The sequence below is a fragment of the Stenotrophomonas sp. 93052_Sma genome, from assembly GCF_056481145.1.
Genome location: NZ_CM151134.1, coordinates 2,571,740 through 2,627,749, shown reverse-complemented (window position 1 = coordinate 2,627,749; position 56,010 = coordinate 2,571,740). Strand labels below are relative to the sequence as shown.

Annotated in this window: 52 protein-coding genes and 3 pseudogenes (2 of these 55 only partly in view); 20 read left to right on the top strand and 35 right to left on the bottom strand. The window is 66.0% G+C overall.

The features are described 5' to 3' along the window. A protein-coding gene (locus ACZK2V_RS12300) for a TcfC E-set like domain-containing protein (protein WP_486322398.1) crosses the window boundary here: on the top strand, positions 1-1,176 show its final stretch. Its footprint begins 2,562 nt before the window's first position; the window shows 1,176 of its 3,738 coding nt (coding positions 2,563-3,738); its start codon lies off the left edge, out of view; the stop codon is at positions 1,174-1,176. 94 nt (positions 1,177-1,270) lie between these two features. On the opposite strand, the pseudogene pip reads toward ACZK2V_RS12300, so the two are convergent. Further along, positions 1,271-2,216, bottom strand: a pseudogene (pip, locus tag ACZK2V_RS12295) (prolyl aminopeptidase). 112 nt (positions 2,217-2,328) lie between these two features. On the opposite strand from pip, the gene ACZK2V_RS12290 reads away from it, so the two are divergent. Both ACZK2V_RS12290 and ACZK2V_RS12285 read left to right on the top strand, forming a co-directional pair. Then, entirely contained in the window at positions 2,329-2,994 is a 666-nt protein-coding gene (locus ACZK2V_RS12290) for a TraX family protein (RefSeq protein ID WP_329810015.1), read from the top strand. Positions 2,995-3,457: 463 nt separating this feature from the next. After that, positions 3,458-3,814: a hypothetical protein gene (locus tag ACZK2V_RS12285; RefSeq protein WP_065723382.1), complete on the top strand. Its 357-nt coding sequence runs from the start codon at positions 3,458-3,460 to the stop codon at positions 3,812-3,814. A 226-nt stretch (positions 3,815-4,040) separates the two neighbouring features. Here ACZK2V_RS12285 and ACZK2V_RS12280 read toward each other — a convergent pair whose 3' ends face one another. Beyond that, on the bottom strand, positions 4,041-6,287 hold the full coding sequence (locus tag ACZK2V_RS12280) for a TonB-dependent receptor (RefSeq protein WP_486322397.1): 2,247 nt from the start codon (positions 6,285-6,287) through the stop codon (positions 4,041-4,043). A 239-nt stretch (positions 6,288-6,526) separates the two neighbouring features. Between ACZK2V_RS12280 and ACZK2V_RS12275 the strand changes: the two genes are divergently transcribed. Next, positions 6,527-7,111 carry a TetR/AcrR family transcriptional regulator gene (locus tag ACZK2V_RS12275; protein WP_486322396.1) on the top strand — a complete coding sequence of 195 codons (585 nt, stop codon included), beginning with the start codon at positions 6,527-6,529 and terminating at the stop codon, positions 7,109-7,111. A 53-nt stretch (positions 7,112-7,164) separates the two neighbouring features. Next, positions 7,165-8,277 carry a DNA glycosylase AlkZ-like family protein gene (locus tag ACZK2V_RS12270; protein ID WP_486322395.1) on the top strand — a complete coding sequence of 371 codons (1,113 nt, stop codon included), beginning with the start codon at positions 7,165-7,167 and terminating at the stop codon, positions 8,275-8,277. Between the two features lie 171 nt (positions 8,278-8,448). On the opposite strand, the gene ACZK2V_RS12265 is transcribed toward ACZK2V_RS12270, so the two are convergent. The 5 genes from ACZK2V_RS12265 to ACZK2V_RS12245 form a co-directional block, all read right to left on the bottom strand. Beyond that, positions 8,449-8,727 carry a DUF3325 domain-containing protein gene (locus tag ACZK2V_RS12265; RefSeq protein ID WP_121503367.1) on the bottom strand — a complete coding sequence of 93 codons (279 nt, stop codon included), beginning with the start codon at positions 8,725-8,727 and terminating at the stop codon, positions 8,449-8,451. Next, on the bottom strand, positions 8,724-10,334 hold the full coding sequence (locus ACZK2V_RS12260; RefSeq protein WP_486322394.1) for a PepSY-associated TM helix domain-containing protein: 1,611 nt from the start codon (positions 10,332-10,334) through the stop codon (positions 8,724-8,726). Before ACZK2V_RS12260 ends, ACZK2V_RS12265 begins: the two co-directional genes overlap by 4 nt. After that, positions 10,331-10,630, bottom strand: a complete 300-nt coding sequence (locus tag ACZK2V_RS12255; RefSeq protein ID WP_279912127.1) for a DUF3649 domain-containing protein — start codon at positions 10,628-10,630, stop codon at positions 10,331-10,333. The genes ACZK2V_RS12260 and ACZK2V_RS12255 overlap by 4 nt, the downstream gene beginning before the upstream one ends. A 51-nt stretch (positions 10,631-10,681) precedes the next feature. Next, positions 10,682-12,859, bottom strand: coding sequence for a TonB-dependent receptor (locus tag ACZK2V_RS12250; RefSeq protein WP_486322393.1), 2,178 nt, complete (start codon positions 12,857-12,859; stop codon positions 10,682-10,684). A gap of 195 nt (positions 12,860-13,054) precedes the next feature. Beyond that, positions 13,055-13,891 (bottom strand): siderophore-interacting protein, encoded by an 837-nt coding sequence (locus ACZK2V_RS12245; protein ID WP_486322392.1) that lies wholly within the window; start codon positions 13,889-13,891, stop codon positions 13,055-13,057. Between the two features lie 170 nt (positions 13,892-14,061). On the opposite strand from ACZK2V_RS12245, the gene ACZK2V_RS12240 reads away from it, so the two are divergent. Beyond that, positions 14,062-14,670: a TetR/AcrR family transcriptional regulator gene (locus ACZK2V_RS12240; protein ID WP_478057434.1), complete on the top strand. Its 609-nt coding sequence runs from the start codon at positions 14,062-14,064 to the stop codon at positions 14,668-14,670. Positions 14,671-14,729: 59 nt separating this feature from the next. On the opposite strand, the gene ACZK2V_RS12235 is transcribed toward ACZK2V_RS12240, so the two are convergent. The 4 genes from ACZK2V_RS12235 to ACZK2V_RS12220 form a co-directional block, all read right to left on the bottom strand. Next, on the bottom strand, positions 14,730-15,656 hold the full coding sequence (locus tag ACZK2V_RS12235; protein WP_049422203.1) for an ABC transporter six-transmembrane domain-containing protein: 927 nt from the start codon (positions 15,654-15,656) through the stop codon (positions 14,730-14,732). Between the two features lie 188 nt (positions 15,657-15,844). Next, positions 15,845-16,921, bottom strand: a complete 1,077-nt coding sequence (locus ACZK2V_RS12230) for an ATP-binding protein (RefSeq protein ID WP_121503630.1) — start codon at positions 16,919-16,921, stop codon at positions 15,845-15,847. 3 nt (positions 16,922-16,924) lie between these two features. After that, positions 16,925-17,641: a response regulator gene (locus ACZK2V_RS12225; protein ID WP_486322391.1), complete on the bottom strand. Its 717-nt coding sequence runs from the start codon at positions 17,639-17,641 to the stop codon at positions 16,925-16,927. A gap of 53 nt (positions 17,642-17,694) precedes the next feature. Beyond that, a complete protein-coding gene (locus ACZK2V_RS12220) occupies positions 17,695-18,261 on the bottom strand; it encodes a hypothetical protein (protein WP_486322390.1) in 567 nt (188 codons plus the stop codon). Between the two features lie 236 nt (positions 18,262-18,497). Between ACZK2V_RS12220 and ACZK2V_RS12215 the strand changes: the two genes are divergently transcribed. Then, on the top strand, positions 18,498-19,679 hold the full coding sequence (locus tag ACZK2V_RS12215; protein WP_486322389.1) for an efflux RND transporter periplasmic adaptor subunit: 1,182 nt from the start codon (positions 18,498-18,500) through the stop codon (positions 19,677-19,679). Between the two features lie 2 nt (positions 19,680-19,681). Beyond that, on the top strand, positions 19,682-21,625 hold the full coding sequence (locus ACZK2V_RS12210; RefSeq protein ID WP_486322388.1) for a MacB family efflux pump subunit: 1,944 nt from the start codon (positions 19,682-19,684) through the stop codon (positions 21,623-21,625). Between the two features lie 77 nt (positions 21,626-21,702). On the opposite strand, the gene ACZK2V_RS12205 is transcribed toward ACZK2V_RS12210, so the two are convergent. The 4 genes from ACZK2V_RS12205 to ACZK2V_RS12190 form a co-directional block, all read right to left on the bottom strand. Then, entirely contained in the window at positions 21,703-23,412 is a 1,710-nt protein-coding gene (locus tag ACZK2V_RS12205) for a sensor domain-containing diguanylate cyclase (RefSeq protein WP_486322387.1), read from the bottom strand. 120 nt (positions 23,413-23,532) lie between these two features. After that, positions 23,533-23,727: a hypothetical protein gene (locus tag ACZK2V_RS12200; RefSeq protein ID WP_005413550.1), complete on the bottom strand. Its 195-nt coding sequence runs from the start codon at positions 23,725-23,727 to the stop codon at positions 23,533-23,535. Then, positions 23,727-24,362, bottom strand: a complete 636-nt coding sequence (locus ACZK2V_RS12195) for a DNA-3-methyladenine glycosylase (RefSeq protein ID WP_049422207.1) — start codon at positions 24,360-24,362, stop codon at positions 23,727-23,729. Before ACZK2V_RS12195 ends, ACZK2V_RS12200 begins: the two co-directional genes overlap by 1 nt. Positions 24,363-24,434: 72 nt before the next feature. After that, entirely contained in the window at positions 24,435-25,394 is a 960-nt protein-coding gene (locus ACZK2V_RS12190; protein ID WP_049422208.1) for a cation diffusion facilitator family transporter, read from the bottom strand. 226 nt (positions 25,395-25,620) lie between these two features. Between ACZK2V_RS12190 and ACZK2V_RS12185 the strand changes: the two genes are divergently transcribed. Beyond that, on the top strand, positions 25,621-25,875 hold the full coding sequence (locus tag ACZK2V_RS12185; protein ID WP_032127210.1) for a hypothetical protein: 255 nt from the start codon (positions 25,621-25,623) through the stop codon (positions 25,873-25,875). 47 nt (positions 25,876-25,922) lie between these two features. On the opposite strand, the gene ACZK2V_RS12180 is transcribed toward ACZK2V_RS12185, so the two are convergent. Further along, positions 25,923-26,567 (bottom strand): TetR/AcrR family transcriptional regulator, encoded by a 645-nt coding sequence (locus ACZK2V_RS12180; protein ID WP_049422209.1) that lies wholly within the window; start codon positions 26,565-26,567, stop codon positions 25,923-25,925. A 123-nt stretch (positions 26,568-26,690) separates the two neighbouring features. Between ACZK2V_RS12180 and ACZK2V_RS12175 the strand changes: the two genes are divergently transcribed. Genes ACZK2V_RS12175 through ACZK2V_RS12165 form a run of 3 tightly spaced genes read left to right on the top strand, consistent with a single transcriptional unit; the run spans position 26,691 to position 29,891 of the window. After that, positions 26,691-28,877, top strand: a complete 2,187-nt coding sequence (locus tag ACZK2V_RS12175; RefSeq protein ID WP_486322386.1) for a TonB-dependent receptor — start codon at positions 26,691-26,693, stop codon at positions 28,875-28,877. Then, the gene (locus tag ACZK2V_RS12170; RefSeq protein WP_486322385.1) at positions 28,840-28,977 is read left to right on the top strand and encodes a hypothetical protein; all 138 of its coding nucleotides are present in this window, start codon (positions 28,840-28,842) and stop codon (positions 28,975-28,977) included. Before ACZK2V_RS12175 ends, ACZK2V_RS12170 begins: the two co-directional genes overlap by 38 nt. Before the next feature lie 17 nt (positions 28,978-28,994). After that, on the top strand, positions 28,995-29,891 hold the full coding sequence (locus ACZK2V_RS12165; RefSeq protein ID WP_486322384.1) for a tyrosine-protein phosphatase: 897 nt from the start codon (positions 28,995-28,997) through the stop codon (positions 29,889-29,891). 160 nt (positions 29,892-30,051) lie between these two features. Here the strand turns inward: ACZK2V_RS12165 and ACZK2V_RS12160 are convergent, their stop codons facing one another. The 4 genes from ACZK2V_RS12160 to ACZK2V_RS12145 all read right to left on the bottom strand — a co-directional run bounded on the left by ACZK2V_RS12160 (position 30,052) and on the right by ACZK2V_RS12145 (position 34,650). Continuing rightward, positions 30,052-31,608, bottom strand: a complete 1,557-nt coding sequence (locus tag ACZK2V_RS12160) for a tyrosinase family protein (RefSeq protein WP_486322383.1) — start codon at positions 31,606-31,608, stop codon at positions 30,052-30,054. Between the two features lie 275 nt (positions 31,609-31,883). Further along, entirely contained in the window at positions 31,884-32,141 is a 258-nt protein-coding gene (locus tag ACZK2V_RS12155) for a hypothetical protein (RefSeq protein WP_071228322.1), read from the bottom strand. After that, on the bottom strand, positions 32,138-33,490 hold the full coding sequence (locus tag ACZK2V_RS12150; RefSeq protein ID WP_201116157.1) for a TFIIB-type zinc ribbon-containing protein: 1,353 nt from the start codon (positions 33,488-33,490) through the stop codon (positions 32,138-32,140). The genes ACZK2V_RS12155 and ACZK2V_RS12150 overlap by 4 nt, the downstream gene beginning before the upstream one ends. Positions 33,491-33,510: 20 nt before the next feature. Further along, entirely contained in the window at positions 33,511-34,650 is a 1,140-nt protein-coding gene (locus tag ACZK2V_RS12145) for an SPFH domain-containing protein (protein ID WP_197577931.1), read from the bottom strand. Positions 34,651-34,869: 219 nt separating this feature from the next. Between ACZK2V_RS12145 and ACZK2V_RS12140 the strand changes: the two genes are divergently transcribed. Further along, positions 34,870-36,240 (top strand): ComEC/Rec2 family competence protein, encoded by a 1,371-nt coding sequence (locus ACZK2V_RS12140; protein WP_154352639.1) that lies wholly within the window; start codon positions 34,870-34,872, stop codon positions 36,238-36,240. Between the two features lie 12 nt (positions 36,241-36,252). Here ACZK2V_RS12140 and ACZK2V_RS12135 read toward each other — a convergent pair whose 3' ends face one another. From ACZK2V_RS12135 to ACZK2V_RS12110, 6 genes and pseudogenes are all read right to left on the bottom strand, one after another. Next, complete coding sequence (locus ACZK2V_RS12135) at positions 36,253-37,545, bottom strand: transporter (RefSeq protein ID WP_201116154.1); 1,293 nt, start codon at positions 37,543-37,545, stop codon at positions 36,253-36,255. 46 nt (positions 37,546-37,591) lie between these two features. Next, the gene (locus ACZK2V_RS12130) at positions 37,592-38,341 is read right to left on the bottom strand and encodes a hypothetical protein (protein ID WP_049422217.1); all 750 of its coding nucleotides are present in this window, start codon (positions 38,339-38,341) and stop codon (positions 37,592-37,594) included. A 13-nt stretch (positions 38,342-38,354) separates the two neighbouring features. Beyond that, positions 38,355-39,057 (bottom strand): annotated as a pseudogene (locus tag ACZK2V_RS12125) (C39 family peptidase). 99 nt (positions 39,058-39,156) lie between these two features. Beyond that, entirely contained in the window at positions 39,157-40,473 is a 1,317-nt protein-coding gene (locus ACZK2V_RS12120; RefSeq protein WP_486322382.1) for an adhesin, read from the bottom strand. Between the two features lie 43 nt (positions 40,474-40,516). Continuing rightward, on the bottom strand, positions 40,517-41,134 hold the full coding sequence (locus ACZK2V_RS12115; RefSeq protein WP_486322381.1) for a hypothetical protein: 618 nt from the start codon (positions 41,132-41,134) through the stop codon (positions 40,517-40,519). Continuing rightward, complete coding sequence (locus ACZK2V_RS12110; RefSeq protein ID WP_486322380.1) at positions 41,131-41,661, bottom strand: hypothetical protein; 531 nt, start codon at positions 41,659-41,661, stop codon at positions 41,131-41,133. The genes ACZK2V_RS12115 and ACZK2V_RS12110 overlap by 4 nt, the downstream gene beginning before the upstream one ends. A 396-nt stretch (positions 41,662-42,057) precedes the next feature. Here ACZK2V_RS12110 and ACZK2V_RS12105 point away from each other — a divergent pair, with 396 nt between their 5' ends. Beyond that, positions 42,058-43,413 carry a sigma-54 interaction domain-containing protein gene (locus ACZK2V_RS12105; protein ID WP_486322379.1) on the top strand — a complete coding sequence of 452 codons (1,356 nt, stop codon included), beginning with the start codon at positions 42,058-42,060 and terminating at the stop codon, positions 43,411-43,413. Here the strand turns inward: ACZK2V_RS12105 and ACZK2V_RS12100 are convergent, their stop codons facing one another. The 5 genes and pseudogenes from ACZK2V_RS12100 to ACZK2V_RS12080 form a co-directional block, all read right to left on the bottom strand. Next, positions 43,414-43,722, bottom strand: coding sequence for a DUF6958 family protein (locus ACZK2V_RS12100; RefSeq protein WP_486322378.1), 309 nt, complete (start codon positions 43,720-43,722; stop codon positions 43,414-43,416). Continuing rightward, complete coding sequence (locus ACZK2V_RS12095) at positions 43,715-44,137, bottom strand: GFA family protein (protein WP_336683589.1); 423 nt, start codon at positions 44,135-44,137, stop codon at positions 43,715-43,717. Before ACZK2V_RS12095 ends, ACZK2V_RS12100 begins: the two co-directional genes overlap by 8 nt. Before the next feature lie 12 nt (positions 44,138-44,149). Then, positions 44,150-44,251 (bottom strand): annotated as a pseudogene (locus ACZK2V_RS12090) (GFA family protein); the annotation flags it as partial. Positions 44,252-44,319: 68 nt separating this feature from the next. Next, positions 44,320-45,201, bottom strand: coding sequence for a TolB family protein (locus ACZK2V_RS12085; RefSeq protein ID WP_486322377.1), 882 nt, complete (start codon positions 45,199-45,201; stop codon positions 44,320-44,322). Then, a complete protein-coding gene (locus ACZK2V_RS12080) occupies positions 45,198-46,238 on the bottom strand; it encodes a hypothetical protein (protein ID WP_486322376.1) in 1,041 nt (346 codons plus the stop codon). The genes ACZK2V_RS12085 and ACZK2V_RS12080 overlap by 4 nt, the downstream gene beginning before the upstream one ends. Before the next feature lie 91 nt (positions 46,239-46,329). On the opposite strand from ACZK2V_RS12080, the gene ACZK2V_RS12075 reads away from it, so the two are divergent. The 4 genes from ACZK2V_RS12075 to ACZK2V_RS12060 are packed head-to-tail and all read left to right on the top strand — an operon-like array spanning position 46,330 to position 48,377. Beyond that, the gene (locus ACZK2V_RS12075; RefSeq protein ID WP_049422227.1) at positions 46,330-47,256 is read left to right on the top strand and encodes a LysR substrate-binding domain-containing protein; all 927 of its coding nucleotides are present in this window, start codon (positions 46,330-46,332) and stop codon (positions 47,254-47,256) included. Beyond that, positions 47,253-47,714, top strand: a complete 462-nt coding sequence (locus ACZK2V_RS12070) for a helix-turn-helix domain-containing protein (RefSeq protein ID WP_049422228.1) — start codon at positions 47,253-47,255, stop codon at positions 47,712-47,714. The genes ACZK2V_RS12075 and ACZK2V_RS12070 overlap by 4 nt, the downstream gene beginning before the upstream one ends. Before the next feature lie 10 nt (positions 47,715-47,724). Continuing rightward, positions 47,725-48,150 (top strand): VOC family protein, encoded by a 426-nt coding sequence (locus ACZK2V_RS12065; RefSeq protein WP_049422229.1) that lies wholly within the window; start codon positions 47,725-47,727, stop codon positions 48,148-48,150. Next, positions 48,147-48,377 carry a hypothetical protein gene (locus tag ACZK2V_RS12060; RefSeq protein ID WP_049422230.1) on the top strand — a complete coding sequence of 77 codons (231 nt, stop codon included), beginning with the start codon at positions 48,147-48,149 and terminating at the stop codon, positions 48,375-48,377. Before ACZK2V_RS12065 ends, ACZK2V_RS12060 begins: the two co-directional genes overlap by 4 nt. A gap of 6 nt (positions 48,378-48,383) precedes the next feature. Here ACZK2V_RS12060 and ACZK2V_RS12055 read toward each other — a convergent pair whose 3' ends face one another. Then, on the bottom strand, positions 48,384-49,079 hold the full coding sequence (locus ACZK2V_RS12055; RefSeq protein ID WP_049422231.1) for an HAD family hydrolase: 696 nt from the start codon (positions 49,077-49,079) through the stop codon (positions 48,384-48,386). Between the two features lie 104 nt (positions 49,080-49,183). After that, a complete protein-coding gene (locus tag ACZK2V_RS12050) occupies positions 49,184-49,924 on the bottom strand; it encodes a DNA/RNA non-specific endonuclease (RefSeq protein ID WP_486322375.1) in 741 nt (246 codons plus the stop codon). Between the two features lie 800 nt (positions 49,925-50,724). Between ACZK2V_RS12050 and ACZK2V_RS12045 the strand changes: the two genes are divergently transcribed. Continuing rightward, the gene (locus tag ACZK2V_RS12045; protein WP_486322374.1) at positions 50,725-52,302 is read left to right on the top strand and encodes a S15 peptidase family protein; all 1,578 of its coding nucleotides are present in this window, start codon (positions 50,725-50,727) and stop codon (positions 52,300-52,302) included. An 87-nt stretch (positions 52,303-52,389) separates the two neighbouring features. After that, positions 52,390-53,841: a S41 family peptidase gene (locus ACZK2V_RS12040; protein WP_329810040.1), complete on the top strand. Its 1,452-nt coding sequence runs from the start codon at positions 52,390-52,392 to the stop codon at positions 53,839-53,841. Positions 53,842-53,991: 150 nt separating this feature from the next. On the opposite strand, the gene ACZK2V_RS12035 is transcribed toward ACZK2V_RS12040, so the two are convergent. Together ACZK2V_RS12035 and ACZK2V_RS12030 are read right to left on the bottom strand one after the other, a co-directional pair. Then, positions 53,992-55,011 (bottom strand): sugar kinase, encoded by a 1,020-nt coding sequence (locus ACZK2V_RS12035; protein ID WP_049422236.1) that lies wholly within the window; start codon positions 55,009-55,011, stop codon positions 53,992-53,994. 10 nt (positions 55,012-55,021) lie between these two features. Then, a protein-coding gene (locus ACZK2V_RS12030) for a GDSL-type esterase/lipase family protein (protein ID WP_049422237.1) crosses the window boundary here: on the bottom strand, positions 55,022-56,010 show its 3' portion. It continues 199 nt past the right edge of the window; the window shows 989 of its 1,188 coding nt (coding positions 200-1,188); its start codon lies off the right edge, out of view — the gene reads right to left on this strand; the stop codon is at positions 55,022-55,024.

Sequence of the window (56,010 nt, the reverse complement as noted above, 5' to 3'; positions counted from 1 at the left end):
CCGTGTGGTCTGCTTGTGCGGGCGAGTGGGCTCCTGGTCGTGCTGATGGCCTCGGCGGGAGCCGCCGAGTTACAGATCAGGGCAGAGTTTCGTCCAAGCGCCTTGGACCCTTCGCACAATCGGTTCGTTAACACTACGCCCCAGTCTGGCTACTGCGCACAGCATTCGAGCTACTGCAGAGTTGGCGACTTCACGATCGACACCGGGATGAACGTGAGCCAGCGGCGCCTGTTTGGCGGTGGCGAGGATCCGCGCGAAAAATGGTACCTGTCAGTTGACGGAAACTGGCGTGATGTAGTCGTGCACAACGCGAACAACCACGAGCTGAGGGCCCGGCTACGTCTGTTCCTGATCGGCATGCAATGGGGCTTGCCATCTGATGGCACCGCGCCCGGTGCATACGGAGCAGCCACTGGCGGCTGCCGTGGCCGACTGGGTGTTGGTGGTGGTTCATGGTATCGGTATGCGTGGGGTATTCCGGAAGGCAATCCTGTCTGTGTGAGGAGCCCAAGGGCAACCACCGATCGAGTTGCGAACTATCTGAACTTCTCGATTGGCTATCACCTTGAAGCGCCCAACCCGCTTCAGGCCCAGGACGGTCAGTACACCGGAAGCGTGACTTACACGGTTGGCAATGGGCAGCAGATCGATCTTGGTCAGGGTGACTACTCGGATTCAGAGCTGACACTGAAGCTGCAGCTGAACGTATCCCACGATTTCCAAGTCCGATTCTCTAGCGAATCCCCCAGCGTGAAACTGGCGCCAGATGGAGGTTGGGAAAAATGGATGGACCAAGGCCTTCCACCGGCACGCCTGCGTCAGGAACTGACGTTCCGCCTTACCACGTCAAGGAACCTGAGCTTGAAGCTACGCTGCGAGCATGAGACCGACGATCGTTGCGGAATCCGCAATCTGCGCGACGACATGGTGGTGCCGGTGGATGTGGACGTGACCATTCCCGGCATGAGCAATGTGGGTGACGGGCGTCCGGCACAGGACACGCCGTTGCTGCCGGATGATGGACGAGCGCCACGCTTCACGCCTGATGGCTACTTGATAGAGCGGCGTTCTACGCTGCGCTTCACCGCCGGTCGTGATGCGGTGATGGAGATGCTGAAGTCACCTGGTTCGCACTGGGCAGGCAACATGACCGTGGTGTTTGATGCCAATCCGTGACGAGGGGGCAGCTGGCATGGGTAGAGTCGACTGTCAGTCGACTCTGCCTGCAATCGCAGGGATGCCGGCCAGCGGCCGGCACTACCTCGTGCTTTCAGAAGTGGTCGGCAAACGCATCCGTCGCGCGCACCAGTGCATCCACCGTCGCCGGTTCATTCGCGCTGTGGCCGGAGGTCACCATCTCCAGCCTGGCTTCCGGCCAGGCCTTGGCCAGGTCCCACGCGCTGCGCGGCGGGCAGATGATGTCGTAGCGGCCCTGCACGATCACGCCGGGCAGGTGGCGGATGCGATCGATGTCGCGCAGCAGCTGGTCCGGTTCCAGGAAGATGCCGTTACGGAAGTAGTGCGCTTCAATGCGGGCCTTGGCCAACGTGTCCAGCGGATCATCGGTGGACACCGCATCCACGTCATGCTGCAGGGTGGCGGCGTTGTCCTCCCAGCCCAGCCAGGCCTGCGCGGCGGCGATGCGGGTGGCCTCATCGGCGCTGTCCAGGCGCGTCCAGTAGGCCGCAATCATGTCGCTGCGCTCCTGCTCCGGGATGTAAGCCTCATAGCGGTCCCAGCGCTCCGGGAAGATCCAGCGCGCCACCGCTGGTTTCCGCGAACCAGCGGTTCTCCATCTCGCGGCCGAGGAACACGCCGCGCACGATCAGGCCGGTGGCGCGCTCGGGATGCGCCTGCGCATAGGCCAGCGACAGCGTCGAACCCCACGACCCGCCGTAGACCAGCCAGCGCTCGATGCCCAGGTGCTCGCGCACCTTCTCGATGTCGGCCACCAGATCCTGCGTGGTGTTGTCGCGCAGCTCGCCTAACGGCGTGGAGCGGCCGCTGCCCCGCTGGTCGATCAAGACGATGCGGTAGCGCGCCGGGTCGAAAAAGCGCCGATGGGTCGGCGAGATGCCGGCGCCCGGTCCACCGTGCAGATACACCACCGGGATCCCTTCCGGCGTGCCGCACTCTTCGATATGCAGGGTGTGCAGATCGCTCACCGGCAGGGTGAACTCGCGGTAGGGCTCGATGGCGGGGTACAGGGTACGCATGGGGATGCTCACAAACAGGGGCGGCCAGCATAGCGCCGCAGCTCGGTGCCTGCAGTGGCACATGCTTTCGCGGTGCTGGAAATGGGCTGGCCGATGCGCATAAGCTTCCGCGATGCAAGCGACCACGACAGGGATGTCCACGCCCGATCCCAGCCTCAGCAGCGGCGCACGCGAGCTGCTGAAGTGGATCGCGCTGCTGACCATGACCGGCGACCACGTGGCAAAAGTGGTCTACGGCGGCTACCTGCCGGCCGTAAGCGAACTGGGGCGCATCGCGTTCCCACTCTTTGCACTGGTAATGGCCTGCAACCTCGCCCAGCCGGGCGCGGACCTGAGCAAGTCGATCCGTCGCCTGGCCGTATGGGGCGTGATCGCGCAACCGCTGCATGCACTGGCCTTCGGTTCCTGGTTGCCGCTCAACATACTGCTTACTTTTGCCCTGGCTGCGGTGGCAGTGCATGCACTGGCCAGCAATCGCCCACTGCTGTTGCTGCTGGCCGCGGGCATGGCGCCGATGCTGGTGGACTACCAATGGGCGGGCGTCGGCTTCGTGCTGCTCGGATGGCTGGCGTTCCGCCATGGTGCGTGGTGGCTGCTGCTGATCGGGCTTGCTGCAGTGTGCTGGGCCAACCACAACGGCTGGGCGTTGCTGGCCGTTCCTGTGTTGCTGTTGGCGGCGCGGGTGCCGTGGCAACTGCCGCGCTGGCGCTGGGCGTTTTATGGATACTACGTGGGGCATCTGGCGGTGCTGGCGTTGATTGCTCATCTGCTTGCGTAATGTCGGAACTGGCATGTGGCATGTCCCTGAATGCCGGATGCGGTCAAGGAATGCGCGATGCCGATGCGGGTGAAGCATGCCGTCATCGGCGTGGTGCAAGTTGTTGAATCTTCGGCTCGATTGTCGATATGCGACAATGCTGCCACTGCGTGAACGTTGCTGTCTTTGCACTTGGGTTGTTGGCGCCTGCCACCCCGTTGTGCTCATGATGGGGTGCCATCGAAAAAGGATGGCCGGGGCCTGGAAACCCCGTTGGTCGCGTGTAGTTTGCGCTCGCCAGCCGGCGTCGCCTTGTGCGGCGTCGGCTGGCATTCCGTTCGAGCTTTATGGCGGGCGGTGCGTGGAGGTGGGTGAAAACCCACCTGCCGGTTAGTGCTTACGCGACCACCGGATTTCCAGCCACGTACCGTCCGCCGCCTTTGTTAAGGGCGGTGGTCCTGCATGCCTTGCACGGAGACCTGCCATGAATGCATCGGAGTTCCCCCATCAGCGCGCCCCGGCCAATGCCGATGAGGGGCACGACATCCCGCCCGATCCCAACAGCCTGACGACCCTGCTGCATCGCATCGGGTTGGGCGCGGCTGCTGACGGTCAGTCTTGGCCCGAGCGCCATCAACTGCCGGGCCGATGCATGGCGTTGGCCGATGCTGATGGTGCGCTGGCCGGTCTGCGCATCGTGCAGGAAATCCTGCTGGCGGCGGAACGCGCCCGGCAGAATGGCAGCCCGGACCAGTACGTCGGCGATCGAGTGATGGAAGGGCTGAAGCTGGCTGCGCTGGCGTTGACCAACCTGGCCATTTATCGCCTGCATCCGGAATGAAATGGAAGGCCGAGGTTCAGTAGATCCACGCCATGCGTGGATGCTTCTGGCGGATCACCATGGCTCCAGCCAGGCATGGCCTGGCTCTACTGATGAGCGGGGTGGCGAATGCCAGTAGATCCACGCCATGCGTGGATGCTTTCGGCGGGTCACCATGGCATCAGCCAGGCATGGCCTGGCTCTACTGATGCATTTCCAGTAGATCCACGCCATGCGTGGATGCCTTTCAGAAATCCATCGTGGCCGAAAACAACACCGTTCTCGGTGCACCCAGCGCCAGGCTGGAAAGCAACGGCATGCCCCAGTACGCCTTGTTGGTCACGTTGTTCACGCTGGCGCGCAAGGCAAGTGGTCGGCCTGCCATCGTCGTGCTGTAACGCGCACCCACATCAAACAACGTACGTCCCGGCACCGACAGGCGATTGTCGGCACTGATGTACTGCTTCGACATCGCAGTGGCATTGCCGGTCAGGGTCAAGCCTTCCAGCGCGGGCACATCCCATTCCACGCCCAGCTTCGCCTGGCGTTGCGCAACGGCGGTAGCAATGCGGCCTTCATTCACGCCACCGGCCGTGCGGGTCAGCTTCGGTTGCACGTAGGCCACGCCACCCAACAGGCGCACGCCGTCCAGTGGTGAGCCGAAGAAGCCCCATTCCACGCCGCGGTTCCGCTGTTCGCCACCGAACGAGAAGATATTCGTGACCGGGTCGGTGTAGCTGCTCGGACGCTTGATCTCGTACACGCTGAAGGTGTGCGCGAAGCTGCCCAGGTCCAGCTTCAGGCCCAGCTCCTTCTGCTTGGTGCGGAACGGTGCGAACACATCGCCGGCATTGGCGGCGGTCATCGGTGCGGTGGCGCCCTGGCTTAGGCCTTCGATGTAGTTGGTGTAGATCGAAAGCTTATCGGTGGCCTTCACCAGCAACGCGGCGGCAGGGGTGGTGGCGCTCTCGTCATAGCGCGAGGTGCGCGCACCACTGGCCACGTTGAAGGTTTCGCTGACCACCTGCTGGCGACGCACGCCTACGGTCAGCTGCACGCGGTCATCGGCGAAGGAGAGGGTATCGGCGAAGCCGAGGCTGTCCAGCCGCAGTTCGGTATGCGAGATATGCGGCGCGATGAACGGCGCAGCCGGGCCCCACACCGGGTTGTAGAGGTTGGTGGTCCAGTCCCAGCCCGGCACGCTGCGGCGGCCGTAGTCGTTCTGGGTGTGCTGGTAGTGGGTCACGTTGGCGGCCCACTGATGGCTCACGCTGCCGGTACGGACGCTACCGCGCAGCCCGGCGTCACCGGACTGCTTCTTGATGTCGAACGCCAGCTGGCCCATCACCGTGGTGAAGTCACCGGCCGGGTTGAGAATCTGCGCACTGATCGAGCCGTTGTAGCGGTAGTCGGTTTTGCTGGTGCCATAGGCGAGGTAGGCCATCAGGTGTTCGTTGATGTCCAGTTCGCCGCGCAGCATCGCGCCCTTGTCCTGGCTGTCCACGTAGGCCCAGTCCGGGTTGATCAGGGTGTCGCCACGCGGCGGGCGCGGAATCGCCACGCCCGGTGCCAGGCCGACACCACGGGCGGGGCCATCGACGCGGTCATCGGCGCTGTACAGATCAGCGGAGAGGCGCGCACGCTCGCCGCGCCAGTCGAGCGCCAGCGAACCCAGCTGCACCTTCTTGCTTTGCTTGCCCACCGCACCGTCGCCATCACGGTAAGCGCCGTTGAAGCGGATGCCGAACTGCTGGTCGGCGCCCAGGCGGCGGCCCACATCCACATGGGTGCCGAACTGCGCATCGGAGGCGAAGTTGGCGCTGACCCGCAGCAACGGTTGCTCACCCGCACGCTTGGGCACCAGGTTGACGCTGCCACCGACCGAGCCGCCCGGCGGCATGCCGTTGAGCAGGGCGGACGGGCCCTTCAAGACCTCGATGCGCTCGAACATTTCCGGCGAGGTGCGGTAGTACGGCGCCATGCCGCTGAGACCATTGAACGTGGTGTCGCTGGTGCTGGAGGCGAAGCCGCGGATGGCGTAGTTCTCGCTCCAGGAACCAGTGACGCCGTTGCTGAACACCGTGGGGTCGGTGGCGGCGATGACGTCAGTGAGGTCCTTGGCCTGGCGGTCGCGGATGAAGGCTTCGGTGTAGCTAACGGTACTGAACGGCGTGTCCATGAAGTCCTTGTCGCCGAGCAGGCCGACACGGCTGCCGGAGGCTACCTGTCCGCCGGCATAGTCACCGGTCACCCGGCGCTGTTCCTGCACTTGCACCGAGGGCAGGGTGGACGGCGCCGATTCGGCCAGCGCGGCAAACGAGGCCAGCAGCCCCAGTGCCAGGGCCGATACCCGGTAGCGCCGGGTCATGCCCAGCGCCTGCGTCAGGCTGGGGGTGCTCTGGTAGCGCCGGGCCATACCCGGCGGATGCATCAGAACACGGGTTGTGTCAGCAGCTGCGCGCTGCAGCGGAGAGGAAAGGTGGTACACGGTCATGCCAGATTCCTGTGAATCGCAGGTGCGAACGCGCCTGGCGCGCTGCCATCGGCAAGCACGGGGGAGGGCGCAGCGCAGGGTTGTCGGCTGGGTGGGGACCTGGCGGGAAGTGAGCCATGGGCTCGATTGCGGACGGCGGCGGGGTTGCGAACCACACGCATTCCGAATTAGTTGAGTAAATTAAACTAAAGCATATGAAGCGGACAAGAGGGTCCCTTTGCTGGCACCCTCGCTACGGTATGAACATGCACCCTGAGATCCCGGCGTCGGCCCGTGGCCGTCCGCCCACCATCACCCCCGATCGCCTGGCCGACATCGGCATCAAACTGGGCCTGCCGAACCTGACCATGGCCAACGTGGCCGCCGAACTGGCGGTGACCCAGGCCGCGCTCTACAAGCGCGTGGCCAATCTGGAGGCCTTGAAGCGGTTGGTGGCCGATACGGTGTTCCAGCGCTGGCAGATTCCGCGCGCCTCGGCCGATGCGCCGGGCGGGCTGCAGGCCTACCTGCTGGCGTTCGTGGAATCGCTGTGCGAGGTGGTGAAAGCGCACCCCGGGCTACCGCCGTACCTGCTGCGGCGTTCGGTGGCGACCACGCCGATGCTGGAGAAGATCGCCTCGCACCAGGCCCATGTGGCCGAAGTGTTCGGCCTGCCGCTGGACAAGGCCCGCTGGCTGCTGGCCACGATCGCGTTCTACTGCATTGCCGGTGCGGACACGGTCTACGGGATTGCCGACGACGAAGAGGACCAGGTGATCACCGAGTTCAAGCAGGGCATGCGTGCGCTGGTGATCGGTTCGCTGGAGGTGTTGGAACTTCGGTAGATCCACGCCATGCGTGGATGCCGTTGCACGGTTCCCCACGGCCCCATCCACGCATGGCGTGGATCTACAATGCGGCCATGCCTGCCACGCCCACCCTCGATGATCTGCGCTGCCACGCGGTGGCGCGCACGCTGTTCAAGCCCACCACGCTGCTGACCGCGATCCGTCGCCTGGGCTTCGTGCAGGCCGACCCGATCCGTGCGCCCGCGCGTGCGCAGGACCTGACCCTGCGCCATCGGGTGAAGGACTACCGTGCCGGTGATCTGGAGCGGCGTTATGCGCGCCTACCAGTGGAAGAGGATTGCCTGGTGAACTACGGCTTCCTGCCCCGGGAGCATCTGGCGCTGATGCACCCGCGCGTGTCCAAGCGCGAATGGGATGCCGAAACCCAGCGCCGTGCGGCGGACGTGTTGGCCTTCGTGCGCGAGCGCGGCAGCGTGCATCCGCGCGAGGTTGATCAGGCGTTCGCGCATGGGCGGGTGACCAACTATTGGGGCGGCACCAGCAATGCCAGCACGCACCTGCTGGATGGCATGCATTACCGTGGCCTGCTGCGCGTGCAGCGGCGCGACAGCGGCACCCGCATCTATGCCGTAGCCGACCACGCGGAAGCTGATGCCAGCGAGCAGGCACAGATTGAACGCGCCGCCGCCCTGATTGATCTGGTGGTACGCAAGTACGCGCCGCTGCCGTCGGCCAGCCTGACTTATCTGGTGCGCCTACTGGGCTATGGCGCACCGCATCTGGCCGAACAGACCCGGCAGGCGTTGATGCTGGCCAAGCAACAGCTGGCCAGCTGCACGCTGGAAGGCACCACCTGGTACTGGCCGGCGGATGAGAACCCGCGCTCGCGCCGGCATGCGCCGGACGATCAGGTGCGCCTGCTAGCCCCGTTCGATCCGGTGGTGTGGGACCGCCGCCGCTTCGAGCTGCTGTGGGGCTGGGTCTACAAGTTCGAGGCCTATACGCCTGCGCCGAAGCGCCAGTACGGCTACTACGCACTGCCCGTGCTGTGGCACGACCAGGTGGTGGGCTGGGCCAATCTCAGCGTGCGCGACGGTGAACTGGCGTCCAGCGTGGGCTACGCCGGCAAGTCGCTGGCCCGCGACAAGGTGTTTCGTGGCGCGCTTGAAGACGAACTGCAGCGCATGGCGGAGTTCCTGTAGCGCCGAGCGGCGCATGGGTACCTATCGCTCCCGGTAGCCGCCAACCTTGGTTGGCGCTGGCTTCCACCGGTGCCCACCAAGGTGGGCATCTACCAGAGCAACGCTCCTAAGGCCCGGTAGTCGCCAACCTTGGTTGGCGCCGCTTTCACCAATGCCCACAAAGGTGGGCATCTACCGATTCCACCGCCCATGCACCACCATCGCCAACACCACCACGCCCGCGGCAACGCTGGTGTGACCGGACAGCGCAGCCAGACCGAAACCCACGCCCAACCCGCGCATGGCAAATACGGTACTGAACACCAGCAGTGCCCAGCCAATCGCGCGCAGCTGCTGGGTTGCCTGCGCGCTCAGCACACGACGCAATACGTCCCGCTGATGACGCTCCATCGCCAGTGCCAGGCAGGCGAACGCGGCCAGCGACAACACGAACAGAATGACGTGGATCATGCGCTGGCCTCCGGTGCCGCAGTGCGTGACGCGGCAGACGGCCGTGCACGCTTCACCTTCGGCGCATGCCGCCAGGTGCGCCAGGCCAGCAGCGTGTGCAGGGCGGCCAATGCCAGTAGGGTCAGGTCGGTGCCAGCGAATGCCCAGTCGCCCGCGGCCAGCGTGCGCCACAGCGGATGCAGCGTGGTCACCGCAGTCAGCACCGGCAGCAGCGCCAGCAGCAACGCCGCCAGCAGGAACTGTTCGATCCATGCGCGCTTGGGTGTGCGCATCGTGGCGTGCACGAACATGGCCGCCCAGGCCAGGAAGAACACATGCACCTCCCACGCCGCGCGCCCGCCCATGGCAGTGGGCAACAGGCGGTTCGCCCACAGATAGGCCGCCATCGCCACCGACAGGCCGGCGACGGTGGCGATGTTGAGACGCTCGACCAGGCGGAAGCCGAAGTAGGGGCGCCGCGGATCAGGCAGCTGCGCACGGCGCTTGACCGTCCACAGCACCAGCCCGGTGCCGACCATGGCCGTGCCGGCCAGGCTGACGATGAAGTACAGCCAGCGCAGGGCGGCATCGGCGAAGCGGCCCAGGTGCAGGCCATACAGCACGCCCTGGGTATCGGCGGCAACGCCCGAGTGTTCCTTGATCTGCAGCAGCTGCCCACCGCTGCCGTCGAAAAGCAGATAGTTCGGGGTGGTCGAAACACGGCTGGACTGCGCACGCACCACGGCCACGCGTGCGTTCTGGTCGCCGGGGTTCTGCACCTGCACGCTGCCCACCGATCCGGCTCCCCAGCGCTGCTCGGCCTGCTGCACCAGTGCACCGACGTTGGTGAGCGGAGCAGGGTGGCCGGCGGCCTTCTGCGGTGGCAGGAACAGGCGCATCTCGCTGACGACCTCGGCCTGCTGGCGCTTGTCCGGCAGCTTGGCCAGGCCCCACGGCATGTACAGTACCGCCAGCATCACCAGGCCGCTCCAGGTGATCATGAAGTGGAACGGCAGGCCGAGTACCGACAGCGCCGCGTGTCCATCCAGCCAAGAGCGCTGGCCCTTGCCCCAGCGGAAAGTGAAGAAGTCGGCGAAGATCTTCTTGTGGGTGATTACGCCGCTGACGATGGCGACCAGCATGAACATCGCGCACAGGCCGACGATCCAGCGGCCCCACATCGCCGGCATGTAGTGCAGGTTGAAGTGGAAGGCATAGAAGAAGTCGCCGCCGCCGGTGTCACGTGCCTGCAGCGATGCACCGGTGCTGGCGTCGAACAGGCCCGAGTCGAAGCCATGCCGGCCACGCCCGCCCGGGCTGGCCCACATCGCCGACACCCACGGCATGCGCGTGCTCGGCAGGCTGAGGTTGATCTGGCTGGCCGCAGGCGTGTCGGCCATGATCGCCGTGACGGTACGCTGCGCAACCACAGCGGCGTCCGGCAACACGGACGGCGTGGCGATTTCCGGGCGGGTGTAGCGCGAGAGCTCGTCGCGGAAGTAGCTGGCGGTGCCGGTGAGGAACATCGCGTACAGGATCCATCCGGCCAGCAGCCCCACCCAGATATGCAGGTCGGACATGGTCTGGCGGATGCCGCGTGGCTTCGGAGTGCGATCGACCTTGCTCATGCAGCGCCTCCGTTGCCGACCGTCTGTGCGATCAACCACAAGGGCAACGCGACGAGGAGCAGGCCCAGCCACGCGCGCCACGCCGAGCGCACCGCGAACACCCAGACCACGGCGCCGGCGTACAGCAGGAAGCTGGCCAGCATGCCAGTGAACACGGCCTGGCGACCATCGATGGGCAGCGCCAGTGCCGCGATGCTGCACAGTGCGGCCAGCACATAGCCGCCGAACAACGCGGCGATGACGCGTGAGACCAGGGGCAGCCAGGTCAGCACGGAGGCGGTACGGGAAACGCTCACATCAGTTCTCCGGGGCGCCACGCACGATGGCGTGGCGCCCTTGAAACGAGGTCAGAAATCGACGGTGGCCGACAGCAGGGCGGTGCGCGGCGTGCCCAGCCCGGAGCCGAGGCTGCCTGCCCAGTACGCCTTGTTGGTCAGGTTCTGCACAGTGGCGCGCAGTACCAGCGGATGGCCGGCCGCTTGCGTCGCATAGCGGGCACCGAGATCGAACACGGTGCGGCCCGCCACCCACTGGCTGTTGTCAGCAGTGATGTAGCCCTTGGACAGGCTGACCGCGTTGCCGGTGAGGGTGAGGCCGGCCACGGTCGGCACGTCCCATTCGACGCCGAGCTTGCCCTGCCATTGCGGTGTGGCCGTCGCCAACCGACCTTCGTTGACGCCGCCCTGGGTACGGGTCAGCTTCGGCTGCAGCCAGCCGATGCCACCGAGCACGCGCAGCTGTTCGGTGGCCTGGCCGAACACAGTCCATTCCACGCCTCGGTTGCGTTGCTGGCCTCCGAACGAGAAGACATTCGTGGTCGGGTCGGTATAGGAGCTGGGCTTTTCGATCTCGTACACGCTCAATGCGCTGGCCAAGCGGCCGAAGTCGAGCTTGGCACCGACCTCGCGCTGGCGGGTCTTGAACGGCGGGAACACGTCGCCCGCGTTGGCGGCGGTTGCCGGGGCGGTGCTGCCCTGGCTCAGGCCTTCGATGTAGTTGGCATACAGTGACAGGCGGTCGCTGGCCTTGAACAGCAGTGCACCGGCCGGGGTGTTGGCGCTGGCGTCGTAGCGTGCGGTGCGCTTGCCTGTGCCGCCATCGAAGGTATCGCTGAGCACGGTCTGGTGACGGATGCCCAGGGTCAGCTGCACACGATCATCGATGAAGGACAGCGTATCGGCGATGCCGAAGCTGGTGGTGCGCACTTCCGCGGTCTTTGGCAGCGACGCATCACTGAAGCTGCGGTCGATGGCAGGGCCCCACTGCGGGTTGTAGATATTGGTTACCCAATCGCGGGCCAGCAGGTTGCGCTTGAAGCCGAACTTCTGGTCGTGCTGGTACCAGGCTGCACTGATGGCCAGCGCGTGATCGACCGCGCCGGTGCGGAAACGCGCCGACAATCCGGCTTCGGCGGTGTCCTTGCTGTAGATGAAGCGTTGGTGGGCGAAGTTGTTGCGGAAGTCGCCGGCGGTGTTGGTGATCAGCGTGGTGGCACTGGCGATGGAGTCGAAATCGGTATGGCCGTGGCCGTAGCTGGCATGCGCCTGCAGGTAGTCATTGATGTCGAACGACCAGCGCAGTGCGGCGGCCTGGTCCTTGACGGTGCTGAAGGTCCAGTCCGGTGCAAACAGGGTGCTGGCTTTCGGCGGGCGGGGCACGGCCAGGCCGGGCGCCAGCGAGACGCCACGGTTGAGGCCATCCACATGGTCGCGGCTGCTGAACAGGTCCAGCGACACCTGCGAGCGCTCACCACGCCAGTCCAGGCCGAGCGATGCGAGCTGCGTCTTGTGCTGCTGGTGGTCGGTGGCGGTGTCGCCGTCGCGGTGCACGGCATTGAGGCGTACGCCGAACTGCTTGTCCGCGCCGAAGCGGCGGCCGACATCCAGGTGACCGCCCCACTGCGCGTCGCTGCCGTAGCTGGCGGTGAAGCGGGTCAGCGGCGTGTCGCCTGCACGCTTGGGTACCACGTTAACCGCACCGCCCACCGAGCCACCGGGCGGCATGCCGTTGAGCAGCGCGGACGGGCCCTTCAGCACTTCGATGCTCTCGGCCAGTTCGGGAGTGACGCGGTAGTAGGGGATCAGCCCGTACAGGCCACCAAAGCCGATATCCGACGAGGCGACACCGAAACCGCGGATGTTGAAGTAGTCGGTGATGCCACCGCTGGAGCCACTGTTGTAGACGCTGGGGTCGGTCAGTGCGATGACCCGCACCAGGTCCGGCGCCTGGATGTTGTCGATGAATTCGGCGGTGTAGCGGGTGGTGTTGAACGGCGTGTCCATGAAGTCGAGCTCGCCGAGCAGGCCGACGCCGCTGCCGCGCGTGACCTGGCCACCCGCATAGGCATCGGTGGGAGCGGACTTGTCAGCGCGCACGTTCACCGTGGGCAACTGGCGGGCGCCATCGGGTGCATCGTTGGCGTGCGCGGCGATGGCGATCAGCAGGGTGGGCAGCAACGCTGCACGGGCGGCCAGGGACAGCGCCGAGCGGCGTGGGAGGGGCAGGGTTCGCAGGGGGAGGGACATGGCGGTTCTCGTGTGGTGGGTCGTGCGATCGGCCAGCACGGCGCCGTCTGTGACCTGCAGGGGCAGGACGACGCGGGCTGTGGAATGGCTGGCAGAGGGCACGGCACTGCCGCTGTGGCAGTGCTGCACGCGAGGTGCGTGGGCGATCTGTGGCTGGGTGGAACGAAGCGCGGGGCGCGGATACTGCGGGGTGGATCAGATATCGTCGGCGAGGTCGTCGAGGTCCTGCAGGCCACCGCCGCGTGCCAGCACGCGCTCGTAGTTGCGGCGGCGACGCTGGTCGGTCTCGGTGGTGGTCTCGCCACGTTTCCAGTAGCCGGCCGCGGCAACGTCGCTGCGTGGCAGGCCGACCGTTTCGATGAAGTGGCGGCGCAGGGCACGCATTTCCTCGCGCTCGCCAGCCGCCCAGACCGTGCTGCCGGGTTCCGGCCGCAGTTGGCGCGCCTGCTGCAGCAACGGCGCGTCACCGGTGGCGAGGCGGAGCACGCGGACACCTTCAATGGCGGGCAGTTCGTCTACCGGGAATGCATCATCCGAGGCGATCCAGGCCTCTGCGTGCAGGCCGGCGGGCCACTGCTGCAGCAATGCAAACAGGGCAGGGATGGCGCTTGGGTCGGCGAACAGCAGGGCGGAGGTGCCCTCGTGCTGCGGCACCTGCAGATGGGGGCGCGGTCCGGTCAGATCGAAGGCATCACCGGGGCGCAGCGCACGTACCCAGGCCAGCATCGGCCCCGGCGCCTCGTGCAGCACTACGTCCAGGGTGAACTGGCGGGTGTTGGGATCGAGGCTGCGCACGGTGTAGATCCGTGACACATCGCCGAACGTGGCGCCGAGCTGGATGCGCACGGCGGTGTTGGCACGCTGCCAGGGCGCGAGTTCTGCATGTTCCGGCAGCTGGACCACGAGGCGCAGCAGGCTGGCGCACGGCTGTGCAACCGCGACCACCTGGACCTGCAGCGCCTGCAGGCCGCGATCATGGTCGGCGCCGCGCAGCGGCCCGGCCGGGGTGATTGAAGTGGGGGACGCGGACATCGACAACGATCCTGGACACTGCAAATGCGAATTAGTTACATCATAGTAAACTAAATTGATCGTGCCGCAACCGGGGCCTGCCCACGGGCCGCAGCGACGCGTTGACCACGGCGTCGCCGCGGACCACCATGACAGCCCTTGCCCGCGCACCGCGCAGGAACCGTTACCGCATGGCTGCACCGAAAAAGACCGCTGCCCGTGGGCGGCCGCCCAGCATCACCCGCGAGCGCATCGCCGACGCCGGCATTGCCATGACGCTGCCGGGACTGAGCTTCGTGGGCGTGGCGGCGGCGCTGGGGGTCAGCCACATCGCGCTGTACAAGCATGTGGCGAATCTGGCGGCACTGCGCGAGCTGGTGGCCGAGGCGATCTTCGAGCGTTGGCAGGCACCGGCACTGGATGCCGCTGGCCGGCGCAGCATCGAGGAGGATCTGCGTGCGTTCCAACGTTCACTGCGGACGCTGGTGGACGGGAACCCGGGGCTGGCGCCGTTCCTGGTCAGCCACGGCGCGAAGACACCGGAGATGCTGGCGCGCATCCAGCGCCACCATGCCGAATTCAGCCGCGTGCATGATCTGCCGCTCGAGCAGGCGGCGTGGCTGCTGTCGACCGTGGCCTATCACGCCGTGGCGTTGGCCGACACCGTGTATTCGCGGCATGCGGTGGTGGATACCACGCGACGCCCGTTGGATCGGAAGGCGCAGGAGGCCGAGTTCGACCGCAGCATGGAAGCGTTGATCATCGGTGCATTGGCGATGTGCGGGCGCACGGCAACGTAGTCGCCAACCTTGGTTGGCGCCGCGATACATCGTTGCCCACCAAGGTGGGCGTCTACCGGTCAAGCGGCGTCCTTGCGCTCAGCATCCTCCATGCCGGGGCTGACGCGGCGGCCGATGTCCTTCAACCGCGCCAGCTGATCCACCATCGACGGTGCATCATCCAGGCTGCCGACGAACGTCCACAGATAGGTCATCACCGCATACACATGGCCCGGGGTAACCCCGTCGGTGGTGGCGAGACGGCCGATCGTCAGCGCGAACAGCACCGCTGCCGCCGCGCCAACTACCACAAACGCACCGGCTTCGCGATCGGAAAGCAGGATGCGCAGCCGCGACAGCGTGGTGTAGTGGCGACGCAGCACCGAAGGACTGACCCGGTCGACCAGGCGGATCTCATGCTCCAGCCGGTTGTTCAGTCGCCCATGCAGCTGCTCGTTGCGGCGTGCGAACGACGGCAGCAGCAACAATGTACCCAGCAGTGCGACCAGGCTTGCAGCGCCCACCAGCGGTTCGATCGCCAGCAGCATCACCGCCGCACCAAACATTGATACGAGCGCGGTGGCGATGATCGGTACGTGCTTTTCGAAGAAGTCGACGAACTCACGGGCCAGCACAACGCGCGCGGCCGAGGTGGAGGTGGCCTGGCCCAGCCTGCGCTGTGCCTGCACCACGTTCACCGCCAGGTCGGCATAGATGCGGGTGAAGGTACGGGTATCGACCGCACGGCGGGCAGCACCGACCAGCCAGAACAGCAGCACCACGCCGGCGTAGGAAATGGCATGGCCGATGTTGCCTCGGATGATCGCGTCCACCGCGAAGCCGGCAAACAGCGGATACGCCAGCAGCAGCGCATTTTCCAGCGCCACCAGCGAAAAGGTGCCGGTGAGCTGCCACGGATAGGTTCGCAGGATGGCCTTGAGAGTGGCGGCCGCGTTCTGCTGGCCGATGCTGCCGGCGGCGGCCGCCGGATCGTGTGGGGGGATCATGGGGATGCCTGGGTGGGTCGGAGTCAGGGCAGGGGACGGATGCCTGCCATCTCCCGGATCGCGCCCAGTATCTGCAGCCCTTTGGAGAAGGCATGGAGGGACGATGGAGATTGCGTGGAGAAACCGGCGCCGTTCAGCGATGCGAATGTCCACCAAGGTGGACCGCTACCAGGGCAGTGTCTACCGCCTCAACGGCGGGCATGCACCGGCCAGCGGATTTCGAAGGCACTGCCACCACGTTCGGTGGCCCGGCAGAGCGCTGTTCCGTGATGGGCCACGGCAATCGCACGCACCACCGCCAGGCCAAGCCCGGAGCCACCACTCTGCCGCGAACGCGAGACATCCGTGCGCTGGAAGGCTTCGAAGATGCTGTCGCGAAGGTCGTCCGGCACACCGGGGCCGCCATCTTCCACCGTGACGGTGCAATGGCCTTCTGCCAGCGTCACGTACACCCGCAGCGGGCAGGGAATGGCATGGCGTCGTGCATTCTCCAACAGTGCCAGTACTGCCTGGCGGATGCGTGCAGGATCGCAGTCGGCCAGCGAAGGTCGTGCGTCCAATGTCACCGAGAAACCACTCTCGGTCAGTGCCTCGGACATCGCTTCAACCACCGCGGCCACCTGCACACTGACATCGCTGCGCTGCAGGCGCAGATCCAGGTGGCCACTCTCGGCCAGGCTGACCACGCGCAGGTCCTCGATGATGCGGGTCAGGCCTTCCAGCTGGGTGAGCATGCTGTTGAACTGCTCGGGGCCCGGCTCGAACACGCCTTCGGCGATGCCCTGCAGGCGGCCGCGCAGGATGGTCATCGGCGTGCGCAGTTCATGCGCGATCGCCGCGTTCCAGAACACCCGGTTCTCGGACATCCGGCTCAGCCGTTCTGCCATGGAGTTGAAATCGCTGACCAGCGTGGCCGCTTCGGCCATCGTGGTATCACCGCCGCGCGCACGAGCTTCCAGATCGCCACTGGCGACCCGGCGCAGGCTTTCGGCCACAGAGTTCAACGGCGTGATGATGCGCCGGGTCAGGCGCGAGGCAACCAGCGTGGCGAAGATGACGACCACGGTGGCGGTCAATCCGATCCACAGCCATTCCAGCCCGGACGGCATGATCGTTTCCGGCTCGTCGTACCAGCGCGGATAGAACACCTCCATGAGGTAATAGAACAGGTAGAAGCCGCTGATCGACAGCACCGTCGAACACAGCGAGGCCACCGTGATGGACAGCGTGATCTGGCGTCCGATGCTCTTGCCTTTGGGGTTCATCATTCAGTCCAGGAAGCGGTAGCCGACGCCGCGGATGGTGGCGGGAATGCCGATCACGCCGACATCCTCCAGCTTGCGCCGCAGTTTGCTGACATGGCTGTCGACGGTGCGTTCCTGCGCGTCGCCCTCGGGCAGGCAGGCATGCAGGAGATCGGCCCGCGTATGCACCTGCCGTGGCGCACGCGCCATGTGCACCAGCAGCCGGAACTCGGTGAGGGTGAAGTTCAGCTCGTGCACCTGCTCGCCATGGCGCACGGTCACCTCGTGGCTGCGCAGGTCGATCTCGAAGGGCCCTTGGCGGATCAGCCCGTTGGGCGCTTCGACCAGGGGCCGGAAACTCCGGCGCAGCACGGCCTGGATGCGGGCGACGATCTCGGCCGGATTGAACGGCTTGGCCACGTAGTCGTCGGCGCCCACGCGCAGGCCGGTCAGCTTGTCCACGTCCTGGTCGAGCGCAGTGAGCATGATGACCGGGGTGTTGCCGATCCGTCGCAGTTCGCTCAGCACCTGCCAGCCATCCAGCTTTGGCATCTGCACATCCAGCAGCACCAGGTCCGGACGCAGTTGGCGGTGGCTGGCGAGTGCCGCCTCACCGTCGGCGGCGCGGGCGCTGCGCAGGCCGGAACGGGCCAGATAGGCACTGAGGATGTCGGAGATTTCGCCCTCATCTTCGGCAATCAGCACCAACGGTGCCTGTCGGGTACGGAGATCGTGTTTCATTGCGTGCTGCGGGTTCGGGGCAGGGGTGGGCAAGGGCGGGATCTGGGGCAGGGTCATCGTCGGCACTGCATGTCCTGCGCCTCTTCGTTGGCAGCCCAGGCCAGGGTGGCCAGCACCAGCGTGCGCCGCAGACTCGGTTCCACTGCACCTGCGCCGCGCAGCCGCTGCAGCATCAGGGTGGACACCGCCGCCGGCAGCTTGCTCCAGCGCGATGCCATGGGAGTGGCATCTACCCGGGCCTGCAGCCGCAAGGCCATGCCCAGGATGGCGCGCAGGCGTAGTGCCAGCAGGGCGACGACCACGAGAGTGGCTAGGGCGAGCAGCAGATGCAGGGTGGCGTCGGCGACCGGGTGCGTTGCCGCCCAGACCGCCAGACCAATCAGCGCCAGCGACGCGAGTGCGCCGGAACGGCCAGTGCCACCGGGCCCATCGCTGCGGAACCCCACCAGGGCGGCCGCCCCAAAGCCCGCCAGCAGCGGGGGTAACGGATCCGGCGCGGCCAGCATCCAGCTGGTGGTCGATGCCAACACGACGGCGATCAACCACGGCGAAGGCGCACACCACGCCAGGTAGGCACGGCGCACATCGATGGGTGGCAGGTCTGGATGGGAAAGGGACACGGCAGGCGGGCAGTCGGCGAGGCCGACGAGGCTAGCGACCGTTGATGGAGACTCGGTCGAGATTGTGTCGAGATTGCGTGGATGCGAGCTGCCACGTTCAGCCGCGGGGCTGGTGCCTGAACGGCTGCCGCGCCTCCATGCAATCTCCACAGTGGCTCCAAGAAACGTCCATCCGCGGCTTCCAGACTGCGGTTTCGGCGGTCGCACTGGGCGACTGCACGCAGCCGGGCGTTTCGATGAGCAACCGCAGGACCTGGATCATTGCCGCTACGGTGGCCACATTGGCCGCCGGCGCTGGTTGGTGGGCGTTTGCCGGCGCCGATGATGCCGCGCTGATCACCGCGCCGGCAAGGGTGGCAGACCTGGAGAAGACCGTACAGGCGGTCGGCCGGGTCCATCCCAAGGAGCTGGTGGCGGTGGGTGCGCAGGTGTCCGGCCAAGTCAAGCGCCTGCATGTGGTGCTGGGCCAGCGCGTACAGGCCGGTGACCTGATCGCCGAGGTCGATTCGCAGCCGCAGCGTATCGCGCTGCGCAGTGCCGAGGCGGCCACCAACACGCTGCGCGCCCAGCATGCCGCCAGCCAGGCCCGCTATGCGCAGGCCAGTCGTGCTTACCAGCGGCAGTCGCAGCTGGTGGCATCGCGGCTGGTGTCACAGGAAGGTTTCGAAGCCGCGCGCGTGGCACGTGATGCGGCGCGTTCGGAGGTGGCCGCGCTGCAGGCGCAGATCGACCAGGCCGTGACCCAAGTCGAAACCGCACGGATCAACCTGGGCTATACCCGCATTGTGTCGCCCAGCGATGGCTACATCGTGGCCATTGTCACCAAGGCCGGGCAGACGTTGAACTCGATGCAGACCACGCCGACCATCGTGATGCTGGCGCAGATGGATACGATGACCGTGCGCGCCGAGATCGCCGAGGCCGACGTCGAGCTGGTGGCACCGGGACAACCGCTGTGGTTCTCGACACTGGGGCCGAGCGGCCGCCGCTATGAATCCCACCTGCAGCAGCTGGAACCGGCGCCGTCCTCGATCGCCGACGTCGCCACCGGCAATGCGGGTGGCTCTGCGCAGACGCCGAAGGCGGTGTACTACGCCGGCCTGTTCGACGTGGCCAATCCCGGCCTGAAGCTGAAGCCCTCGATGACGGTGAAGGTGACCCTGCAGCTGGCGCGGGTCGCCAACGCGCTGCAGGTGCCATTGACGGCGCTGGCCGATTCGGATGGCAAGGACGGCAGCCGTGGAACCGTGCGCGTGGTGGACACCAAGGGCCGCCCCCAGGAGCGTGCGGTGACGACCGGCCTGCGCACCGCCACCGCCGTGCAGATCCTGTCCGGCCTGCGCGAGGGCGAGAACGTGGTGGTCGGGCAGGCGCCCAGCGGCGGCGAATCCGAACCGACCAGCCTGCTGGGGATGTGAGCATGGCCGACGCACTGCTGGAACTGCATGGCGTATCGCGCGCCTATCGCTCCGCTGCCGGCGAGGTGGTGGTGCTGAAGGACGTTTCGCTGCGCATCGATGCCGGCGAGTTCATCGCCATCATCGGCCCCTCGGGCTCGGGCAAGTCCACGTTGATGAACATCCTTGGCTGCCTGGACCGGCCGACCGAGGGCAGCTATCGGGTGAACGGCGAGGCCACCGAGCAGATGGCGCCGGACGCGCTGGCACGTCTGCGCCGCGAGCATTTCGGCTTCATCTTCCAGCGCTACAACCTGATGGAGAACCTGAGTGCCACCGAGAACGTGGCGCTACCAGCGGTCTACGCGGGCGTGGACGCAGAGACGCGCAATGCGCGCGCACGCAGGCTGCTGGAAACGCTGGGGCTGGGCGAACGCATCGCGAACCGGCCGAGCCAGCTGTCCGGCGGCCAGCAGCAGCGCGTGTCCATTGCCCGTTCGCTGATGAACGGCGGCGCGATCGTGCTGGCCGATGAACCCACCGGCGCGCTCGATCACGCCAGTGGCCAGCAGGTGATGGCCGAGCTGAAGCGCCTGCATGCACAGGGCCACACGGTGATCCTGGTGACACACGATGCGGCGATTGCCGCCAACGCGGCGCGGATGATCGAGATCGCCGACGGCCGGGTGGTGACCGACCGCGGCGAGCGCGGATCGCGTGCTGTGGCTGAAACACCCGGGACAGAACGCGGCGTGTCGCCGGTCACCGAGCGCCGCGCACGCATGGATGCGATTCGCGAAGCCGCGCGGATGGCCGTGCGCTCGATGCTGGCCCATCGCCTGCGCACGCTGCTGACCATGCTCGGCATCATCATCGGCGTAGCGGCCGTGGTGACCGTGGTTGCGCTGGGCAAGGGTGCACAGGCGCAGGTTGAATCACAGATCAACGAACTGGGCGCCAGTACGCTGGAGATCTTCCCGGGCTCGGATTTCGGTGACCCGCGCTCGGCGGAGATCGAGACGCTGGTGGTGGGCGATGCGGACCATCTTGCGGCGTTGAGTTACGTGGACAGCGTAAGCCCGAACCTGAGCGGATCGGTGGCAGCGCTGCAGGGCAACCGGCGTGCCAACACCCAGGTGCTGGGCGTAGGCGCCGACATGCCGCGCGTGCGTGGGCTGCGGCTGAAGGCCGGCCGCTTCTTCACCGACGCCGAAGTGGATGCGCACCGCGCCGTGGGCGTGGTCGACCAGAAGGCGGCCAAGGCGCTGTTCAGCGGCAGCCCGATCGGCAGCACGGTGCTGCTGGGCGGCATGCCGGTGGAGGTGATCGGTGTGGTCGGGGCCAATGCGTTCGCTGGCGGTGCAACCCCGACGGTCTACGTGCCGTATACCTCGGCGGCCTCGCGGCTGCTGGGCAGCGAGCGCCTGGAGAGCATCACGGTGCGCGTGCGCGACAACGTGCCCACCAACGCCGCCGAAGCCTCGCTGGGAGCCGAGCTGGAGCGGTTGCATGGCCGTCGTGACTTCTTCATCTACAACGCCGACCAGATCCGCAAGGCGGTGATGAAGTCCAGCCAGACCATGGCAGCGCTGGTCTCCGCCATTGCCGCCGTGGCGCTGGTGGTCGGCGGGGTGGGGGTGATGAACATCATGCTGGTCTCGGTGAAGGAGCGCGTGCGCGAGATCGGCGTGCGGCTGGCGGTGGGCGCGCGGCAGGGCGACATCCTGCGCCAGTTCCTGATCGAGGCCGTGCTGATCTGCCTGTTCGGTGGCGTGCTGGGGGTGCTGTTCGCGTTCGGCGTGGGTGCGCTGTCCAGCCTGCTGTCGCTGGGTGTGCCGTTCCTTTTCACGGCGGGCCCGGTGCTTGCCGCGCTGGCGTGCTCGTCTGCGATCGGGCTTGGCTTCGGCTACTTCCCGGCGCGCAGCGCGGCACAACTGGATCCGATCCAGGCGCTGGCAGCGGAGTAGGCGCAGGCCCGGTGCAGGCATTTGTGGAGCCGAAGGCAACGGCAGGAGCCGTTGCCTTTGGCTCCACAGGAGCAGCCTCAGGATGAGGGGCGCGGATGCGTGCGCACGCGTGCACGCTCGTGATACAGACGGCTGTCGGCGCGCTGCAGGGTGTCGGCCACCGTCTCGCCGGGTGCGTGGTGGGTCGCGCCCAGCGAGAAGGGTGTGGGTGACTGCCCGGCATGCTGCGCATACCACTGCTCCAGCGCGGCCAGCCGTCCCGGTTCCGGTGCAGTCAGCACCACCATGAACTCGTCGCCACCCATACGCACTACGCTTTCCATTGACCCCAGTGGAGCGCGCAGGAAGGCGGCGAACTCGACCAGCACCGTGTCACCCCGTGCATGGCCCTGGGTGTCGTTGATCTGCTTGAAATGATCCAGATCGAACATCAGGCAGGCCCAAGGCTGGTCGATCAGTTCGTCCAGGCGGGGCAGGAAGCGGCGGTTGTAGCTCTGGGTGAGGGGATCCTTGAAGGACATCTCGCGCAACTGCTGTTCCTGCATCCGCAGTGCGGTGACGTCCTGCGCATGGCCGAGCACGTAGGGTGGGGTGGCGTCGTTGTCGAGCACGTTGTGATACGCCCAGAAATGCCGGGTACCATCGGCGGCGATCAGCTCGATGACGCCGGCATCGGTGTGGTTGACTGCGATGCGTTCCAGATACGCCTTGAACGCGACCTGCTTCTCCGGCGGCATCAGGTCGCACAAGCTGCGCCCGATCATGTAGCTCTCATCGAAGCCCAGTGACTGCACAGCCGCTGGGTTCACCGAGGTCAGCACGCCCTCCAGCGTGTGGGTGCAGATCAGGCCAAGGCTGTAGTGGAACAGCCGCCGGTAGCGGGTTTCGCTTGCTTCCAGTGCATCCAGCGCGGCGCGCTCCTCAGTGATGTCCTGTATGGCCCCGACCAGCCGCGGCCGGCCATCGACCTGCTGCCGGCCTCCAACCACGCGGGTCCAGATGGCTCGTCCGTCGGCGGTGGTCATCGGCAGCTGCACCTCCCACGACGTGCCTTCATCGATGCAACGCTGCACCGCCGTGCGGATGATGTTTCGGCTGTCCTCGCGATAGAACGAGAGCGCAGTTTCGAGCGTCGGTTCGAAGTTGCTGCGCACGCCGTGGATCTGCTTGGTTTCGCGGGTCCAGCGGACCTCGTTGCTGACCAGGTCCATTTCCCAGCCACCCACCCGGGCCGCGCGGTTCGTGCGCTCCAGGAAGTCCTCGCTGCGCTTCAGCTCACGATGCAGGGCCTTGGCCTGGCCGACCTGGGCCATCAGCGTGCTGCGCTGCTCCAGCACCTGGGTGGTGACCCGGGCCAGATGCACCATCAATTCGCGCTGCGAGGGAGACAGAACGCCCGGCATCGGGTCGAGCAGGCACAGCGTTCCTATGCGCGCACCATGCGCCGAGCCCAGCGAGATGCCCGCGTAGTGACGGATGCGCGGACCACCGGTGACCAGCGGATTGGTGGCGAATCGCGGGTCCTGGCGCGCGTCCGGAATCTCGAGCAGCGCGTCCTGCTGGATGGCATGCGTGCAGAAGGAAATCTCGCGTGCGGTTTCGCTGACGCCTTCCAGCCCGATGTTGGCCTTGAACCACTGGCGCTCGTCGGCCACCACCGAGATCAACGCCATGGACATGCCGGTCGCGGCGCGGGCGGCGGCGACGATGGCATCGAACACCGGCTCCGGGGGCGTATCCAAAAGGTGCAGTCGTTCGATTTCGAGCAGTCGTTCGGCTTCGTCCATGGCGCTTTTCAGGGCTGGGTGGCGAGGGCGGTTGCGGCGGCTGTCTGGCGCTAAGCTAGTGCACGCGCCGTTATGTATCGCCACGGCGGGGTGATGCGGATGTGAGGTGGGCGCGCCGGCTCAGTGCTGTTGCAGCGATGCCTGCAAGGCGGTGGCCAGAGCGGCGTCTCCGGATACCAGGTCCTGCCAGCGCAGTGTGATGCCTTTGCGCCGCCCCTTCTCAACCAGCTTGAGGCCCTCAGGGGCCACGGTGAGAGTGTAGGGTTGGCCGTCGATGTGCAGTTCGCGGCGCAATGGTTTGTCGAGCGGGGTCATCATCGTTTCCTCGCTGGGGCGGAAGCGCGACGTGGCTGGATCGATACGTGACGGTGATCACGGATGTGCCAACGCCAGGGGAAATCAACAGCGCGGGTGATGCCGATGCGGGGCCCAACCACTGGATCCTCCGGCGGCGGCACGCCATCGCTGGCGATGACAATGCCGTGGTTGCCGGTCACCAGATCAGCGCCGTCGAAGCTGCGGTCCAGCCCGAAGGCCTGCGAGAGCTTGCCGGGCCCGCTGGCCAGATCGTGGTCGCGGCGCGCGGCGGGGCGCAGTTCGCGCATGCGCTCCAGGCCCAGCAGCGGCTCGATGGCCCGCAGCAGCACCGCCACGCCTTCACCCACTTCGCCGCAGACAACGTTGCTGCCCCAGTGCATGCCGTAAGTGAAGTAGACATACAGGTGGCCGGCCTCGCCGAACATGCTGGCCGTGCGCGGCGTCTGCCCGCGATAGGAGTGCGCGGCCGGATCGACGCTGCCCGCGTACGCTTCGACTTCAACGATGCGGCCGGCTCGGCCATCGTCGCGGACCAGGAGTTTGTTGAGCAGCTCGGGCGCAACCTCGACGGGCGGGCGCCGGTAGAAGCTGCGCGGGAGGATCTGAAGAGCGGCGGGCAACCAATCCGGCACGGTAGAGGCAGGCTCGGGTGAAAGGCCGTGGCACTGTGGCACCAAACAGGTGAAACGGGCGCAGACGCAGTGTCATTCCTGCGCAGGCGGAACGGCCAGTGCGGCGCGGCGGGAGGCATAGACCTCGGGTGTCTGCGGCTTGATGAACAGTGCCACAAGTTCCGGATACTCACGCTTCACGGCTGATTCGATGCGGGTGATGCACGCCTCGATCTGCGGTGTCTTCCGGTCATCCTCGAACTCGGCGCTGAGCATGGCCACGACCTGTTCGGGGCCCATCTGCATGGTGGTCACGCCATTTGCGCGGCGCAGGTCCGGGTCGGTTTCCGCCACGGCCATGATCCGCTCGGCCACCGCCGGATGGGCTGGCTCACCCACCAGCAGTCCCTTGGTTTCGCGTGCAAGAAGAAAGGCGGTGGCGGCAAGCACGCCGGCGATGCACAGCGACGCCACACCATCAAGCACCGGCATGTCCAGCATCTGGGCAGCCACGAGCCCGATCAGTGCGAAACCCAGGCCCAGCAGGGCCGCGCTATCCTCCAGCAGCACGGTGAAGGTGGACGGGTCCTTGCTGCGACGGAAGGCTTCGAAGTAGCCCAGTTTGCCCTTGGTACGCCGGAACTCCCGTAACGCGACCCACCATGACGCCCCCTCGAACAGGATGGAGATGCCCAGCACGCTGTAGCTCAACGCGTGGTTGGTAGCCGGCTCCGGCCGGTGGATGTGCTGGATGCCCTCGTAGGCCGAAACACCGGCGCCGGCGGCGAACACCAGCAGGGCGACGATGAAGCTCCAGAAGTACAGCTCACGGCCATAGCCGAACGGATGCACGGGGTCTGGCGCCTTGCCGGCGCGGCGCAGACCGTACAGCAACAGGAGTTCATTCAACGTGTCGACCAGCGAATGCACGCCCTCACTGAGCATGGCCGAGCTGCCGGAGATGCCGGCAGCAATGAACTTTGCGATGGCAATGGCCAGGTTGCCCGCGAGGGCGGCGTAGATGACCAGACGGGAACCGGTGGGGGCAGACATCAAGGCAAGGGGGAGGGCAGGTGGATGCCTGATCTTGCGGACGGGCATGTCCCCGAGATGTGCACGTGTCCGATGTGCCGGGGCCGTGCAGGCGCCCAACTGCCGCTGCGATCAAGCCGGTTAGGAGGCAGGAATGCAGACGCCAGGCCCTACGCTGGGGTCAGTCCTCGTGGCCAACCGTGTTCGAAGCGACGTTGACTATTCTCCGTAACCTGAAGAGACTTCGATGAATCACAAATTTTCCTGGTCCGCCCTCCTCAGTCTGTTGCTCTGCGCCAGCGTCGCGCGGATCTCCAACACCCTCCTGCTCGCTGCGGGTGGCAAATTTTTCGTAGCGGCAAGCGCAGGCCCGATCGCAAGCTGGGGACGCCCTGGATACGGGCTGCTGATCGTCATCGGGTTCCTCGCGCTGGCGACCTGGTACTTCGGCGAGCGCGCGAAGGCCGTGCATAAGGCTCTGCCCGCCCGTTTCTTCATCTGATACCACCGTTTTTGCCCGGGGTGCCGGCCAGCGGCCGGCACTACCGTTCAATCCGCCATCACACGACCAATCGCATCGGCCAGCAGCGCCCGCACGCGTTCCGGAGGCAGGTCGGGATCGCGCACGGCGCGCATCGCCAGACCTTCCACCAGCAGTCGCAGCAGCAGGGTCCGGCTGGCAATCCGCTCTTCGTCCACGCCGCGGCCCAGATTGACGTCACGCTGGCGCAGCCAGGCATGGATCGCGGCACTGGTCTGTTTGTCATGGGTACGCAGCACCTCGGCCAGCATCGGGTCGCGATGCGCCTCGGCGTTGATTTCCGCATACAGCGCCACGCTGGCAATGGCATTGCCGTGGATCGGCAGCACCTCGCCGCGTGCCCATTGCTGGTAGCACTCCAGCAGCCCATCAATCAGATCGGACGCCACCGGCATCTCGCTGATCGAGGCCTGGTCGTGGCGCAGCTGGCGCTCGATCAGGGCCAGGATCAGGGCGCGCTTGTTGGCGAAATAGCGGTACATCAGCCCCTGGCTGATCTCGGCCTCGGCAGCGATATCGCCGATCGAACCGGCATGGAAACCACGGGTGATGAAGCACTTCTGGGCAGCATCGAGGATGCGCCGGCGCTGGGCTTCGGCATGGGCGGCGGCAGGGGCGTCAGCGGGTGCAGCTACGGCGGTTTTCGGCGTCATTGCATGAAGTCGGGGCGTCCAGAGGCGGGATAGTACGTCACAAAAGGTGTGAATGAACGGTCATTCATTTGTAATTGCCGCCTCCCAGACTGCGCCGGCCTTCTCCTTCCGCGAATGAGTCCGATGCGCTACGCCCTGCTGCACCGCCCGCTGCTCACCCTCGCCATTGCCGCCGCACTGCCGGCGCTGGCCCATGCCGAAGACAGTCCCAGCGCCGACGCCGAGGCATCCGCCGATGCCGCGCGCACCGTGGTCTCCCTTGACCAGGTGATGGTGACTGCGCAGAAACGCGCCACCAACCTGCAGGAAACCCCGATCTCGGTATCGGTGGTCGATGCCGAAGCGCTGAAGGACCGCAGCGCGATCTCGCTGGGCAGCCTGTCCGATGGCTCCATCCCATCGTTGCGGGTCACGCCGTTCGCTACCCGCAGCTCGGCGTTGAACATCGGCATCCGTGGCATCGGCGCCTCCGGCGACGCCAACCAGCCGGCCCGCGATGCCGGCGTCGGCATCTACGTCGATGGGGTGTTCATGGGCCGCGCACAGGGCCTGGGCAGCATGCTCTACGACGTGGAACGCATCGAAGTGCTGAAGGGCCCGCAGGGCACGCTGTTCGGCCGCAACACCGAAGGCGGCGCGGTGAGCATCGTGACCAAGGCGCCCACCGGTGAATTCGGCGGCAGCGTCAGCGCCGGCGTGTCCAATTTCAGCGGCTACAACAGTGCGCTGCACCTGGACCTGCCCAAGGTGGGGGACGTCAGCTTCAAGATCGATGCCGTGCAGGCCAAGCGCGGCGGCACCACCGACAATCCGATGCGCGGCGAGCGGGACTTCAACAGCTACGACAAGCGAGGCGCTCGCCTGAGTGCGCTGTGGCAGCCGAGCGATGACTTCTCTTTGTTGTACGCGTTCGATCGCTCCTATGACGCCACCACGCCGTACCACACCCAGGTGCTGGTGCCGGGCGCCTATCTCAGCCCCCTGCAGAAGGCCGGTGCCAGCCTGGATCGCCGCGACAGCGCCATCCTCGGCGGTCCGCAGGAAGACAACATCGGCCGCACCAGTGGCCATCTGTTGAACCTGTCGTGGGTGTTGAATGACAACCTGGAGCTGAAGTCGATCAGTTCTTACCGTGAACTCACCCAGGGCCAGTTCGACATGGGCTTGGTCGATGCGATTTCCGCCTATGGTGGCGCAGGGACGCCGTTCGGTCGTTACAGCCTGGCGCAGGTCTACCAGCACCAGTACAGCCAGGAGTTCCAGCTGATCGGCAACACCTCGCAGGTGCAGTTCCTTGGCGGTGCGTTCTACTACCACGAGACTGCCGGTGACAATGCGCAGACCCCGAACATGCTGGTCTGGGGGCCGGGTGGCAACAGCTACACCGTGAATCCGGCGACCAACCCGCTGGATCTCTCGCGGGTACGCATCGACCGCGCCAGCAAGGCCTGGACCGACAGCCTGGGCGTGTTCGGCCAGGCCACGTGGACCCCGGAGGCACTGCAGCGCCTGCACCTGACTGCCGGCGGCCGCTACACCCGCGATGACAAGAAGGGCAGCCTGTACATCGTCAACGGCGCGGCGACGAATCTCGCCTTCAAGGACCGCTGGAGCCGCTTCGACCCGATGGTCAACATTGCCTACGACCTCGGCGAGCACGCAATGGTCTATGCCAGGTACAGCACCGGCTTCAAGGCCGGCGGTGCCAATTCGCGTTCGACCAACTACACCGCGTTCGGTCCGGAAGAAGTGATCGCCTATGAGCTGGGCTTCAAATCGCAGTTCTGGGACAACCGCGCGCCTGAACCTGGCCGTGTTCGATTCGACCATCGCGCACAAGCAGATGGACTTCTCGCTGCCGTTCGACCCGAACAGCGGCGAAACACGCACCACCATGGTCACCACCAATGCGCTGAGCGATGGCAAGTCGCGCGGCGCGGAGCTGGAGTTCAATGTGATGCCGATCGAAAACCTCACCCTCGGCCTCAACTACGCCTATACGAAGATCGACGCGCAGACCGCGACCGACCCGTTTGGCGCAGGGGTGCAGGTGACCGTGCAGCCGCTGCTGGCGCCGAAGAACGCGGGCAGCCTGTCGATCGACTATCTGGTGCCATTCGCCAACTTCTCGGCGCTGAAATTCCACGTGGACGGCAACTGGTCCGATGGCTACTACACCAGCGAGTACGACCAGATGCTGACCGACAGCTCGTTCGTGGTGAACGCACGGGTGGCGCTGGTGGATGTGCCGGTCAACAGCACTGGCACCACCATGTCGTTCTCGTTGTGGGCACGCAACCTGCTCGATGAGCAGCACCTGTTCTACAAGATCAACAGCGCGGCTCTGGGCCAGAGCGGCATCTTCAACGACCCGCGTACCTTCGGCCTGGAAATGGCCGTCAACTTCTGATTCGAACGGAGAATTCCATGAAGCACCGCTCTACCGAACTTGTACTGGCCGTGATGCTCAGCCTGCCGATGGCTGCGACGGCTGCTGCCGCTGATGCGCCGCAGGTCGCCGCCGCGAAGCCGACGGCTGTTGCGAACGTGAAGCCCGTCGCTACCGATGCGCAGCGCGTGATCCCGCTGCAGGGCGCCTGGAACGTGCGTACCTTCGCCGGCCTGCAGGGCCGCCACGGTCCGATTCCGGCCGATGCGTTCGTGCGCACCGCAGACCTCGGCCGCCTCACCGATGCCGACCGTGATGCCCTGGCCGCGGCCGGCGTGAAGCTGGATATCGACCTGCGTACTGCCGATGAAGAGGCGCAGTCGCCGGACCTGCTGGCCAGGGATGATCGCTTTGCTTACCAGCGCATTTCGCTGATGGGTACCGAGAAGATGGACCTGCAGAAAATGATGACCAGCTTCCCGGATTCGCTGGGCGAAGCCTATGTGCAGTGGCTGGGCCACAGCCAGCCGCAGTTCAAGCAGGTGTTCCAGCGCATTGCCGCACAGCAGGATGGCGCGGTGCTGTTCCATTGCACTGCAGGCAAGGACCGCACCGGCATCATCGCCGGCCTGCTGCTGGACTTGGCGGGTGTGCCGAAGGCAGAGATCGTGCACAACTACGCAATCTCCGCGCACTACCTGGAAGGGCTGCCGAAGGACAGCGCGATGAACGCGCAGATCATGGCGCTGGTCAAGCAGAACCCCGAGATCGCCCGCAAGATGGCCGGTATGGCCGGTACCGCACCGGACAACATGGAGCAGTTCCTGGCGGCACTGCACAGCCAGTATGGTGGTGCGGAAGGGTACCTGAAGTCGATCGGAGTGAGCGAGCAGGAGATCCAGCAGCTGAAGGCGCGGCTGGGGCAGGCAGGCTGAGGACTGCCAGGCTGAAGGCAGGTGCCGGACAGCGGCGGCACCTGCCGTGCATCATCACGGCCGCAGCGGCGCAACCAGGATGGCGGCGTCGAGCACCGGGAATGTCTGCGGTGCCTGGCCGGACGATGCGACCAGGCGGATCTCCAGCGTGGTCGTTCCCTTATCGGCGGCATTCAGTGTCTGCAGGGCCCCCAGCTTCTGCGGCAGCGGCACCGCGAACGTGGTTGGGTGGCTGTGATCCATCCCGGCCATGGTCGGCCCGAAGAACGATACAGTGCCTGCGTAGTACGGACTGTCGGCCGCCACGGAGGCGGTTCCCGCCGGTGCGTTGATCAGCACGTCGAACTCGCGCGTATTGTTCAAACCGCGTGGTCGCTCCAGGGTCACTTCGGCAATCAACTGGCGCGGGCCCGATGTGGTCAGGTGCGCGCACCGCCTCATTGGGGACAGCCACGCGGACGGCGCCATCGGAGCGTGTGCCGCGCACCAGCCGCACCGCGCCGGCAGCTGCGGGCAGCGTGACCGCCTCCAGCATGTCGTTGCGGCGCGCGTAGACGTAGTCGTAGTCGAAGGCCGTGGTGGAGAAGAACGCACTGGCCGGACGCTCGCCAACGGGCTTGCCCTGTGCATCGACGAAGAACCGGAACGGTTCGTTCATGAACTGACGCCGCTGGTCGACGTTGATGGGCATGATCGGCTTGCCGCGGGATTGCTGCAGCTGGTTCCACACATCCCACAGGCGGTCCATGTTGGCGTGGTGCAGGTAGAAGATCGGATCGAGTGGTGACAGGAAGTTGGTCATGTTGCCGTAGGGGCCGGGATCGACCCCGCCGACGCCACCGATGCAGTTGTGCACCTTGTTGTGCGGGAATCCTTCCAGTACCGAGAATTTCGTGGCGCCGTCAGGCTGCACCACGTGCGAGGCCGTACGCGAGCTGGTGAAGCTGCGGCTGACATCGTCGTTGTAGAACTCGACCGGCGACAGCCCCGCGTGGATGGTGTCGGGAGACACGGCCGAAGCGGTCTTTGCATCGAAGCCGGGATTCTCGCGCCAGAGGTAGCGGGCGCCGCAGGTGATCGCATAGGCCGCATTGCCCGAGATGCCGGTCTTTTCCGCGACGCTGTAGCCGGTCACATCGTTCCAGACATCGTCTGCAGTGAGGTAGCCGCGGAACTTGAGCTGGCCGCGCTGGCCTGCATCCAGCGTATCCCAGTAGCGCTGCAGCGCCGGGCGCATGAATCGGGTGAAGACCGCCAGGTTGCGCGTATACGGCGCATAGGCGCCGTCAGTGGGCGTCAATACGCCGTCGAACATCGCTGGGGGAATCCGTGGCAGCTCGGTCCAGTCCCAGTAGGGCATGGCGAACTGCGGATCACCACTGAGCGTGCGGATGGTCTGTTCGAAGTAGCCGACATAGCCCCGGTGCCAGACGTAGAACCACCAGTTGCCGTGCGGGCAGTCCATCAGGTGCACGAAGGCGTTGCGGAACCAGTTGCGTGGATCGTCTGCCGGCAATGCCAGCATGGCCTTGATGCCGCGTGCATAGCTGGCCAGCATGCGCTGGCCTTCGGGGCTGGTGACGTTGTAGCGGTGGTAGCGTGCCTGCGCGGCCTTTCCGGCCGGTGCGGCGCCGCTGGCCCAGGCCCCGGGTGCTACCAGTGACGCCAATGAAGCGCTGGCGGTGGTGGCAAGAAAATCACGACGTGTGTAGCGCATAGCCTTCCCCTGGTGATTGGTTGAACCGCGTTGGGTTACAAATCACTGGCAGGGCCGGCGGCAGCGTGGCGGCCGGCCCGACGGGGACATCCAGCCCCGCCGCTTCCACCGGCAGGTGCAACGATGGCCGGGGTGGAAGCGGCGGTAGTATAGGCATGGCAAACAGAGCTGATCTGCGAAGCAGGCCACAGTCGCAGGCGCGTACACATCTGCCCGGCTGAAGCTGTTCACCGTCGTCGTTGCGGCGTTGTCGATCAGCCAGGCATGGCCTGGCTCTACGGGTCGGGTTTCACCCTTGCCACCCGTTTCCGGTACTCGTACACGTTGTCACCGCGTATGCGCTTTTCCTCGGTGCCGGTGACCCGGCCCACCTGCTGGTCCGAACCGGTCACGGGCTGCGCCTCGATTTCGGTCTCGTGCTCGAAGGAATGCGATTTGTCGGTGTTGCGGTAATAGCGGTACAACGCCCAGTACAGCGCGGTTGCGCCGGCCGGACCTGCCGCCAACAGCCAGAGGCCACTGTCGTCGCTCATGTCGATGCCACCAGGAAGGCAATTGCGAGGGCTTCAATGACGGTGCCGGTGGCAAGGGCCGCCAGCAGCATCTTCCATTGCTGCACGGGCACGCTGCCCATGGTTTCGCCGGTACGGCCATTCACCGCGATGTAGTGCAGCATGCCGCCGTTCTTGCCAGGCTGATGGTACGAGTACAGCCAGACCGGCAGGTACATCGACACCCAGCGGGTGCCATGCACCTCCAGCTGTTCCTGCTCCCAGCGCACGCCGCGGTTGTAGCGCTTCACCGAGCCTTCCACCTGTGCGCGGGCAATCGACAGCAGCTGGTCTTCCAGCCGCGGCCGCAGCTTTTCCACATCCAGGTTGCGCTTCTCCGAAGTGAAGCCGGCCAGGTAGGAGGCATTCCATTTCACCGCGTTCTTGGTATCGAACGGCAGGATGGTGTTGATGATGTTGTTGGTGTTGGCGCGGGTATCCAGGTTGCCGCGCTCGGCCGAGGATTCCAGCGGAAGATCGTCGACGGTGAAATCGACCTGGCGTTCGACCTGGTAGACATCGGCGTCGTAGAGGGTGCGCTTGTTCTTCTCGCTGCCGACCGTGTACTCACGGGTCTTGATCTCGCCCTTGCCAGCCACCGCAGCGCTGACATTGCTGTCGACGATCATGTAGGGCAGGAACACGCCCACCACGTTTTCAGGGGTGAACTGGTCCTTGAACGCTTTCAGCGCGAACATCCGGCGCTTGTCGACGAACTGGCGGATGCGCGCGACCGCATCGTCCTTCTTTATATGGAAGGGCAGCACCGCATCGGGTACCGCGCCGTTGGCGATCTGCTCGTTGACGCCGAAGACGTGGCGGCACCAGTGGCAGCGCGCCGTCATCGTGCTTTCGGTGTTGACCGTGACTTCTGCGCCACAGCCCGTGCACTTGAAGGTCATCAACGCCGAGGTGTCGGCATCGATGTCGCGTGCGCCGGAGGCGATGACGGTGCCGCGCAGCTGGTCGATGGCCTCGCCCAGCCCGAACTCCTCCTCGACGCGTGCGCCATGCCATTCGTGACGGCAGTACAGGCAGACCAGGATATCGGTACCGGCCTTGGGCCGGATGTCGGTGGCGCCGCACTTCGGGCAGCGGTTGAGGCCGTCCTTCAGCTCGCTGGCCGAAGTATCGATGGCCACAGGATCGGCCGCTTCCACTTCATCGCGGATGGCCTGTGGCAGTTTCGAGGTGTCCAGCGGGAAGCTGCCGGGCAGGGGAGGGACGTCCTGCGGCGAACCGGGCCCATCCAACGACGCCGCCGGCAAGGGCGGCGGCGTCGCGGGCGCGGATCCGGGCAGCGGCGGTGGGCCGTTTCGGGGATCGGACATGTTCGTTGTGCGTCCTGCTGTTACAGGCCCAGTGCCTTGGCTTTCAGGGCGTCATAGTCGCCCTGGGTGATCAGGCCCAGGTCCAGCATTTCCTTGGCCTTCTTCAGCTTGGCGACCGGGTCATCCGCGGCCGGGGTGACCGGCTGCTGCATGCCACCCACACCGAACATGCCCGAGGCCATGCCGACACCGACCAGGCCCGCCGCACCGCCGTTCTCGCCGGCCGACTGGATGCCCTGGGCGACGCTGGCCTGCAGGTTGGAATTGCCGCGCGAACCGGACAGCGCATCGGCGCGCTGCACGGTCTTCAGCAGTTCGCGGGTGTTGGCGTCGTACTCGATCGAGACGATGGCGGTCTTGACGATGGCCAGGCCGCGGTCGGACTTCCACTGGTAACCCTGCTCGACGGCGGCCGACAGGCTCTGCGCGAAGCCCAGCGAGTCCTGCTGCAGCTTGGTGATGCGGTTGCCCTTGCCCGGATCGTTGGTATACAGGCTGAAGGCCGGGGCCAGCGAACCGACCACTTCATTGAACAGCTGGCTGGCAGCGGCGTTGTCCAGATCGGTGAAGTCGAACACCTGGCCCGGCCGCAGGTAGCTGGCCGGTACGAAATTCTTCACGAACAGGATCGGGTCGACGATCTTCAGCGTGTACGAGCCGCGGGTGATCGCACCGACCTGGGTATTGAGGAAACCGTCGTCCCAGTAGATTTCCGACTGGGTGCCGAAGCGGTTGTCCGGCAGCTCCTTCAGCGAGACGAAGTAGGCCGCCTGCTGCGCGCCCGGCTGGCCACCGAACTTGAAGCGCTCCCAGCTCTGCTTGATGAAGGTGCTGACCAGGCCGTCGCCGGCGAAGATCGACTGCGAGTTCAGGTCGTCCGAACGCCATTCGTAACCACCCGGTTCGGCGACGAATGCGGTGATCGCGCCGTCCTGGAACAGCAGCAGGCCGTAACCTTCGGGCACGATGATTTTCGAGCCGTTGGTGATGATGTTGGACGAGCCGCTGGTGTTGGAGCCGCGGCCGGCATTGGTGCCCTGCGGCACCGCAGCGAACAGGGCCGCCGTGGACGGCAGGCCCGCCGGCACGGTGTAGAAGTCCTTCCACTGGTCGGCCAGCACACCGCCAACCGCACCCTTCACCGCCTGTACCAGACCCATGACCAACTCCCTGTGATTCGAGGGCAGGCACCATGCCTGCCGAGCTGGACTGAATATAGCAGTGGCCGGGGGCGGCTGTGGTGCCGGTGGGTGAATGGGCACCGTGGAACCTCTGTAATAGTCCGTTCGTTGATTCCGCGGCCGACTCCGGGCCTAATCGGCGGAGGGGCAATGACGTCCCAGCCGACGCCGTGTCGGGTCTAGCCAAGGAGAGGAGACATGATGTCGAACAGTGATTCCGCAGAGCGCCGCATCCAGTACTACGCGTTGTTCGAACCCACAGAAGTGCTTGAGGATGGGCGGTGGAACCCGGAGGCGCAGGTTCTTGTCGACGCGATTCCAGTGCCAACTGCTGAAGCTCTGGCGGGGGTGGAAGGGATGCCGAGATCCATTGACTTTCTGTTGGGTAGCGTGCCTGCCGGTAGTGTCCCGGTGCAGTGGCAAAGTGATGCGGCATGGCATCTCATCACGCTCACTGGCACGCCGACCGAAGATGCGATTCCGATGTCCACGGCTGTCCTCGGTCCGAACGCTGAAGGGCAAGATCTGACCTTATTCCTGACGATCCAGAACATGTCCTCGCACGACGTTTCCATCACCGGAAAGATCGGAACGTTTCTTGCTGGAAAAGAAGCAGCACCTGGCACCATCGAAGAACTGCTTGATCGGATCGACGCAGAGTCAATTCATGGTGTTGCGATTTACGACGTGGGGCAGGCAAGCTTCAGTGCACTAGTCGATGAGCTGGAGCACCCGCACCTGTTTTTTGACATCGGTCGTCCACTCGGATTCAACGCATATACAAGACCGATGCTTCCAGCATTCGACCCGCTGGTATTCGCTCCCAGTGATACATATCCGCAACCAATCATCCTTTCCCATCTGGACCAGGATCATTGGCTGTTCGCTGTACAGTCCGGAGCTGCTGTTTGGGATCCGGCAGCAGGATACTGGAAGACGACTCCAATCTATCGCCAAGCGGCTCTTGAACGCGTATGGGTTGTAAGGCTTCCGCTTGGAATTCTCTACGGAGGCAGCCATATTCATTTCCTGCTGGAGCTGCACAGCCTCGGCATTCTGCTCGTCTGGCCGGAAGCATGCGCATCCATTCAATCGGGCGACATTTCCATCTGGCAGTGCACTCCTTCAGTTGGCGCGCCGGCCACACAGCGATACATGAAAAACAACACGTCGCTGGCACTCAGGGTTGATTCTGCGCATTCCGCCGCCGTGCTGTGTGGTGATGCGGACTACGGCTCATTCGCCCCAGGAGTTTTCGTTGGTGTAACTGCTGTAGTCGCTCCACACCACGGCGGATGCATCCAGTTCGGAGCGACACCAAATGTGCGGGGCCCAGGTCGCATGGTCCTCTCGACATATGAGAATGCCTACCCGAGCGTGCCCCATGACCAAACCATCGCCGATGCGATGAACAACGGATGGTTCGTAACTCGCACGGATGCAAGACATAGCTGTGGCCGATGCGGCGAGGTTCATGGCCACAAGTACATTCCACTCGCTGGAACCCAGCCAGAATGTGGATGTGGAGTTGTCACTTCTGCGCAGATCTGCCTGCCGCACGTGCAATAGGACTCCAGCTGGCTACAACATGTACGGAATCTTGAACGCCAACGTGAAGTCCGGCGCATCCGGGGTCAACCCGATGCCCAGCAGCGTTACCAGCGTGGTGTGTTGGTTCAACGCATAGGTCACGCCCAGGTTGAGTGATGCCGCATTGGCATCACTGCCGATCACCTTCATCCACTTGCCGCCCTGGAAGCGGGTGGAAGCGCGTGCGCTGATGCGGTCACTGAAGGACAGGCTCAGGCTGGTCCGCTCGTTGAATGCGAAGGCCACGCCTGCGCCGAAGTACACCGAGCCGCCCAGCTTCACATCGCCCGGGTTCACCGTGTCCGGATTACTGTCGATGTCGTTGAACCCGCGCGGGATGGAGTGCACGTAGCCGATGTTGGCAAACAGGATGGCCGGGTCGGCGGTCTTCACCATCGACAGGCCCAGGTTGGCCTGCCATACGCCATTGCCAGTGGGTTGCTCGCGCGGCACGGCGAAGCGGATGTAGTCGTCGTCATCGCGCTCGATCACCTTCCAGTCCAGGCCGTAGGGTGCGCGCCCGGTGGGGGCGGTGACGCCGGCGGTAAGCACGGTCTCAGGGCGCCAGCCGCGTTCGCCGAACAACCGGTAGTTCGCACTGAGCCCGATATCACCCAGGCCGTTGCCGTTGGTCTCTTCCTGTGCAATGGCGGCCGCTGCTCCGCCGGCGCCGCCCTTCTGGTATACGGTGCGCCGGGCCAGGTAGGGCACGTCCAGGTTGAGCGTCAGGTTCGGGCTGACACCCCAGCGGGCCGCCACGTTGTAGGTCAGCGAGTCGGACTCCACGTTCTCGATGGCGATATTGCCGAGGAAAATGGCGTCCAGCGCGAGGAAGCCGTTGAGGGTGAGCTGCTTGCGGTCGTAGCGGGCGTAGGTGAGGCTGTTCTCGATGGTGAAGCGGCGGGAGAACAGGGCCGATTGCTGTTGCTTCACGTCGTCCACGCTGCGCCGCGACTCCTGCTTGGCCTGTTGCGCCTCGGTGGCGGTACTGGCGTAGCCCTCGCTGCTCGGTGGGACCGCGGCGGCCGCCGCCTGCGCCAATGGCGCGGCCGATGGGGCTGTGACCGGGCCAACCCGCCCGCTCAAGCGCGCCTGCATGGCCTGGACCTGCATGTCCAGTTCGCGCAACCGCCGCACTTCCTGTGCGTAGTTGGCCTTCAGCTGTTCCAGCTGGTTGGCCAGCGCCTGCACGTCAGCGCCATCGTCGGACGTCGGCGGTGCGGCAAGAGCGGTGCCCGCCAGCGCCGCCAGCGCCAACGGGGTGATCCTCATCAGGGTGTGCATGTTGGTGTCCTGCGTTGTGGAGCGTTTCCCCCAATGCCAGGCCCTGTTACTGGCCTGGCCCCATGCCGCGGTTCAACGCAATCGCCTGGGCCACGTTCTGGCTCAACGGCAGGTTGCTGCCCACGGCGTTGCGCACCAGCTCCAGCCGCAGCTGGTTACTGGCGATCTGGCCGTCACCGGCGAGGGCGATACCCTGGCCGACGCTGCCGTTGCGAATCCACTGCTGCACCAGCCCCTGGCCATCCACCTGCAGCAGCAGGCGTGCCTGGTTGCCTTCCAGCACGGCGGTCGCGCTGGCGCCGGCCTGCTGCGCGGTGACGTTGCCTGCGTCATCAGAGAGAACGGCTGGCACGCCACCCTCGCGGACGGTCAGCGTGGTGAGGTTGCGCGCGACATTGTCATCGCCGGCCACCTGCACGCTCTGCACCAGGCCGCTGGTGTTGGCCAGGCCGCTGCTGTCGATGCTGCGTCCGTGGGTATCGGGCAGCGGCGCATCGGCTGCCGTGACATGCACGCTGGGCTGGAAGCTCAGCTTCGGCGCGCCACCACCACGGAAGTCCATGCCCAGGGTGAGGCTGCCCTGCAGCGTCGCGCCGTTGCTGGCCTGCCACTGCGACACCATGGTGACCCCGAACCAGGCAACGTTGTTGCCACCCACGGTGTAGCGCCCCCGCATCAAGCTCAGTTCCGGGTCCGGAATTTCCTTCAGGCCGCGACCGGGAGCGCCCTCTGCCGCCTGCAGGGGCAGGGAAGGGAAGGCCAGCAGCAGAGCCATCATCATCGGTTGGCGGAACATGGTCGAACCTCCTTCAGAACAGGTCGGCGTGGCTGAAGCCGAAGTCGACCAGTTCGGCATCGGTGATCGGCCCTTGCCGCGCGTAGAGCGCGCGGGCGCTTGGCCGTTCGCTGGGTTGCAGAAGAGCGGTGTTGCGATCGAAGTCGCTGCCGATCACCACGAAGACCGCGCGATGGCCAGGCGGCCAGGAACTCCGGAAGGGCCAGGCTGCGGTTGCCCAGGATCGGGTCGGCCACTTCCACGATGCCGTTGCGCACCTGCTTGAGCACCACGAAATGGCGGAAACCGCGCACGTCCATCAACACCAGTCCTGGCACGCGAAGGGTGCGCAGTCGTGTTTCATCGATGCGGTAGCCCCGACCGCGCATGCCCAGCGATTCCACGTAGCGCTTGATGTCGAGCAGCGAGAAGCCGCGCTCGGCTACCAGAGCGGGATCGGAGACCACCATCATTCCCTCGATCACCGTTGCCTCGTCGGTATCAAGGTGGTAGGCGTGGCGCAGGATGGTGGCCAGCGCGGCGGCCCCGCAGCTGTAATCGGTGTGCTGCCGCACCACGTTGCGGTAGCGCCGCTCCTGCATGCTCTCCACCTTCTGCTGCAGCAACGCGCCATTGGGCAATACGCCGCTGAAGCGCACCTCGCCCGCCCACGCGGAGGCGGTACCCAGCAGCAACAGCATCGCCAGCAGGCGCATCGAGAGGCGGCAACGGATCATCACGTTCTCCGGCAGCAGGGGGGAGCCCCTGTCCCAAGGGGGAGGAGGAACAGGGGCTCCCGGGGACCCGGCCATTGGCGGACGGCCGGGGTGTTGCGCTTACTCGCCGCTGCCGCCACCGCCGCCGGTGCTGGGCTGGGCGACGGCCAGGGCCAGGCTGTTGGCCTGCAGGTTGCCGGTGCCCGCAGCAACGTTCACGCCGATGTTGCCGGAGGCGCCGGAGAAGGCACTGCCGGACAACGCCGAGGTGTTGGTGGCGTTGACGTTCACCCAGCGCGTGGTGCTGACCGTGCCGCTGAGGCTGGCGTACAGATCAGCCACGCCCAGTTCGACGAATTGGCTGGTGCCACTCTCACGCGTATCGAAGCCCAGGCCGCCCACTCCCGGCCGGTTGGGGTTCATCGTGGCGTTCTGGATCTCGTTGTCCAGGTCGATGTGGCCGGTGCTGTTGCCACCCGGATGTGGCAGCTCGCCATTCCATGTATCCAGATAGTAGTTGGCCATCTGATAGGCGTTGCCGGTGCCGCGGTAGGTGCCCGCGCCATAGGCCAGCGTCAGGCCGCTGACGCCGCCACGCATGCCGACCTGCACGGTATCCGTGTAGGACTGCACGAAGCCGGCATTGCTGACCGTGTTGCCGGTGGAGACCTGGTTGGAGCTGATGCTCGACTGCGCCACCGCGGTGGTCGCTACCGAGGCCGCGAGCGCGTTCTTCTGCTCGTTGTTGTTGCCCGAGGCGATGTTCACGCCGATGTTGCCCGAAGCACCACCGAAGGCGTTGCCGCCGAGACCTGCGGCGTTGGTGACGCCGGAGTTCATGGTGGCGTTGCCGAAGCCGGCCTGGTTGACGAACACCTCGGCGTCGGCCATGCCGAAGCTGAAGGACGCGTCGGCAGCGGACAGCGACGCGGCATTGTCCTGCGCGTTGTTGTCGCCGGAGACAACGTTGAAGCCGAGATTGCCCGAGGCGCCGGCACCCACGCTGTCACCGATGGAAGCACTGTTGGTGACCAGGCTGTTGCTGGTGGCGTTGTTGCTGATCGACTGGCGGTTGTCGATCACGGCAATGGCCGCCGAGTCGAGGTCGATGTCGCCGGTGATGTTCGGGTCACCGGAGAAATTGATGTCGGTGCTCAGCCGCAGGTCCTTCTCCAGGTTCACGTCGACGCCGTGGTTGTTCTTTTCCTTGCGTTCGTCGGCCTGTATGTTGCTGTGTTTCTGCACATTGACATTGACGGCGCGGTTGCGTACGTCGTTGTCGGTGTGGTTGTGCGTGTCGTTGCGGGTTTCGCTGACGGTGTGGTTGTGATTGATGTTCGCGTTGGCGTTCTGGTTGTCCCAGCCATTGGCCGCAGCGGCGGTCGAGGCAGTGGCAATCGCCATGGCGAGCATGGTCTGTTTGACGGTCGCTTTCATGGTGCCCTCTCTCTCATCAGGTGGTGCATCGGTTGGGTGGTTGTCACGGGCGGTCCTGCACGACCAGGCCCAATACGTTGGCCGTGTCGTTGCCGTTGCCCGCGATCTGATTGAGTTGCAGGACCCCGTCGAATCCCCGCAGTGCGGTGCTGGCTACACCTGCGCTGCGGGTGCCCGTCGCGACGCCGTGACCGGTGTCGTCCCGCCCCCCTGCCAACGCGGAACCCTCGGCGGCCAAGGCCGTATCGTCGGTTTCGCGTATGCCCTGTCGGGCCAGCGTCGCGCTGACGACGTTGAGCGTCGTGTTGGCGATGCCGCTGGCCTGGTTGATAGATGCGATGCCACTGGCACCGGCCAGTGCGTCACCGCCGATGAATGCAGTGGCCTGCAGCGGCCCGGACAGCACGCGGTTGCCCTGCTGCAGCTGCCGCGCATTGATCGCGACATCGGCGCGATCACCCTTGGCGATACCCCGTAGGTTGGCCTGCACGTTGAGGTCGCCGGCGGCCTGGTTCACGGCGATGGCGCCATTTGTTCCGGCAAGTGCGTGGCCGTCGATGCGGGCCACGTCGAGATAGGCGAGCATGCCGCTGTATTCATCGGCCCGGGTCGCCCAGGGCGCGGCAGCGAGCAGCAGAAGCAACCCGTGCAGGGGCTTCATTTTCCACCTGCCGGGGCCGTGCCCTGCAGCGGGAACTGGGCCAGTGCGCCGCGCACGGTATCGGCGATACCGCGGGTGCTGCTGCCGACCGCTCCGAGCGGCCCACTGATGGCCCCCCCCAGATTGCTGCCGACCATGCCGTCGCCACTGCGGCCCAGCGTGCCGCCCAGGGCCTGCTGGGTGACCCGTTCAACGGTGGTGCCACCCGGCGCCGTGATGGACGCGGCCTGGCCGGCGCCCATGCCGGCATAGTCCTCATCGCTCAACTCGTCCATGCCGGTTGTTGTGCCGCCGGCACCCAATGCGGTGGCGATCTCGCGCTGCGGCTTCGGGTCGGCAATCAGCGCCATGCCCGGCGGTGCCATGCGATATGCCGGGCGCGCGGATACATCCCGCAGCAGGACGATCTCGCCCGGTTGTGCCTTCACGCCTTGGCGGGCGCCGGATGCGGATGCGCCCGCGCCAACCGACAGCAGGGCCACTGCCAGTGCTGCGGCCAGGCCGCGAATCAGGGTGGAGCCGTCCATGCCGATCTCCCGCGATGGGTGCGGCGGAACCACGCATCAACCGTGCCAACTTCGAAGTGGCCACCGGCCAATGTCGGCACCGTGCCGCACCTGATCGGGCTGCTGCCACGCTGTTACAGGCACGTCGCGGAATTGTTGGGATTTCGAAGCCCCAGGCACCGCAGGGCAAGGGCCGCAGGCGACTGTCGCATCCGTGTTACAGGTGGCGTCGCGGTCTGCAACGGTGCCGCTTCAGCCAGGAATTTCTTGACGCACTGCTCATTGCGCCGCCGTTTAGGGAAGCGCTAGGATCCGCCCAACAAAGGCCGCCCCGGTGGCCGTAGAGGTCCCGGCGGGGGGCGGCACGCCGGTGATTGCCTGACAGTCCGCCGACGGTGTCCGGATGCTGGGGGAAGCATGGCAGCGGTCCCGGAGGCTTCAACGTCACGTTGCGTGCTCTGGTTTGGCGAGCCGTTGGCGAACGAGCGCAGTGCGCTGGCGGCAGCAGGCTGGTATGTGCGCAGCATCCGTCCCGATCCCGCCATGGCGATTGGCCTGCGCGGGCGCGATCGCTTGCTCGCCGTGCTCGATCTGCGCCACCTCGATGCGGTCGCGCTGCAGCTGCTGGTACCGTGGATCGAGCAGCACCAGCATCTACCCTGGCTGGCGGTACTGCCACCGGGTGCCGGACCTGCTTCAGCGGCCTGGCTGCCGTTGCTGCAGCGATGCTGTGCCCGCTTCACGCTGCCGTTCGGCCTGCAGGATCTGGTCTGCGCAATGCGCCAGCAGTTCGACGCAGATGATCCGCCTGTCGACGCAACCTGCAGCGGGCAGGGACCGCACGCATTGATTGGCGAAAGCGCTGCGCTGCATGCGGTGCGCATGGTGCTGCACAAGTTCGCGCCGGTGGAGCTGCCGGTTCTGGTCACCGGCGAAACCGGTACAGGCAAGGAACTGGCCGCACATGCGCTGCATGCGCTGTCGGGGCGTGCTGGCAGGCCTTTCATTGCGGTGAACTGTGGTGCGATTCCGGCCAACCTGGTGCAGTCGGAGCTGTTCGGCCACGAACGTGGCTCGTTCACCGGTGCCGACAAGCGGCAGATCGGCGTGTTCGAATCCGCGCACGGCGGCACGGTGTTTCTGGACGAAGTCGGTGACCTGCCGTCGGAGGCACAGACCAGCCTGTTGCGCGTGCTGCAGGAAGGCACCTTCGAGCGCGTCGGCAGCAGCCAGCCGTTGCGGGCGGATGTGAGAGTGCTGGCTGCCACCCACGTGGAACTGGAACACGCGGTGGCGCAGGGCCGGTTCCGCAGCGATCTCTACTACCGCCTGAACGTGCTGCGCCTGCTCATGCCACCATTGCGTGAGCGCGGTGCCGATGTGCAGCTGCTGGCCGAACACTTCCTGCGCTGTTTCCGGCAGCGCCACAGCGTGCGTGCACGCGGCTTCGCGCCGGCCGCACTGCAGGCCATGCGGCGTTTCGAATGGCCCGGCAACGTGCGCGAACTGCTGAACCGTGTGCAGCGTGCAGCGATCATGGCCGAGGGCGAGCTGATCAGCGAGCGTGACCTGGAGCTGGGCGCATCGGTGGCGGTCCTGCCTGGGGCGATGCTGCACGATGCGCGGGGCCAGGCCGAGCGCGATGTGCTGCTGCAGACCCTGCGCCAGACTGGCTACAACGTTTCCGAGTGCGCGCGGCAGATGCAGATCTCGCGGGTGACGGTGTATCGCCTGTGCCGCAAGCACCGGTTGGAGCTGCCTGCGCAGCGCTGATCAGCCGGCCGCCAGGTGCTTGAACAGGCGCAACGGCTTGCCCGTGACGCGCTCGATCACGCCCTTGGCTTCCAGGTCCAGCTGCACGGCCTTCAACCACCAGCCGGCGGTGGCACCTGCCGGGAACAGGGCGGCGGGCAGGTGCGGCAGCAGCGCCTGCTTTGCCTGCGCAATGGTCAGGCCTGGAGGTTGCGCAGGCAGGGCCTGCAGCAAGGCATGGCGCATGGCGAGATACTTGGCACGATCCACGCGCTGGATGTGCCCGGGCGTGGTGATGCTCTCGATCTCGATCCGCTCGGGCTCAGACATGGCTATCTCCCGCGACTTCGATGCGAGGGCTGCGGAAGCCCATGGCGATCCACGCCTTCATCAACCGTGCATGGAACCGCAGCGACCGGGTCTGCAGGTTCGGCACATCGTCCGGAAGGACAGACGCATCAGGAAGATCACTGACCATCGTCCGCATCTCCACGGCGGGTCTTGCCGATGCGGGCCACAACAGGCCATACAGGCTCAGCCAATGGCCGCCACTGAACTCCAGGAACAGCGGCGTATTGCAGCAGCCCGCCAGGACGCGGCGGCTGCCGCCCCTGCTGGACAAGCGCAACGCACGCAGCATGGAATGTCCGGCGTCGATGCTGACGCGATCCTTGCGGTGCATTACGAAAAGCGTCTGGCCATGCGGGCCCAGTACTTCGGGTGCTCGGGGCAGCGACTGCAGCATGGTGGCGGCCTTGCGGCAGCTGTCGCAGCAGCATTCGACGGTGGCAATGGGTTGGCCCGTGGCGGTCAGGCGGACCTGGCCGCAGGCGCAGGCAAGGGACTGATGGGAGGGCATCTGCATTTTCTCCTGGGGTATTCATCCTCTCGACGAACCGGGGTGCCGGGAATCGACAACATCCGCCTTCAAGGGCGCTTCATCCGGTAGCGGATGCGGTACAGGTCCAACCCTGCACCGTCCGCACGCCGCGCCGAATAGGTCAACGTGCCGGGTTGCGAGCCATCCAGCATCGCGCCGTAGCTGTCGCTGGACGCCTCGTTCAAGGGCGAGGGCAATGCATGGCCCGCGTCATAACGGCCTCCACGTTCGTAGGCAATGAACTGGCGCACCGGTGCGCTGCCGAAGTCGAGAGCGCGGGCAAAGACCACAGTACGGCCATCCCCGAGGAAGGTGGCATCGAACTCCTGCGCCGAGGTATTGAGGTCTCCGGGCAGTGGCCGCGCGGGCTGCGCCTCACCACGGACCATCGCTGCGACGTAGAGGTCATGGCCACCCGCACCGCCTGCACGATTGCTGGAGAACAGCAGCGTGGCTGCGTCTGGCGAGAGCATTGGCGCGAACTCATCGGCCGCGCTGTTCACTGCGGGGCCAAGATTGACCGGCTCCCCGAATCGACCGTCGCTCCCCACGCTGACCCGATACAGATCGTCGCCGCCTTGGCCGCCTGCTCGATCCGAGCAGAAATACACCGCGCGGCCATCGGCGGAAAAGGCGGGATCGAAGTCACGTCCCGGCGTGTTGAACGAGACCGGCTTCGCCGGCCGCCAGCGCTGCCCATCGTTACGGGAGACCCAGATGTCATACCCGCCCGGACCGCCGGGCCGGTTGCGGCTGAACCACAGTGCGGTTTTTCCGTCCGGGCTCAAGGTCAGTCGAATCTCGTCGTACTGCGTGGATGCAATACCCGGAGCAAAGCGCTCGGCCTGGCCGACGATCTGCAGCGCCCTGGATGGAGACGCGCAAGGCGACGCAGACACCAGCAGCATCACGGCCAGCAGCGCCTTCATGCCTGCCGCTCGAAGTCGCTGACCCAGTTGGTTTCCCAGCTGCGTCCACCATCGGTCGAGGCCGCCTGTTCCCAGCGCGCCGAACGCGGGGTAATGCGTGACCAGATCACCCGCGTCCGGATCGCTCGTCCGTCGTGCTGGTCTTCGCCGAAGAAGCGACCGACACCGGCCTCGAAACCACCGCGCAGCGGCGCGCCGATCCGGGTCGGTTCCCGGCCATCCAGCCACCAGCTCAGCCAGTGCCGCTCAGCCGCATTCCAGGCGCGGATGCCCATGCCGCGCAGCGGCGCTCCTGGCACGTCCATCAGATTGTCACCTACGTTGCCGAATCCTCCCAGTACCGGCCAGTTGTGCAGGGTGCCGTTGAACGCGTCCCACGCATCGCTGCCTGCCAGCCTGGCGCGCAGGCGACGATGGCGCACGTTCCAATGGCCCACCAGAAAATCAAAATCGCCCGGTGCATCCGGCAGCTTCGGAAGCGGCGAGGGGGCCGCAGCCGTGCGGCGGAACCAGTTGCGCCAGTTCACCTCCCAGTGCGCACCGGCGTCGTCGGAGAATGCCTGTTCCCACCACGGCTCCTCGCCGTGGATGGCGTGCCACCTGAACCACACGTCGATGGGGCGTCCGTCGATCCGGTCGGTGCCGCGAAAGCTGCCGGCATCGCCCTTGAAACCGCCGCGTACGGGGGCTTCGATATGGGCAGGATTGCGGCCATCGATCCACCAGATCGACCATGTGGAAGACACCGGATCAAAGGCACGCACGCCCAGGCCCCTGTAGGGACCCGAGGGCAGTTCCATGACGTTGTCATCGATGGTGCCGAGCCCGCCCAGGGTGAGCCAGACCGCGCTGGCGCCGGTGAAGGCTTCCCAGCGGGTATCGCCCACCAGCCGCTCCTTCAGGCGTTGGTGCCGGACCTGCCAGTTGCCCTGCAACCATTTCCAGTCTTCGCTGTGACTGGCCAGGGCCCACCCGGCGGGCAGGGCGGTGGACGCGGCCGTGGCGGCCAGGGTGACCAGGAACTGCCGTCGATCCATATGCGTGATCCCCTACCGAAGGTGCCCCCATGGTTGCGGGTACGAAGGGGATTGACCACGCAGATATCGGGGCTCAGGCTAAGTCACACTTATGGTCACCCAACGCCAGCTGCCATCGCTTGCCGCCATCCGCGCCTTCGAGGCGGCGGCGCGGCTGGGCAGCTTCGCGCGTGCCGCCGAGGAGCTCGACACCACTGCGGCATCGGTGAGCTATCACGTGCGGCGGCTGGAGGCCCAGACCGGTACCTGCCTGTTCCTGCGCCACGCACAGCACGTGGAACTGACGGTGGTGGGTGCCAGCGTCGCGCAGGAAGCCACCCGGGCATTCGACGCACTACGCGCCAGCTTCATGCGCGCCGCTGGCATGGATGCGGCGCGACTGCGCCTGTCCGTACTGCCAACGCTGGGCACCAGTTGGTTGACGCCGCGGCTGGGTACGTTCCGCGCCCGCCATCGGCAGCTCCTGCTGGAACTGGATCTGTCGGCAGAGCCGCAGGATCTTGCCGCCGGCCACTTCGATGCCGCCATCCGCAACGGGCATGGCGAGTGGCCTGGGCTGCAGGCCACGCCCTTGTTCCCCAGCGTTTTCATGCCGTTGTGTGCGCCGGCGCTGCTGCCGGCGGCCCGTGGGCTGGGCAGCACCGCGCTGGAGATTCCCCTGCTCGGTCGGCCGGACTGGTGGGCCCTGTGGTTCGCCGCGCACGGGCACCTTTCACCGCCGGCACCAGGGAGTCTGGTCACGCCCTTCGCCGTCGAGCATCTGGATGTCGGTGCCGCGATCGCAGGGCAGGGCATCGCCATCGGTTCGCCGATCCTGTTCCAGGCCGAGCTGGAGAGCGGGCGCCTGGTGCAGGCGCATCCGGGTGTCGCCAGCGACGGTCGCAGCTTCTGGTTCGTGGCGCCCTCGGCGCGGAGTGGCAGCGCCAAGGTCATCGCATTCCGTGACTGGTTGGTCGAACAGGCCGCCGAGGCACGGCACGCAGCACGCCATCATCTGGCGCAAGCGGTGACGCCGTGAACCAGAGCCCCGAACTGCTGCGACGACTGCTGCGTGCCAAGGACCGGATGGACCGGGCCAGCCATGAGGAATGGCCAGTCACACGCCTGGCCGAGGTCAGTGCGGTGTCGCCGGCGCACTTCGCCCGCTCGTTCAAGCAGGCATTCGGGCTGCCGCCGCACCGGTATCTTCTCAGCCGCCGCATCGAACGGGCCGTGGCGATGTTGCGTGACACCGACCTGCCGGTGACCGAAATCGCCGTGCAGACCGGGTGGGGCAGCCTGGGCACCTTTGGCCGCATCTTCCGTGACATCACCGGTGACAGCCCGGGCAATGTGCGTGAGCGTGAGCGTGCAACCCGGGCGGCGTCGGCCAGCGTGCCGGAATGCCATGCACGCGCCGCGCAGCGCCCGGACCTGAAGATCGCAGTTTTGGAGAAGCGCCGCCGCGAGGCGGTTGCTAACGTGGACCCTACCTGAAGGAGGTCCCATGACGAACACTGTGAACACGGTCGGCCTGTATGTGCGCGACCAGGATGAGGCGCTGGCGTTTTACGTCGGCAAGCTCGGCTTCGAAGTGCATACCGACGTACGCAATGGCAGCTACCGATGGCTGACGGTACGCAGCCCGGGCCAGGACGGTTTCCAGCTGGGCCTGTTCGTGCCAGGCCCGCCCACCCACGACGCCGCTACCGCGCTTTCGCTGCAGCAGCTGGTGGCCAAGGGCGCAATGCCGCCGCTGGTGCTGGCCGTGGATGACTGCCAGGCGCGCTACACGCAATGGCTGGCACAGGGCGTGGAATTCACCCAGGAGCCGATCGAGCGCTATGGCGCCGTGGACGCCGGGTTCCGTGACCCATCAGGCAATGGCTGGAAGATGATCGAAGCCCGCTCCGAGACGAGGCGCCGGCAATGAGCCGCGGTGGCTGGGCACGGCCCGTGCACCGTTGGACCTCGATCGTATTCACCCTGGCGGTGATCGCCAACTTCGTAGTGCGCGCGATGGGACAGGGCGAGCCTGCGGCGTGGCTCACCTATTCGCCGCTGCCGCCGCTGTTCCTGCAACTGTTCACCGGCCTGTACCTGTTCGCGCTGCACTACGCCGGAAAGCGCCGCAGCGCCGCACTGGGCACTGCGGGCTGAGCAGGGTCAGGCGACGGCGTCCACCGCGTAGGCGGCAAGCAGGCCCGGCAGCTGGTCCATGCGCTGGAAAATCACCTTTGCACCGACTGCGCGCAGGGCTTCGGGCGTACTGTGGTGCGGGCCACCCTCACTGAAGCCGAACACGGTTGCGCCTGCGGCAACGCCCGCAGTGGCGCCGGTGACGGTGTCCTCGATCACTGCACAGCGCGTCGGGTCGACGCCCAGCGCAGCGGCGGCGGCCAGATAGACATCCGGGTGCGGCTTGGTGCGCGGCATGTCCTGGCCACTGAACACATGGGCACCAAAGGCATCAAGGATGCCGACCTTGCCCAGCTGCAGCTTCACCTTATGCAGATCGGCGCCGGACGCGCAGGCAATCCGACCGCCGGTGAGCACCGCGATCGCACGCACCGCCTCGGGCGCACCCTGGATCGCAACCAGGTCACGTTCCAACGCCCGGTTGCGCTGCTGGCGGAACTCTTCCAGCCATTCCTCGGTGAACGGCTTGCCGGTGCGTTCTTCGATCAGGCCGGCCAGATGGGCCACGGACTGGCCCAGGAACACCTCACCGGCCTGCGCCGGGGTCAGCGGCCAGCCGCGCTCGGTCAGCATTTCCGAGAGCACGCGGGCGACCAGCGGCTCGGAATCAACGAGTACGCCATCGCAGTCGAACAGCACGGCATCGAAGGGGAAACGGGACATCTACAGCTCCAAGGGGCAATGCGGTGGTGCAATTGCCCGCCATTTTCCCACAGCCATCCTTGCGTGGCACCCGGAGCGGGTGCCACCCATTCCCGGCAGGCCGATCAGCCCAGATCACAGCCCGCCGGCTGCGGCCAGGTGGTGGCCGGCAGCATGTTCTTCAACGAAGCGGGCGCGTTGATCGCCACATAGCTGGCGCCCAGCAGCTCCTCCAGGTCGGCGATGGTCACCAGGTAACTGTCCAGGCTGCCCAGGTTCGCTTCATTCGGGATGATCCAGCTGATCGCCTTGGCGGTGCCGGTGTTCGGATCGCGGGTGATGATCGTCTTCCAGAAGAACTCCGGGGTCGGAATGCCGTGGCTGGCCAGGAAGTAGTCATTGGAGGTATCGCCGTAGACCACGCCGCCGTAGACATCCACCGGCGCGATGTCGCGGTAGCACTCGGCCACGTTCTCGGCCTTCACCCAGACGCCCTGATTGAAGCTGGAAACCTGCGGAACGATGTTGGACATGTAGTTGGCGCGACGGATGTAGGTCGCGTTGTAGTCCATGTGGTTGGAGGTCACCAGGTGGCCGCGGTCATAGCCGCTGCGGATGCTGGCATACGACGCGGTGCTGTTCTGGCCGAGGCAGCCGGCCGGCAGGTCCGGATCTTTGTAGAAGCTGGACGGGCGCGCGGCGGAGCCGGTGTCGGCGGTGAGCGTGTACTCATAGCGGGTGGCGCTGTGGATGCTGCAGTCGTAGGTGAGCACGAAGCCGCCCTTGTTGAGGGTGACGACCTGGGCCTGGGCAGCACCGGCGAAGGCACTGAGGGCGAACGCGAAGAAGAAACCTGCAAGGCGCATTGCGATTCTCCAGCAGAAGTTCAGGGCGCAGCCGTCCACCACGACCGGGCCAGTGCGAGGTCATGTGAGGACACTGCGGAGTCGGGTAGTGCGGAATGCGTGGGACGTGACCGCGATGACATGGCCAGGGAGGCCGTGCGGTGTCGTAAGCGTCACAAGCTGTCGTCTTTCGGTCAATGGCGAAACGACGAAGCTGTGACAGCGCGCAAGCACTGGAGATGTGTCAGATCATGCGCCGCGTGGGTGACATGCGCGCGTGCTAGGGCGTCGTAGCGCAGGGGGTGTACGACTCGATATCCTGCGCAGCAGGACCGGAAACCGCAGGATCGAGCAAGGCGAATGACCCACAATGAACTGCTTGCAGGGGGCGCTGCTGCTGCCCTGATCGGGGTTGCAATCGTGGCTGCGCTACACCGACAGAGACGCCCGCCACATCGCAGCTTCAAGTGTGGGCGCTGCGGCAACGCCGCCCTCCATGACGAACGTACCAGTGGCGCCTGGCGCGCCGGGAAGCAGCGCTTCTACTGTAGGGCGTGTCATGCCGCCTGGCTGCGATCGCATCCGCAGGCTTCCGCGCCGCACCGCAGAGCGTCCGGATGCCTGGGCGTCGTTGGCACACTTGCATTGATGCCACTTGCGGGCGTGGTGGCGTGGGTGATCCACCGCGCCTGAATGTGATCCTGCATCGATCCAGCCGGCCGCCGGCTTCGAAAGCGTCATGTTGCGTCGCAAGGTGCCACCCACCATTCGCACTGGTACGGTCCAACCCGTTGCACCACCACCGACGGGGACAGACGACGATGCGCAAGGTATTGCTGCTGTTGATCCTGCTGACCGGACTGGCGCCCACCGCCTGGGCCGCTACGGTCAAGACCACCCACCGGACCATTCCCAGCTGGGATGGAACGCCTCTCGGGGCCTTCGTCATCGAACCGCAGGACGCGGGCAGCGGGCGCTATCCACTGCTGGTGATGCCCAGCAGCTGGGCGGTACCCAGCGTGGAGTATGTGGGGGTGGCGCAGTCGCTGGCGCGGCGCGGCTATGTGGTGATCAGCTACAGTTCGCGGGGTTTCTGGGAGTCCGGCGGCAGCATCGACATCGCAGGGCCAGCCACGGTCGAAGATGTCAGCGCCCTGATTGATTGGGCGCTGGACAACACCCGGGCCGATCCCGCCCGGATCGGCGTTTCGGGCATCTCCTACGGCGCAGGCACCAGCCTGCTGGCGGCGGCGCGCGATCCACGCATCAAGGCCGTGGCGGCGCTGAGTGGCTGGGCCGATCTGCAGGCCTCGCTGTACAGCAACGACACCCCCAGCGCAGGGCAGGGCATCGCCTTGCTGGTGGCAGCCGGCCTGGCCACCGGGCGCCCGGGACCGGAACTGACGACCATCAATCGCAATGTACTGGTCGGCAACTACCAGGGCGCGGTGGATTCGCTGTTGCCGGTGGCGGCGCAGCGCAGCCCCGGGTCCAGCATCGATGAGATCAACGCCAACCAGCCAGCGGTGTTCCTCGCCAACGCCTTCAACGACAGCTTGTTCCCGCCGGGCCAGCTGGTCGATTTCTTCACCCGGTTGAAAGGCCCCAAGCAGTTGCAGCTGCGCCACGGCGATCATGCGCTCAACGAAGCATTTGGCGCTCTGGGTGTTCCCAACGAGGTCTACGATTCGGTGGGCGACTGGTTCGACCATTACCTCAAGGGTGAAGCCAATGGCATCGACCGCCAGCCTGCAGTACAGCTGAAATCGCAGAAGGGCAGCTGGAGTACCTATCCGAACTGGCAGGCGACCAATGCCGGCGCTGTCAGCTATGCGCTGAGCGCACCCAAAGGACTTCTGCTGCCCACGGGCGGCCTGGTCGCGAGCGGCAGCAGCACCGGCTGGAGTTACCGGATCGGCAGCGGGCTGCTGACCGCCGCCAATTCCGGCGTGGCGATGGCCTCCGGTGCATTGCAGATGATCAACCTGCCGCCGGGTGCCTATGTGCCCTTCGTGGGCCGCAACGCCGCAGGTGTCTGGCAGGGGCCGATCCAGTGGAGTGCGCAGCGCCTGGATGGAACGCCGGAGGTACGCTTGACCGTCACGCCCAGCCGCGCCAACACCACGCTGTACGCCTACCTGTACGCCGAGGATGTGCTGGGCAACGGCCAGCTGATCAGCCACAAGCCCTATACGCTGCGTGGTGCCACGCCGGGGCAGGCGAAGACCATCGACCTGCGGTTGGAAGCCAGCAGCTGGAACCTTCCGGCCGGCAGCCGCCTGACCCTGGTGGTGGACACCGTGGACCTGCGGTACGCGGGCATCAGCCAGCTGGGTGGCACGGTGACTTTCAGTTCGCCGGCCAATGCGCCATCAGTGTTGAAGGTGCCGTTGCATTGATGGAAGGCCGCGCCCGTTGCGGCGGGCGCGGTACGCCAGGCAGTAGAACTGCGAGACTGGTGTTTGTTCCGGGGAAGGGAGGAATCCATGGTCACTCCATGGCTGTTGCTCGGTGCAGTGCTTGCGGCACCTACCGCGCAAGGCGCGCCGATCGACTGGTCGGATACGCTGTTGAAGGATCTGGATGCTGCCGACGCCGCCATGCGCGGCAGCCATCCGGGCGCCGTGGACCTGCGGAATCCTGGTTTCGGCGCACAGCTGGACGATGCCCTGGCGCTTGCACGCTCGCGCGCGGAACGGGTCGCCAGCTACCCGGGCTACTGGTGGGCGATGAAGGGCTATGCGGCCTCCTTCAATGATGGCCATGTCAGCCTCAATGCGCTTGCCGATGCTCCCGATCTTCCAACGCAGTGGCCCGGCTTCCTGACCGGCTTCGATGGCGACGCACAGGTGGTCATGACCGTGGATGGTGGTCCGGGCCATCCGCCGCTGGGGGCTCGAATGCTGGCCTGCGATGGCATCGATGCGCAGACGCTGGCTGTACGCCGGGTGGGTGACTTCAACGGGCGCTGGAACCTGCAGGCCAGCCGCATCCAGGGTGGCGGTGAAGTGCTGCTCGAACAGGGCAATCCTTACGTGCCTGCATTGCGTACCTGCGTTTTCCAGGTGGGCGGACGCGAGACATCCTATGCACTGCGGTGGCAGCCGCTGCAGGCAGCACAGCGCAAGGAGCGCTTGGCTGATACCCGGCGCAGCTTCCGTCCCCCCAACGGCTGGCACGCGATGCCCGATGGCAGTTACTGGATCACCACCAGCAGCTTCAATGCCGACCCTGCGGAGCAGAACTTCAAGGAACTGACCGCGCTGCTTGAGCAGCTTTCACCGCAAGCCGAAGGGTTGCAGCAGGCACCGACGGTGGTGCTGGACGTGCGTGGCAACACTGGCGGTGCTTCGCAATGGAGCATCGAACTGGCGCGATTGATCTGGGGCCGGGCCGCTGTCGACGCGCTGCCCGACCGCAGCTGGGTAGAGTGGCGGACCTCGGAGGGCAACATCGCCCAGCTTCGCGGCTTCCTTCAGAAGCTGGAGCAGGCGCCCGACGCGGCGCCAGAGCTGCGTCGCATGCTGGAATCGGTGACGACGGGCATGACGCAGGCACGCAGCCGGGGTGAGGCATTGTGGCGGGAGCCATCCGAAGCCGGGGCAGATACAGCATCAACTGCGGGTACGGCCGCACCTCTGCGCAAGGGCAGGGTGGTAGTCGTGGCTGATGCCGCCTGTGGTTCGGCCTGCCTGGATGCACTGGACCTGTGGAAGCGGCTGGGCGCGATGCAGGTGGGCGTCGAGACCTCGGCCGACAGTCTGTACATGGACGTGCGGCCGGAGCGGTTGCCCAGCGGGCTGGCCAGGATCTCGGTGCCGATGAAGGTGTTCCGTGGGCGGGTACGTGGTTCGAATGAACCGCACGTGCCCGATCATCGCTATACGGGCGACATGCGCGACACCCGGGCGCTGGAAGCGTGGCTGCTGACGCTGTAAGTGCGCGCAGGACCTCGTGCAGGGCTGCCGATCCTGTTGCTTGCCGCAGTTGCCAGCGCGGTCAGTTTCTTCGCGGGTTTTGATTCGCCATGGTTCGACCCTTCACCGGCGTCGAGCGTTGGGCGCTGAGTACAGTGAACTACAGCGAAATCAGCGCCGGACGTCGAACTGCTCGCTCTCCAGCAGCGCCCAGACCTCGGCCTCGCGCACGGGACTGAAGTCTCCGGGAATGGAGTGCTTCAGCGCACCTGCCGCCAGACCGAAGCGCACGGTGCTCTCTGCATCGAATCCGGACGCCAGCCCGTGCAGGATGCCTGCCGCGAATGCATCGCCGCCGCCGATGCGATCAACGATACCGGGCAATGGCCGCGAGGGGGCCTGCGCACGGGTACCGTCGCGTCCCAAGAGCAGCGCGCCCAGGATGTGATGGTCTGCACTCACCACGTCGCGCTGGGTGCAGGCCAGCCACTGCAGGTGCGGGAGGGCCGCGAACGCGGCCGCTGCAGCCGCCTCGGTCCGCGCGATGGGGCTGTCCTCGGCGAAGCGCAGTCCCAGCACCAGTTCGATATCGCGATGGTCGGCAAAGACGATATCCGCCTCTGCGAAGAGCTCCCGCAGGATGGCGGCGGCGTTGCCGCCCCAACGCTGCCAGAGCGAAGGTCGGTAGTTGCCGTCGAAGGACACTCGCACGCCTGACCTGCGTGCGGCCCGCGCAGCGCTCAAGACGGATTCGGCCACATTGGCACCCAGCGCCGGACTGACGCCGGAGAGGTGCAGCCACTGCGCATCACGCAACAGCGTTGGCCAATCATGGTCGGCAAGGGCAGTGTTGGCGAATGCCGAACCCGCCCGGTCATACACCACTTCACTGGCGCGCTGCAGCGCGCCGGTGGCCAGGAAATACAGGCCCATGCGGTCGCGGTCGACTTCACGCACACCTGCCACGCCCACACCATGCCGCCGCAGCTCGGCCACGGCATGCCGGCCCAGCGCGTTGCCGGGCACCGTACTGACCATCTGCACATCGTGGCCGAGACAGGCCAGTGAGACCGCCACATTGGCCTCGGCGCCCCCCACGTGGACCTGCAGCTGCGGCGTCTGCAGCAGCAGTTCCCGACCGGGTGCACCCAGGCGCAGCAGCAGTTCACCGAAACAAACGACGCGGCTCATCGGTTCTCTCTCACTCGGTGGGGGTGCAGCCCAGCATGCGCAGATCGATGGCATCGGCCATGCGCCGGTAGCCTTCGTCATTGGGGTGCAGGTGGTCGCGGGTGATGTCGTTGGGCAACGATTCCGCGGCCTTCGGGTCACGCAGCGCGGCATCGAAATCGATGATGCCATCGAACCCGGTCTTCCCACCGCGTGCCCACTGGTTGATCGTGGTGCGGGTCGCTGCGGACACGGGCTCGTAGCGCTCGGAACCGCCGAACGGGGTCAACGTACCCAGCCAGGCGCGGATGCCGTGCGCATGCAGTCGCGCGGCAACCTGCTGATAGCCCAGCAGCATGTCCGCCGCACTGCGTCCAGGCAGCGGCTGCGCGCCACCACCGTGGCGGATGTCATTGATGCCCTCGAACAGGATGACCTGATCGGCATCGGCCACCGCAATCACATCGCGATCCAATCGTGACAGGGCGCTGTGGCTGCGGCCATGGTCGAGCAGCTTGTTGCCGCTGATGCCCTGGTTGAGCACCACGAACCGGTTCGGGCAGGCCTGCTGCAGGCGCTGCGCCAATCGCTCCGGCCACTGGTTGAAGGTGCCGCGACGGGCAGTGGCACCTTCCGTGATGGAATCGCCGAGTGCCACGATCACCTGGGGACGATCAGCGCGCTGCACCATCACGGCCGAGAACACGTTCTGCTGGTAGCTCAGCCGCACGCTGTCGGCAACCGATGTCTGCCTGCCGTCCGCTACCCGCACTTCGGTGCGGCGCACGGCGGGACGGGTAGGCTGCGGGAAGTAGGCCGTCACGCTGATCTCCTGCAGCGCCGCCACCGGCATCGGTACCGGGTCGCTCAGCAGCGCGGCACCCACCGGCACCTCGATGACCGCGCGGCCATCCACCGTTACCGGCAGAGGGGCGGACTTGCCGCTTTTCACTCCTGCGCGCAGGTCCTCGACCCGTAACGGCGCCGTGCCGAGTTCGTTGCTGATGCGCAGCCGCAACG

Coding starts and splice junctions, on each gene's coding strand:
- ACZK2V_RS12180 (WP_049422209.1), bottom strand. CDS start 26,567: ATGACGCCGAAAACCGCCGTAGCTGCACCCGCTGACGCCCCTGCCGCC.
- ACZK2V_RS12050 (WP_486322375.1), bottom strand. CDS start 49,924: ATGCGCCTTGCAGGTTTCTTCTTCGCGTTCGCCCTCAGTGCCTTCGCC.
- ACZK2V_RS12060 (WP_049422230.1), top strand. CDS start 48,147: ATGAGCCGCGGTGGCTGGGCACGGCCCGTGCACCGTTGGACCTCGATC.
- ACZK2V_RS12045 (WP_486322374.1), top strand. CDS start 50,725: ATGCGCAAGGTATTGCTGCTGTTGATCCTGCTGACCGGACTGGCGCCC.
- ACZK2V_RS12100 (WP_486322378.1), bottom strand. CDS start 43,722: ATGTCTGAGCCCGAGCGGATCGAGATCGAGAGCATCACCACGCCCGGG.
- ACZK2V_RS12085 (WP_486322377.1), bottom strand. CDS start 45,201: ATGAAGGCGCTGCTGGCCGTGATGCTGCTGGTGTCTGCGTCGCCTTGC.
- ACZK2V_RS12140 (WP_154352639.1), top strand. CDS start 34,870: ATGATGTCGAACAGTGATTCCGCAGAGCGCCGCATCCAGTACTACGCG.
- ACZK2V_RS12130 (WP_049422217.1), bottom strand. CDS start 38,341: ATGTTCCGCCAACCGATGATGATGGCTCTGCTGCTGGCCTTCCCTTCC.
- ACZK2V_RS12110 (WP_486322380.1), bottom strand. CDS start 41,661: ATGGACGGCTCCACCCTGATTCGCGGCCTGGCCGCAGCACTGGCAGTG.
- ACZK2V_RS12240 (WP_478057434.1), top strand. CDS start 14,062: ATGGCTGCACCGAAAAAGACCGCTGCCCGTGGGCGGCCGCCCAGCATC.
- ACZK2V_RS12210 (WP_486322388.1), top strand. CDS start 19,682: ATGGCCGACGCACTGCTGGAACTGCATGGCGTATCGCGCGCCTATCGC.
- ACZK2V_RS12290 (WP_329810015.1), top strand. CDS start 2,329: ATGCAAGCGACCACGACAGGGATGTCCACGCCCGATCCCAGCCTCAGC.
- ACZK2V_RS12245 (WP_486322392.1), bottom strand. CDS start 13,891: ATGTCCGCGTCCCCCACTTCAATCACCCCGGCCGGGCCGCTGCGCGGC.
- ACZK2V_RS12200 (WP_005413550.1), bottom strand. CDS start 23,727: ATGACCCCGCTCGACAAACCATTGCGCCGCGAACTGCACATCGACGGC.
- ACZK2V_RS12285 (WP_065723382.1), top strand. CDS start 3,458: ATGAATGCATCGGAGTTCCCCCATCAGCGCGCCCCGGCCAATGCCGAT.
- ACZK2V_RS12185 (WP_032127210.1), top strand. CDS start 25,621: ATGAATCACAAATTTTCCTGGTCCGCCCTCCTCAGTCTGTTGCTCTGC.
- ACZK2V_RS12235 (WP_049422203.1), bottom strand. CDS start 15,656: ATGATCCCCCCACACGATCCGGCGGCCGCCGCCGGCAGCATCGGCCAG.
- ACZK2V_RS12160 (WP_486322383.1), bottom strand. CDS start 31,608: ATGCGCTACACACGTCGTGATTTTCTTGCCACCACCGCCAGCGCTTCA.
- ACZK2V_RS12170 (WP_486322385.1), top strand. CDS start 28,840: ATGTCGTTCTCGTTGTGGGCACGCAACCTGCTCGATGAGCAGCACCTG.
- ACZK2V_RS12215 (WP_486322389.1), top strand. CDS start 18,498: ATGAGCAACCGCAGGACCTGGATCATTGCCGCTACGGTGGCCACATTG.
- ACZK2V_RS12040 (WP_329810040.1), top strand. CDS start 52,390: ATGGTCACTCCATGGCTGTTGCTCGGTGCAGTGCTTGCGGCACCTACC.
- ACZK2V_RS12155 (WP_071228322.1), bottom strand. CDS start 32,141: ATGAGCGACGACAGTGGCCTCTGGCTGTTGGCGGCAGGTCCGGCCGGC.
- ACZK2V_RS12115 (WP_486322381.1), bottom strand. CDS start 41,134: ATGAAGCCCCTGCACGGGTTGCTTCTGCTGCTCGCTGCCGCGCCCTGG.
- ACZK2V_RS12225 (WP_486322391.1), bottom strand. CDS start 17,641: ATGAAACACGATCTCCGTACCCGACAGGCACCGTTGGTGCTGATTGCC.
- ACZK2V_RS12080 (WP_486322376.1), bottom strand. CDS start 46,238: ATGGATCGACGGCAGTTCCTGGTCACCCTGGCCGCCACGGCCGCGTCC.
- ACZK2V_RS12095 (WP_336683589.1), bottom strand. CDS start 44,137: ATGCTGCAGTCGCTGCCCCGAGCACCCGAAGTACTGGGCCCGCATGGC.
- ACZK2V_RS12105 (WP_486322379.1), top strand. CDS start 42,058: ATGGCAGCGGTCCCGGAGGCTTCAACGTCACGTTGCGTGCTCTGGTTT.
- ACZK2V_RS12165 (WP_486322384.1), top strand. CDS start 28,995: ATGAAGCACCGCTCTACCGAACTTGTACTGGCCGTGATGCTCAGCCTG.
- ACZK2V_RS12280 (WP_486322397.1), bottom strand. CDS start 6,287: ATGACCGTGTACCACCTTTCCTCTCCGCTGCAGCGCGCAGCTGCTGAC.
- ACZK2V_RS12190 (WP_049422208.1), bottom strand. CDS start 25,394: ATGTCTGCCCCCACCGGTTCCCGTCTGGTCATCTACGCCGCCCTCGCG.
- ACZK2V_RS12075 (WP_049422227.1), top strand. CDS start 46,330: ATGGTCACCCAACGCCAGCTGCCATCGCTTGCCGCCATCCGCGCCTTC.
- ACZK2V_RS12035 (WP_049422236.1), bottom strand. CDS start 55,011: ATGAGCCGCGTCGTTTGTTTCGGTGAACTGCTGCTGCGCCTGGGTGCA.
- ACZK2V_RS12145 (WP_197577931.1), bottom strand. CDS start 34,650: ATGGGTCTGGTACAGGCGGTGAAGGGTGCGGTTGGCGGTGTGCTGGCC.
- ACZK2V_RS12265 (WP_121503367.1), bottom strand. CDS start 8,727: ATGATCCACGTCATTCTGTTCGTGTTGTCGCTGGCCGCGTTCGCCTGC.
- ACZK2V_RS12250 (WP_486322393.1), bottom strand. CDS start 12,859: ATGTCCCTCCCCCTGCGAACCCTGCCCCTCCCACGCCGCTCGGCGCTG.
- ACZK2V_RS12150 (WP_201116157.1), bottom strand. CDS start 33,490: ATGTCCGATCCCCGAAACGGCCCACCGCCGCTGCCCGGATCCGCGCCC.
- ACZK2V_RS12065 (WP_049422229.1), top strand. CDS start 47,725: ATGACGAACACTGTGAACACGGTCGGCCTGTATGTGCGCGACCAGGAT.
- ACZK2V_RS12205 (WP_486322387.1), bottom strand. CDS start 23,412: ATGGACGAAGCCGAACGACTGCTCGAAATCGAACGACTGCACCTTTTG.
- ACZK2V_RS12260 (WP_486322394.1), bottom strand. CDS start 10,334: ATGAGCAAGGTCGATCGCACTCCGAAGCCACGCGGCATCCGCCAGACC.
- ACZK2V_RS12275 (WP_486322396.1), top strand. CDS start 6,527: ATGAACATGCACCCTGAGATCCCGGCGTCGGCCCGTGGCCGTCCGCCC.
- ACZK2V_RS12055 (WP_049422231.1), bottom strand. CDS start 49,079: ATGTCCCGTTTCCCCTTCGATGCCGTGCTGTTCGACTGCGATGGCGTA.
- ACZK2V_RS12230 (WP_121503630.1), bottom strand. CDS start 16,921: ATGAACCCCAAAGGCAAGAGCATCGGACGCCAGATCACGCTGTCCATC.
- ACZK2V_RS12120 (WP_486322382.1), bottom strand. CDS start 40,473: ATGAAAGCGACCGTCAAACAGACCATGCTCGCCATGGCGATTGCCACT.
- ACZK2V_RS12175 (WP_486322386.1), top strand. CDS start 26,691: ATGCGCTACGCCCTGCTGCACCGCCCGCTGCTCACCCTCGCCATTGCC.
- ACZK2V_RS12135 (WP_201116154.1), bottom strand. CDS start 37,545: ATGCACACCCTGATGAGGATCACCCCGTTGGCGCTGGCGGCGCTGGCG.
- ACZK2V_RS12270 (WP_486322395.1), top strand. CDS start 7,165: ATGGCGTGGATCTACAATGCGGCCATGCCTGCCACGCCCACCCTCGAT.